Source organism: Streptomyces sp. NPDC038135 (assembly GCF_055601245.1).
Genome location: NZ_JBVJXS010000013.1, coordinates 165,723 through 223,393, shown reverse-complemented (window position 1 = coordinate 223,393; position 57,671 = coordinate 165,723). Strand labels below are relative to the sequence as shown.

Below are 57,671 nucleotides of genomic sequence, written 5' to 3'. Positions count from 1 at the left end.
TCGCTCGAGCCGTGTTCGACGCAGAGAGCGAAGTAGGGGTTGAGGACGTCGTGCGGCTTGCTCTTGAAGCGGAGAGCCTGCAGCAGTTCGCTGAGCGCATGCATGCGACGCCGCTGTTCCCCTTCCACTCCTCCTCGCCGTTTGCCGCCGCGCTTCAAGATGTCTTCGATCAGGCCGACTCCCTGGTCGAGGCGGTCGCGTTCACCTTGACGGGCGTGGAGATAGGTCAGATAAGCCTGCACCGCACGCGCTTCCCGGTCGGCTGAGCCTGCAGCTCCGTTGGATTCCGGGTTCCGCAGAGCCGCAGCCTGCTGCAACGTCGCCCGGACCGCGTCCTCCGTGTTCTGCGGTTCACAGGCCATGACCCAGTGCATGTCGTCCAGGAGACGGTACAGACGCCGGGTGCCGGCCCAGTAGTGGAAGGCCGTCCTGCCGGCGATGAGGCGTCTGTCGGGAAGACAGTCCTCCAAGAGGCCGAACAACGAGCGGTCGTGGCCGAGGCGGTCGTCCACCCGTCCGCCCTGGCGGACTCGCTGCAAGGAGAACACCAGGTCGGCGAGATCGTGGGGCAGTTCCTCGCATTCAGCCGACCCGAGGGCCTCCAGAATGGAGACCTGACCGCTCAGGAGTGCCGATCGCACGCTCCACTCGTCGTGGCGTCCCTCGACGGGTTCGACCGTGCCGCCCGCCGCCAGGATGCGGCGGCACGCTTCGTCCTGCCAGTCGAGTGCCTCGATGTCGGCGTCGTCCAGACGTCTGGGATCGAGACGAGCCCGCGCATATCTGACACGTTCGGTCTGTTCCGGCCACGTGTGGGGCATGGCGTTCGCTCGGAGACGCCCTTCGTCTATCAGGTCGTCCACCACCGGCAGCGGAAGAAGCTCGACCAGCCGCTGCCAGGCGGCAGTCGAGAGCACTGCCCTGTCCTGGGCCTCGACAGCCTCCAAGTGGAGCTGCCAGGCATCGACGACGTCTGGAGTGCCCTCCGGGGCGGGCAGGCGTCCGGAGCGAATCGCCTCGGCACGCGCTCTGTCACCCTCGGCCAACACGGGCAGACCACCAGCCGCAAGGTCGAGCAGGTGTCCCAGGGCGGGCAGCGCTTCCATACGGCGCAGCAAGTCAAGCGCCTTGGCTGCTACGGCTCGCAAGGGGTCGGCCACCATGTCCGCCCGCAGCGACAGCTGGTCGACAGCCACCCGGCTCTCGCCCAGTTCGTCGGCGACCCGCGCAAGCACATGAGCCACACGTGGGGGCAACACGAAGGGCTCAGGGAGCGTCGGCTCGTCTTGGGCATGAGGGCCGATCGCCTCGGTCGACATGCCGCTGCCCGGGGCACGGCGTCGGGCACGCAGGGGCGCGATGGCACCGTTCTCCCGCTCCCTGCGCCGCTGTTCCCTGCGCTCCATTTCCGCGCGTCGCAGATCCTCCACGTTGCCCACGGCAAGCGGCTCCGTCGTCATCGAAGAGTCTTCCCCCCTCATGCCGTGCCACCCGGTTCACTCCCCATGTTCCGGATCACGGATCGCGTCGATGGTAGAACACGAAACCACTGGTCTGAAGTGGTGTAGCTCATTCACCAGCGGAAACGTCGTGCTGCAGGCGCACCGGTTCCCGAAGCACGGCCCGCGCGCCGTCGAAATCGGCCAGTCGGGCCGCGACCGTCGCTGCGGCGAGGCGTTCGGGCAGGGCCGCCGAGAACTTGAGACCTCGAACGGCCCGACGATCCACGTCCGGAAGGACGAGAACGTCACCGACGCTCTCACGCGCTTCGTGCCAGGCGGCGGAAGTGAGATCCTCGCGCAGGCGCAGCCAGCAGTCGGTGGGACGCTGCAGCGGGTCGGTGACCGACTGGAGGGTGGCGGCGAGGGTGGCGTTGGCGCGATAGCCGGCCCAGGTCCACCATCGCACGTCGCGGCCGACAGTGATCAGCGTGCCGCCCGGGCGCACCGTGTCGGGGGCGTCGGTCTCGCGCTGCTCGGCCAGGCATGCCTCGGCACGCCGGGTGAGGGAGACGGGCGGATCCATGCCCATCAGCACCTCGCGCATGGCACGGGTGAGGGCGTACGACAGTCCGGCGATGCCGCCGTTCATCCACTTGGCGACGCCTCCGCCGTCGGCGGGTTCGACGAAGACGCGTTTGCGCGTCCAGTCGATGTAGGTGACCTGCCAGCTGCGCCCGCCGAGCAGCAGACGCCGAGGGCCGGGGCGTTCCTCGGTGAGCACGCTCGGGTCGGTGCGGCCGATCTCGGTGCGGCCGGACAGGACGGTGAACTGGGGCGGCGCAGTGAAGGAGGCCGTGAGTTCGATGAAGTGCCGCTTGCCGAAGCGGTGTTCGGCTTCCGGCCCGACGAAGAGCATGCCACCGTCGTTGTCGAGGAATCCTTCGTCGGTGAGATGGCGCAGGATGGGGGCGGCCGACCGGTCGAACGGGGCGAGGCCGTTCCACTGCCGATCCCACAGTCGGTCGCCGAGCTTGTGTTGTTGCAGGGTGACGGCGAGGAGCTGCTGGGCCACGAGATGACGGGGCTCGGGCGGCGGGAGGACCGGTTCGACCCAGCCCCGCGACCACAGCAGCAGCAGTCCCGCAGCCTGCAGCAGGGTGTCCTTGCGGGTGGTGAGGAACAGGCAGTTGCGCACGGTGCCGGGCCGGCGGCCGGTACGGCCGATGCGCTGGAGGAACGATGCGACGGACGCCGGTGAGTCGATCTGGATGACGCGGTCGAGGTCGCCTACGTCGATGCCGAGTTCGAGGGTGGAGGTGGAGACGATGACGCAGTCGCGCGCTTCGGCGAACGCCTGCTCCGAGCGGGTGCGTTCGTCGACGGACAGGGAGGCGTGGGACAGGAAGACGGTCACCTCGCGGGCGCGCAGCGCGGCACCCAGTTGCTCGACCTGTGCCCGTGAGTCGCAGAAGACGAGGCGCTTCTCGCCCCGGTGCAGGGCCGCGATGAGTTTGGCGGCGTTGTCGAGGGAGCCCACGTAGTCCAACTCCACCTCCCCCGCCGGTCGAGGAAGCGGCTCAGCGGTGGCTTTCCGGCCGTCGCCCGTATCACCGGATGCGGGCAGTATCACCCCCGGGGCGACCACGCGCCCCGCCCGGCTCCCCGCGCTCGCGCCCTGCAACCAGTGCAGCAACTGCTCCGGGTTGCCGACGGTCGCCGAGAGCCCGATCCGCTGGATGGGCCGGCCGGTCACCCGCTCCAGCCGTTCGAGCACGGCGAGCAGGTGCCAGCCCCGGTCGTCATCCGCGAAGGCGTGCACCTCGTCGACGACGACGGCCCGGACGCCCCCCAGCAGCCGTGCGTGGTCGGTCTTGACGCCGATCAGCATCGCCTCGAGTGACTCGGGCGTGGTCAGCAGGATGTCCGGCGCCTCGGTGCGGATGCGCTGCCGCTGCGACTCCTTGGTGTCGCCGTGCCAGAGCGCCGCGCGTCGTCCCAGCCACTGGGCATAGGTGTCGACGCGGCCGACCAGGTTGTTGAGGAGCGCCTTGAGGGGGCACAGGTACAGCACCGAGGTGCCCGTCCACCGCTGTCCCGCCATCGCCGACAGCAGCGGGAAGCAGGCCGCCTCGGTCTTGCCGCCGGCCGTGGGGGCCAGCAGGACGGCGTCATCGCCGTCCATGAGGGGGGTGATCGCCGCCCGCTGGAGGGGACGCAGGTCGGGCCAGCCGAGGGTGTTGACGATGTGGTGCAGGACGACAGGGTCGAGCCGGTCGAGGACGTCGCCCTCTCTCCCGGCCGAGGCCGTCCCGGTCGGACTGTCGGCGTCCGCCATCACAGCTCCAGGTCGACGTCGTCAGCGGACGCGGCACCGCCGGTGACCGCGGCGGCCAGGTTCCGCTCCACGTCGGTGAGCTCGCTGCTCGCCACGGTCAGCTTGTAGTGCCGTCGGGGATCGAAGTCGTCGAACTGGTCCACGCGGTCGAGGACGTCTCCGACGAGCTTCTTCAGGAACAGCCGCGGCGCCACCCCGACCTTTCCACCGAGCGCCCCGCCGACGGCCCGTGCGAGGTCCGCGACGTAGGCGTCGTCGACGACCGTCCGCACGCGCTCGGGTGACGAGGCGGCGTCCGCGTAGAGGTCTCGGATGGTGACGCCGAGGCCTACCAGGGACTCCTGGGTGAATCCGGGCAGCCGGATCTGGACGGCGCGGGGGTTGTCGAAGCGCGGATCGGTGGTGAAGTCGGTGGCGAGCCGCTGGGCCAGCGGAGCCAGGCGCTGGACACCCTGCTGGCCGTCATAGAAGGCCGGCGTGCCGGTGATGACGAGGTACAGGCCGGGGAAACGACCGGAGTGCACCTCGTCGATGAGCTGCCGGAGTGCGTTCAGCGCCTTGTCGCGTGCGTCGGAGCGGACCCGTTGCAGCGTCTCCACCTCGTCCAGGACGACGAAGAGCCCGGTGTGCCCGGAATCGCGCAGCACGGTGAGGAGTCCCTGCAGGAAGCCGAGCGCCCCGAAGTGGTCGAGGTCGCCGCGCACCCCGGCGGACCGGCGGGCGGAGGCCGCGACGTGCGGTTGTCCGCCGAGCCACGCCAGTACGGCCGCCGCGGTCGCCTCGTCGCCATCGGCGAGGGCGGCCCGGTAGCCGCGCAGGGCGGTGGCGAAGGACGGGGCGTGCCGGGACACCTCGGCGAGCCGCGCGGCGAGCAGTTTCTCCACCTCGCCGGGCAGCTCGTCCTCGGTCGCGCCGGCTGCGAGGGCGTCCTCCTCCAAGGCGTAGAACCAGGCGTCGACCACCGGCCGCAGAGCGCTGGGCGGGAAGCTGGAGGTGGTGAGGCGCTCGGTGAGCCGCCGGTAGACGGTCTCCAGTTTGTGCAGCGGCGTCTCGTTCTCGGAGATCTGGATCTCGGCCACGGCGAAGTTGCGGCGCTTGGCCCGCTCCCCCAGCCAGCGGGTGAAGAACGTCTTGCCGGAGCCGTACTCACCGCGCACGGCCTTGAACACGGACCCGCCGGACGCGACAGCGTCCAATTCGGCGTCGAGGGCCGTCTCGAACCGGTCGAGTCCGGTGGCGAGCAGATCGAGCCCGCTCTCAGGTACGGCCCCGCGGCGCAGGGCGTCGATGACGGTACGGCGGCGGGCGGCGCTGACCTGTGCGGGGCGCTTGGATCCGGTGGTGCTCACGGGGACCAGTGTCCCATCCTCCTGCGCATCAGTGCCTCGGTAACGCCTCACGATGTCCAGCATCCAGATGGCACGGCGCATCAGCACTCCGCGCGGAAACTGCGGGGTCCCCTATGCTGCGCGAGGCAGTTGGTGTGAGCAGGATTCAGGGGGCGGAGCGGCGTGGCCGACGAGATCAAGTACGAGTACAAGATCGTGAAGACCGTCCGCGGCACTGACGGCTTGGTGATCTCAAAGATGCAGAAGGATGGCTGGGAGCTCGTGGAGCAGGCGCAGGGAAAGCTCCGCTCCACCCTCAACTTCCGTCGGCCGAAAAAGCCGCTGCCGCGGCTCCTGATCGGCGCGGCGGCCGCCGTCTTCGTGATCCTGGCCATCGTCATCGGCCTTGGCGCTGCACTCAGCGACGGAGACGGGAAAAAGGACAGAGCAGACCAGTCGGCGGCGGCTGCCGGCGAAAAGTCTTCTGCTACGCCGACTCCGACCGCGACCAAGTCAGCTGCTACCACAGTCACCACGCCCCAGAACGATCCGAAGTTCGCAGCACTGCTGAAGGCGGACTCGTGTGACGGTGCGAACCTGGACTTTGCGACCAGGCACACAGGCCAGACGATCGCGTTCAACGGCTCGATCATGAACATGGCGCCCTACGGTGATTACCACACCCGCTACGACATCCTCCTGGGCCCTGGCGACAAGGGACCGAACACGACGGCGGGCCCAGCCTTCAAGTATGAGAACGTCAACATCTTCGATTTGGGACTGACCGGCAAGAACATCCCTGCCACCGTCAGCACAGGCGACAAGTTCCACTTCGTCGCCAAGGTGGGGCAATACAACGCAAAGCAGTGCCTCTTCTTCCTCGAACCGATTTCGACGGAAACCCGGTAACCAAGACAGGCAGCCGCGTCTGCAGGGCCTGTTCGAACTGGCTCATGGGGCATCAACCTGGGGCATGGATCCGCGCTCCCGGCACCTGCGTCTGCGAACCGCTTGACCGTCACCACAGAGCGCTGCTGGAATCACTCTCCGTACAGGCAACAGGCGGGAAGTGGAGTCACATGGCGGCCCTCGACAACGTGAAGCTCAAGGACGTACTGGCGGATGTCGCCTCGGGCTCCTTACAACTGCCCGATTTCCAGAGGAACTGGAAGTGGGACGACGACCGGATCCGGGCGATCATCGCGACGGTCACACTGGACTACCCGCTCGGCGTCGTGATGACGCTGCAGACCGGTGGCGCCACCCGGTTCCGTTCCCGGACACTCACCGGCGCACAGCCGAACGGGGCCCCGGAGGCCGACCTCCTGCTGCTGGACGGGCAGCAGCGCCTCACCTCGCTCTTCCAGGCCCTGTGGCTGGACGCCCCGGTAGAGACGGCAGACTCCCGGGGCAAGCCCATCCAGCGGTGGTACTACGTCGACATCGCGAAGGCCGTCGGGCCGTCCGCGGACCGCGACGAGGCCATCCTGTCCGTCCCGGCCGACAAGGTGCTGCGGACGGACTTCAACCGCACCGTGGTGCTGGACCTGAGCACCACCGAGGCCGAGTGCGCGGCCGGCCTCTTCCCCCTGCACTTCGTCTTCGACGCTCAGCGCGTGAACGAGTGGAAGAAGGCGTACATCAAGGCGGACGAGGACCGGAACTGGGACCTGTGGGGCCAGTTCGACGAGGCGGTCCTCCAGCAGGTCCGCGCCTTCCAGGTGCCGATGATCCGGCTGGCCGCCTCCACCTCCATGGACGCCGTCTGCGCGGTGTTCGAGCGGGTCAACACGGGCGGCGTGCCCCTGAACGTCTTCGAACTGCTCACCGCGACCTACGCCGGGGACCGCGACTACGTCGAACGTACCGGGGACTACTACCAGCTTCCCGAGGTGTGGCGGGAGATCAAGCAGGCTCTGGCGAGCAAGTACCCGGTCTTCGGCCGTCTGGAGAGCGGCCTCGAGAACGGGCTGAGCAGCATCGACTTCCTCCAGGCCATCGCGCTGGTGCGCACCTGGGAGCGGAAGCAGCAGGGCCTCGGAGCCACGGTGTCCTGCAAGCGCCGCGATCTGCTGGACCTTCCTCTGGCCGACTTCGTGCGCCTGGCGCCCAAGCTGGCCGACGCCTTCGCCTGGGTGGGCGACTTCCTGGAGCGGCAGTGCATCGTCCGCCCGGCCGACCTGCCGTACAAGACGCAGCTCGTCCCGCTCGCAGCCGTCCGCGCCATCCTCGACAGGGCGACGGGCGGGCTGGGGGCGGAGGAGAAGATCGAGCAGTGGTACTGGTGCGGGGTCCTCGGTGAGATGTACGGCGGCTCCACGGAGACGCGCTTCACCAAGGACGTCGAACAGCTCGTCCCTTGGATCGCGCAGGATGAGAGGGCACCCGAGACGGTCACGGAGGCGTTCTTCTTCGCCGACCGCCTCGACACCCTGACCACCCGCAACAGCGCCGCGTACAAGGGGATCTACGCCCTGCTGATCAAGCAGGGGGCGGTGGACTGGCACTACACCGACGCCCCGCTCAGTCCGGGCCGGCTCGACGAATACGGCGTGGACGTCCGGCAGGTCTTCCCCAAGACGTGGTTCCGGCGGGGTAACAGCCATGGGCTGCCCACGAGTTCGATCGTGAACAAGACACCCTTGTCCTACCGCGCCGCGATGGACATGACGGGTGCGCCGTCGTCCTACCTGGCCACGATGATCGCCGCGTCCGACATGCGCGCCGAATGGTTCGACGACGTCCTGACCACCCACCTGATCGATCCGGACGCCCTGCGCGAGAACGACTACGAGCGCTTCTACCACGACCGCTCCAAGCAGTTGCAGGACCTGGTGCACTCCGCCATGGGCAAGAAGACGATGCTCCGCGACCTGCCGGAGGACGACGCCCGATGACGACCATGCCTCACGAGCAGGACGTCGCCTCACTCAAGGGCAAGAGCGTGTCCGTGCAGGAGATCCTCGACCTGTTCCAGGTCAGGGTCCGCGACCACCGGACGGTGCACCGGATCTCGCAGGCCCTGACGGACGCCGGGCTGACCACACTGCCGGACTTCGCCGTCTGCGGTCTGCGCAGCACCGTCGACGTCGTGCCGCTGGCGGCCATTCCCGCGCAGCGCACGCCGGCCGAACCGGAGGGTGAGGCCGACGAGGCGGACGAGGCCCTGCCCTCGCACGCACTGCCGCAGCGGCTGCTGCTCGGCGACATCCCGTCGGCGCGGCACGGCCTGGTGTCCGTGGGACCTGGCACGCCCTTGTCCCAGACGACCTTCCTCATGCGCACCAAGGGCCTCTCCCAGATCCCGGTGACCACCGGCATGGCGCAGGTCCACGGGGTGGTCACCTGGGGGTCCGTGGCCAAGATGTACGGGGCTGGGAAGGCGGCCACCCTGGACAACGCGATGGAGAAGGACGAACTGCCCGTCTTCGACGCCCGCCAGGAGTTCTTCGCCGCCCTCCCGGTCATCCGCGAGCACGGCTACCTGCTCGTCCGCGGCGACGACGGCTGCCTCTCGGGCATCGTCACCGCCGCGGACGTCACGGATCGCTTCGAAGGCGCGGCACGCCCCTTCTTCATCGTGGGCGAGATCGAGTCACTGCTGCGCCGCTGCCTGGGCGCGGCACTGGACACGGAGACCATCAAGGCGGTCCAGACGAACAAGAAGCCGGAGCACCGCACGGGCCAGGTGTCGGACCTCATGTTCGGCGACTATCTGAGGCTCCTGGACGGCGACCAGACGAAGCAATCCCTGGCCGAGCGGGCCGACCGCAACTGGGCAGCCTTGAAGTGGCCCAACATGCCCCGAGAGCAGTTCATCGGCCTGTTGAAGCGGGTGAAGGACATCCGCAACCGGATCGCCCACTTCGACGAGAAGCCGCTTCCGCCAGAGATGATCGACGAGCTGACGACCTTCGCGAAGGTGCTGCGGGAGTTCGCGCCGTGAGGTAGCGGGGCGGGGCTGTTCCCCTCGCTCACTGCGGGCACGTGATCTCTACCCAGACCGTCTTCGTGGCGCTGACACCGGAGGAGTCTGCCCGTGTGCTCGGGAGCCTGGCAGGAGATCGCCGTCTGAATACGGGCCAGTCAGGGTGCCTCGCGACCAAGGTTCGAGGCACCCCGACTCGTGTCGTCAGCCCGCTCCGAGAGCGAACTGCTCCCGCAGCAGCGCCTCGTGGAGCCGCAGGGTACGGCCGTCCGGCAGAGTCTCAAGTACCTGTACACCGTCGTAGTTGAGGAGCTGCCGCAGGACGGCGGCGAAGCCGTCGCCCCTGGTGACGGGCATGCCGGCGCGCTGGGCGAGCGCGGTCACGGGCAGGGTGCCACCCGCGTCCAGCAGGGCGGCGAGCGCCTTGTGCACCTGCTCCTGCTGCGGCTTGCGGGCCAGGCCGCCGAGCTGAGCTTGGTACGTCTCCGAGTCGAGCAGCGCCGTCACCAGCGTCTCGGTCCGGGAGACGACGGCCGGGGTGAGCAGGGCGTCGTCTCCTCCGGTGGTCAGCGCGACGTCGAAGAGTGTGTCGTGGGTCCGGGCGACTTCTGCCCGATCCTTTTTGACCTTCCCGGTCGGCTTCTTGGGAGCGGAGACCGTTCCAGCCGCAGGCCGGGGGGTGGGTTCGCTCGCCAGCGGCGTCCTTCCGGTCTCCTCCAGGGCCCACCAGTCCGGCCGCTGGTCGCCCAGTTCCCTCCACCCCTTGGGGGGTTCCGCTCCGAACGGCAGGAAGGCGAGCACCGGGATGGTGACCTCGGCGAGGGAGGCCCCGCCGTGGTAGCCGGCCTTGAGGGCGGTGTAGCGGGAATCGGCGTCCCAGAGGGCGACGACGGACGCACCGGACTCGGGCCACACTACGCGCGATCCGCGCAGGGCGATCTCGCGTTCGGCGCGCGGGCCGTCGCCGGGCAGGCGGTGGCGGGCGGACGCGGGATCGGCGGCGGTGTCGACCTTCGTGCCGTGCCGGTCCACGACGTGTCCGTGATCGCTGGTGAGGACCACCGCCATGCCCTGGGCGGCCGCCACTCGCAGTAGGTCGCGCAGGCCGGGCACATCGCCGATCCGCCAGGCGCCGTCGCCGAGCTTCTGCTCCTTGGCGAGCCGGTCGTCGATCGCGTTGAGGACGACGGCGACATGGGTCCTGCCGTCGGCCAGCGCCTCGGTGAGGGCCGGGCCGAAGGTGTCGCCCGCGGTCTCGGTGCGCAGGTCGTCCTTGTGGAAGACGGCGGCCGAGGCCCCGCCCCACAACTTCAGCGCGGGGAAGAGCCGCTTCTCGTCCGCCTGGGTGCCCTTCATCAGGGTCCCCGCGAAGAGGGAGGTGCGGGACACCGCCGTCACGGTGGGCAGGGCGGCGGCCATTGCCCGCCGGTACGGGGTGTCACCCTCGGGCAGCGGGTCGAACTCAGCCCAGGAGCGGCGCAGTTCCTCGCCCAGTTCGCTGGCGATGGCCGCGCTCATGCCGTCGAGGACGAGAAGCAGCATCCGCCGTTCCTCCCCGCGCCGCACGACCGGGCCGACGACGCGGTCCAGGAAGGTCTCGACGGTGAGCATGGAGCCGGGCTGGGTGCCGGCCTGCGTCCAGGCGGCCAGGGAGCGGGCGAAGGACGCGTCGATCTGCCGACGCCGGTCCCGGACTCGCGTGCCGAGTGTGTCGTAGGCGGCCTTGAGGCTGGGGTCCGGGTCGCCGCCGGCCTCGATGTGTTCCAGAGCGAGGTCCGCCCAACCGGTTTCGGCGACGTGCCGCTGTAGGGCGTCGGCGACGGTGGGGGCGTCGGCGGGCGGGTCGGTGGCCAGCCAGCGGGCGAGGCGCTGGCCCATGCGGGCGCGTTCGATGCGGGCGGATTCCTCCGGCTCGGCGGCGAGCCGGTGGTCCTCCAGGCGGCGGACGGCGTCCGCCACCGCAGCCGTGTCGCCCACTGCGAGCGCGCGTCCGACGGCGGTGAAGCGGGCCTCCAGCCCGCCACGCAGGACGGGGCTCGCCTTGACGGCTTCCTCCGCGCCGAACTGGCGGGCCAACGCGGAGGCCCGGTCGAGCACGATGCCGGTGGTGCGGCGTGCCTCGCGGGCCTGGTCGGCGTCGGTGCCCCCGGTGCGGTGTCCGGTCGCCAGCAGCGTGGTCACGTACTCCTCGGCGGCCCGCCCGAAGACGGTCACCAGGGCGTCGAGCTGGTCACCGGTTACCGGGGGCTGGTCGCCGAAGTAGCGCTCGGCCCGGCCCCGGGCCCGGTACGTCTCGGGTGCGGGCTCGGCGTGCTGCCACAGGGCCGCGCACACCAGGCCGAAGGCAGCGGCGTCCGCGCCGCGTTCGGTGTCGACGAGGGCGAGCAGGGCCCGTCCGGCGAGGGCCGCCTGATCCTCCTCGCCGAGGAAGGCGGCCAATCCGGCGCGTTCGGGTCCGCGCAGGGTCAGGAACCGTTCCGGGGCCCCGGGCCGGGTCGACCAGTGCAGCAGGGCCTGGGCGTCGAGCCGGTCGTCACCGGGGCGGCGCGTGCCCCCCTCGGTGTCGTAGCGGCCCAGGCGGAGGCGGCGCTGGGCGAGCGCGGTGAGGGCGTACTGGCGGGACAGCCAGCCGCCGGGCACGGCCGACCAGCCGCCGGGCGGGGTGGCGTCCAGCAGCGCCTCGGCGGCCCAGTTGACGTCCTTGAGCCGGGGGTCTATCTGCCGGGCGCCGAAGGCCTCGCGGACGACGTCCCAGCTGTCGACCGTGTCGATGCGCAGCTTGTGGACGCGGGCGAGGATCGCCGGGTCCAGTTCGTTCTGCTCGCGGTCGGTGAGGACGACCAGGACGGCGGGGCCGGGGCGACGGCCCGCCAGGTGGTCGAGGACGAGTTCGTGGACGGCGAGCGGGGAAAGCCCCACCGCGACACCGGCCGTGCGGCCCTCGCCCCAGACGAGTTCGGCGGGGCCGTCCCACTGGGGTGCTGACCTCAGCAGCACGACCCGGCGCCTGCCCCCGCTGTCCCCCGTCAGGGAGGCGACGAGGGAGGACTGCGAGGACAGGTACTGGGTGACGGTCGCGGTGTTGAGCCGGACCGCGCCCGGTGCGGCGGCGACGGTGTCCGTCATTCGATGACCTGCCAGGTGATCTCGATGGTCGCGTTCGGGTGCCGGGCGGCCAGTTCGGCCAGCTCCGCCTGGAGATCGGCCGCGGCCCGGGACACGGTCGTGCTGCGGCGTCCGGACTTCCGCGCGGTGCCGCCGTCGCTCGCCGGGGTGGGTGTCACCGGCGGCTGGGTGTACGGGATCCGCGGGTCGCTGGTCGGCGTGTCCAGGGACTGGCCGTCGGCCGTGGAGGGCTGCGGTGCGACCGACGCGGGCGGCGGGGTGGCGGCGGCCTGAGCGCGCTTGATCAGGGCGACGATCTCGCGCTGGGTGCGTGCGAGGGCGTCGCGCAGGTCGGCGGTGCGCTGGTCGTCGCGGGCGACGTTGCGCAGCGAGTCGAGCAGGGCCTCGCCCTCGGGGCCGAGCCCGGCGGCTAGCTCCAGGGTGCTCCAGGGGGCGGAGGCGACGGCCTCCGCGACGGCGCGGGCCTTCTTGATCGAGGTGCCGTACCGGTCGGCGCTGGTCTCGCCCAGGTCGAAGGAAGCGAGGGCCTCCACGGTCTTCTTCGCCCCGGCCGCGCCCTTGCCGGCCTCCGCGGTGAGGGCGTCCAGCAGTTCCAGGGAACGGCGGGCGAGGGCGAGCCGTCCGGTGTCGGCGGTCTGGTCGAGGCCGAGGAAGGAGGCGTGGGCCTCCAGCTGGTGCACCAGGTCGGCCGCGTGGTCCCGGTGGCCGCGGGCGGCCTCGATGATCTGGCGGGCGAACTGGTTGACCATGCGGCCGCGCCGCAGGGCGGGCGGCTTCGCACCGAAGATCGTCTCGAAGCGCTGCCGTGCGATGTCCCAGTCGGACTCGGCGGGCAGCGGCTGGCTGCGCAGCGCGTCGTGGTCCTTGATCGCGGACAGTTCGGGCGCGGGGTCCAGGACGGTGCCGCCACGCACCCAGACCCGGTCTTCCATTTCGGCGAAGGCGGCGACCACGAGCCGGGCGAGGAAGTCGGGCAGTCCGCGCGGGTCGGGCTTGTCGGTCCAGTCGGTGAGCGTGATCAGGGACAGGTCCCCGGTGACGCCCTGAGAGCGGGCGAGCTGCCGGAAGTGATCGGCCCAGTAGCGGGACAGCTCGAAGTACGCCTCCTTCTGCTGTCCCAGCCGCAGCGGCCCGGCGATGCGCTGCATGAGCTTGCGGTCGACGGCCGGGACCTCCACCCGCCCGTCGCGGGCCTCGGCGGCGGCCCGGACGTGGGTGAACACCTTCTTGGTGTCGGCGGGCTTGACGGCGGTGCCGGTGGCGTCGGGGTCGAGGTCGGGGTGGGCCGGGTACTGGTGGGCGAGCAGCTTGCCCGCGACGTGCCGGATGCCGTCGTGCATGCTCTGTCCGAAGGACAGGGTGAGGCTGTCGACGTCGGGCAGTGCGACGAGATGGTCGTCGAAGTCGGGCACGACGTCGGCGGCCTGCTTCTGCGCGAGTCCGTACGCCTGTTTGAACGCGCCCTTGACCTGCTTGAGCAGTGCCTCACGCTGGGTTTCGAGGAGGCCCTTGGCGCGGCTGCGGTTGTCGGCGTTGAGGTGGCCGGCGTACTGGGTGTCGAAGCGGTGCTCGTCGACGAGGGCCTTGTCGATGACGACGAGGCGCCGGAAGTCCTGGAAGCGCTGCGCGGACAGGTGCGCGGGGAGCCAGGCGACCGTGCGGGACCGCTCGCCCTGCTGGCGCTCGCGCAGCCGCTGGATGCGGTTGACGTCCTCGACCGGGCCCCACTCGCCCTCGTCGAAGGGGAGGTCTATGGCGATGCGCCAGCGGCCCTCCTCCTGCGGCACCAGGTCGTGGTCGGGCAACTCGTCCTCGTCGGCCACGTTGCCGAAGACGATCTCGGCGGTGCGGGCGGTGCCGCGCCAGGTGAAGTTGAGCTGATCGTTCAACTGGCCATGCTCGACGCCCAGTTCCTCGGACAGCAGGCGGCGGGCGAGCGCGACGCGGTTGCCGGGGTTGTCGTTGACCTGGGCGTTGGCGATGACGGAGTCCACGTCGACGCCGGACAGCTCCAGCCGCACGCCGGGGTTGGCGTCGGTGCCCGTCTCCTTGATCTCGGGGAATCTGGCCGCCCACTCGGCGACCTTGTTCTTGATGATGCCGACCTCGGCGCCCGGGATGGGTGCGAGCACCGATCCGTGGTTGAGCGCGCCGAGCCGCCGGATGGTCAGCTCGGACAACGCGGGCACGCTGGGTGCGAGCGCGGACAGCAGCAGCGTGCACACGAGCCGGTTGTCGCCGACGAACATCCGGCAGCCGTTGAGCCGCTTCGGGTCGGTGAGGGACTCAGGGCGGTTGCGGTACTGCTCGACATCGTCCTCGGTGATGTCGTACGCGCTGAGCAGGTAGGGCCGCAGCTTGGTCTTGTAGAGCTTGTCAGCGGCCTCGAAGACGACCTTCAGGCTGTCGGTGAACGGCTTGTCGCCGCCCGCCGTGATCACCGGGTAGAGGTCTCCGACCGGGATGAGCTGCCCGAGGCGGATCTCGTTGCGGTGGTCGGCGAGGAGCTGGCCCATCAGCTTCAGACCGGTGCGGGAGCGCTGCAGCGCGGACGAGATGTGGACGAGGGTGTCCATGAACGCCGGCGAGAACGGGTACGTCAGCCGGAACGACTCCGCGTCCGCGCCGGTGGTGCCCTTCTCGGAACCGAGCAGGGTGTCCCACACCTGCGGGCCGACCCGCTTGGTCTGCTCGAAGGCCGCGTCGACCAGCTTGGCCGCCTCGGCGTCCTTGGGCTTGAGGAGGCGGGCGTGGGCGATCTGCGGGAGGTTGCGGTCCTCCAGGGTGATCTTGTCGAATCGCCCGGAAGCCAGGTTCAGGGTGTCCTGAATGGACGACTCCGCCGCACCCGACACCTCCTCGCCGACCAGCTCGCGCAGGTCGCGCTGGCGGGCGATGAACGACACGACGGGGATGGCCCGGCGGGCGTCGCCGCCCTCCACGAAGTTCGTGATCTTGCTGGCCTCGCGGGCGACGAACTTCTGGTCGTGGATGAGGGTGGCCAGCCAGAGGATCAGCTCGTCCATGAACAGGATCAGACCGTCGTAACCGAGCGACTTGGCGTGCTCGGCGATGACGGACAGACCGGCGTCCAGGGAGATGAAGCCGTGCTCGTCCTCGGCGGCGTTCTTGGTGAAGCCGGGCAGGAGGTTGGTGCCGGCGTCGTTGACCAGCTTTGCCCGCAGCTCGGCCGGGGTGGAGGGGTTGGTGAGGTTGAGCGGGACGCCCGCCTCGTGGTTCTCCTCGGCGGCGAGCGCGGTGTCGAGGAGCTGCGGGGTCCAGGCGAAGCCCTCGCCCCACTCGTCCTCCTCCCCGTCGCCGGCGTCGCTGCCGCCCAGGCCGCGGATGACGGCTTCGTCGCCGGTACTGGCGCGCAGCGCGCGGATGTCGGCGAAGAGGGAGTCGGTCCGGTACACCTGCGGAGTGGGTGCCTCCGGGCGCAGCTTCTTGACGTGGTGCACGTAGCCACCGAGCACCCGCTGCTCCAGGGCCTTCGCACCGAGCATGTGGTAGGGCACGAGCAGGAACTTCTTGCCGTCCGTGGTCAGCCACTCGTGCTTGGTCAGCACGGGGTCGAACTCGGTACGGGAACGGGCGGCCGGGTTGCCGCTGAGCAGCGCGTACAGCACGGCCATGAAGTGCGACTTACCGGAACCGAACGAGCCGTGCAGGTAGGCCGCCTTGGAGCGGTGCCCGTCCAGCGCGGACTTGATGAGGTCCAGCGCCTCGTCGAAGTTCTCCAGCAGCCGCTCGGTGACGACGTAGTCCTTGAGCGCGTGCTGGGCGCCCTCGTCTGTGGTCGCCTCGGCGAGGGACAGCACGAAGTCCGAGGTGGAGATGGACTCCTTGATGTCGATGACATCGCGGAGGAGGGGCGGCTGCTGGGCCATTACCGGTCACGCTCTCCATCTGGTGGCCTCCGCCACCGCTTGTACTTGATCGTTTGGGTGCCTGGTTGTCGGTTGGCTGCCCGATCGGCCCCTCGGTGGTCAACGGTATGGCAACCAAGAAGTGCACCGTGACGCTTCCCGAGGAGCCCGCCGAGGGCATCCGGGCCGAGGTCTGCCCCGGCGGCTTCACCGCTACGTCACGCACGCCATGGAGCGCCGGCGGGAGCAGGACCGCCTGGGGGAATTCGTCGACTGGCTGGAGGCCGGACACGGGCCCGTCATCGAGGAGGAGCCGGCACAGGCGGAAGCCGGGCGTCGGAAGATCGAGCGCGAGCACGCCGAGCTCGCCCGCGCCCGCCGGGCCGCCGCCGAGAACGCACCTGAGCGACCTCGCGAGGCTGTGTGACGGGCGAGAGGGCATACCCGCTCGGCAGCGAAGGCCTCTCCCGGAGGGTCCGAGGGGAGGCCGACATGAAGAGGCGCCTCAAGGTGGCCAAGGCGTCCCGAACCCGGGTCATGACCACGCCGATGACCCTCATCGAGGCATACGATCCGACGCGCTGCCCGCCGGCCTGGCACTGGGCGCCCTCCTCGTTCCGTGCCGAGCCGGCGACCGAGGAGATCGCTGAGGAGGCGACCAGCCATCTTAAGGAGGCGAGCCTGCACGGCCACAAGTACGCCACCGACGCGGCCCTCGCCGCCGTCGCCCTGCGACAGCCCGGCCCGATCACCGTGTTCACGTCGGACGAGGCCGGCATGCGCAAGCTGTGCGCCGACCGCGTGGTCGTCGTGCAGTTCTGAGCCGAACACGGCCCCCCTCACTGTCTGCCCTGGTCACCGCCTCCGGACAGCGACGACAGGCCGCCTCCCGTGCCCGGAACGTCCGGCCGCCAGACGGGCGCCCGCTGCCCCTTCCGCTGTATACCCCCTCGGTAAGGATCGATCAACCGACAGCGTCCGCACCCGGAGCGGCCGGAACCCCGATCAGGACCGTCGGACCAGTGCCGAGGACGGTATGGCAGCCGAAGGCTCACGCGCGGTGGAAGACGTCGAGTGGGCCGTAAGCAGTCGGCTTGCTGTTGGCGAGCTCAGGGTGGTTGCCCACGCGCTCCCGGAGGATGCCGACGGTGTCGGGCCACACGGTGAAGTGCCCTCCGTCGCCGACGAGGATGCGGTCCCAGTCCTGGGAAGCCGAAACGCCGGCTCGGTCGATGACGAACCCGCGGCAGTCGGCCGCATCCTGATCGAGCGTGCGCACCAGTGCCGCGACCGCCTCCTCGCGGTCGGACACGGGGACGTCGGTGAGGCGCAGCGTGATGCTCTGCGTCGTCTCGTCCGTGCGTCGCACGATGCTGGTCAGGGACTGGTCGTACCCCTTCCAGCAGGTGAACTCGACCTTCGAGTATCGATCGTCGGCCAAGGCTGCGGCCAGGGTTGCGCCATCACCCATCAGCGGCTCACGGTTTCCGACCGGCGTCTCGCGGAATCCGAAAAGCGCATTGGTCAGCGGGTGCACGGCGGAGAGCCCGGCGGTCTCCAGATGCGTGAGGAGCTGATGGGCGCGCGCGCTGTCCAGTTTCGGCACGTACCAAGTGAAGAAGCCCGCAGCCTTGGACGGGGCCGCGGCGGGGGCGTGGTCCGGGAACTCCTCCTGGAAAATGTGCCTGGCCCGTTCGTCGGGCACGGCAGGCACCGTGTAGTTGTTGGTCCGGATGTGGTCCAGGAATTCCTGTGGCAGGGCAGCGTGGTGACGACGTACGTAGTGCGTGAGATCGACGGGCCAGAGCCAGGTGCCATCCGTCATCAGGGACCCGGAGCCGGCGATCCACTCTTCACCGGTGAGGACGTCGCGCTCGGCACCCATCGTGGTGTAGATCTCCAGGGCCGATCCCAGGTAGGCGAGGACACGGTCCTCGTCCCAGGGCCCACTGTCCCGTACGGCATCTCGCAGCGACGGCGCATCGTCTGCCGTGGTGGCCTGACCGCCGGTCTCCCGATAGAAGCCCGCTCGCTTGATCATTTCCACTCCTGTGAGCCTGCCCTAGTGGGCCATGGGCAGGTAGGTGCGCCAGTAGCCATTGTTGCCGATGGTGGGGGTCTGGTTGAGGCCGAGCTGGGGGGACGTTCCCACCTTGCTCGTGGGCGCCGTCACGGGCACACCGAGCTCGTTGGCGACGGACTGCGCGAGGGGCAGCTCGGGCGGTCTCGCGTCGGCGCCGGAGTAGCAGGAGATGAGGCGCACCGGTTCACCGTGGTAGTTGGGGTTGCTGCGGATCGCGTCCGCGATGTGGTTGGGATGCACTTCGAAGTCCGTAAGGGTCTTCCCCGCGGCGTTGATGCGGCCGGGGACGAAAACCCCCTCGTCCGTGCCGTGGACGACCACGTCGTGCACGCCGGGGACACGGGCGACCCGTTGCAGGTTGTTCAGGGTGCGTTCGTCGTAGCCCACCGTGGTGGTGTTCTTGCCGAAGTAGACCGGGTCGCCCGAGACCAACTCGTAGTCGCCGGCCCGCGCCGGAGGAACGGGAATCTTCGAGTCGGGGGACTGGATCAGCTTCCACGTGCGGGACTTGCCCATCTCGTCGAGGGCCGCGCTGTTCAGCCGGAAGCCGTTGAACAGGCCCACCGTCCCGCCGTTCTCGGCGACGATTCGGGCTGTGCTCCCACCTGCTCCGAACGCGCCGCCGAACTCCATGCCGTAGCGGGCGGAGTCGCTCACCTCGTCGAGGCTGAGGCCCTTGCTCTCGCCGGTGGCGATGGCGACGGGCTGGGTGACGGCGAGGTCGACGGTGATCGACTCGAGTCCACCGATGGCGGCCGTGGCGAGGGTGGTGCCGGCGATGGTGGCGATCTCGGTGGACACGGTCACGCCGAGCGTGGCGGACAGCTCCAGGATCGAGGCGGTGGCGGCTGCCGCGGCGCCTTCGGAGATGCCGAGCGTGAAGACCGCGAGGGCGGTGCCGGCGACGATGGTGGCGCCGACGATCTCCAGCTCGTGTTCCAGATGCTTGACGGCCTTGGGACGACGTCGGCGTACTGGTCGAGGGCCTTGGCCATGTCGCGGGCGCCATCGATCATGTCCTGGAGCCAGCCGTGGCCGTCGTGGTAGTAGCGGCGCCAGAACGGGTCGTCGAAGGCGGATATCGCCTCGCCCTTGTTGGACTCGATGATGCCGCGCGCCGACTTGTTCGCGGCGGCCGTCACGTCTTCCAGGTCGTCGGCGAAGTCCCGCCAGGCTTTGGCCGCGTCGCGCAGACCCCCTTCGTCGGCATCCGGCCACCACATGCCGGTCAGGTCCTGGACGATCTCCTTGGCCTTGTCGGCCGCGCTCACTGCGCGCTCCCGTGGCCGTCGTGCGGGGCGGCCTGGATCTTGCTGAACATGGAGCGGACCAGCAGTTCGTTGTCGATGTGGCCGTCGGCCATGTCGGTCATGGCCGCTTCGATGCTGGCCAGACCGAGCGCGAGAATCCCGGCGGCGGTCTCCATCCTCTTGACGTGCGGGCCGTAGTGCTCGTGGAACTTCTTCCCCTGCTCGTCGTCACCCCACGGCGAACCGGCCGCCGCCAGCGCCGTCTTGAGCTTGGTCAGCGCCTTGGCGAGGTCGGAGCTGTGCGTGTGGAAATGCGGGGCGGTCGCCTTCAGATCGGCGATCTTGATGTCGAGTATCTTGCCGTCGCTGTAGTCGCCCATGGCGTCTTCTGCTCCCCCTGAGTCGGCTGACCGGCCCGAAGACGGTAGATCACCGAGCCGGTTTGCTCTCGCGATCCCGGCCAAGGAGCGGCAAAGTTCCGATCAAGGCACGCAAAGGATGACGGCTCTGCTGCCCGCCAAGTGATCACCAAGGACTGGCACGCCCCGGCGGGAACCGGGAGATCGTTCCGCTTGCCTTGCCCCGCCCCAGCATCCCGAGGCTCGGAGGTGGCTTCCCGGCACTCGGTGATCAGCTCGACCGGGCAGCAAGCGGACACGGCCCGCCGCACGCCCGTGCGAGCTCAGTGCAGTGCCACTTCCCACGATCCTGGGTTGCCGGCTTCCTCCCCACTGACCGGGCAACCATCCATCCAGGTGCCGAATCCCGGGGGGGTCCTTGCCGTCCGTGGACCAGCCGGCATGCGTGAACCTCGACAGGTCCGCCACGTAGCCGGACGACGTGGGGACGCGAAGCGGAAGCCGGACGGAGACAGTGTGGCGATATATCTCAGGCCGAGCTCACGCCGTTCGGCCGAGCTACCGCCCCTCAGTCCAGGCGGCTCTCGCAAGCCCGGCCTACTTGCGGGCTGGAGATGGCCGGAGGCTGCGAGAACGCGAAGTCACCCCCGGGCAGCGACGAAGGTGTCCCGCAGCTGCGAACCCAGGCCCGCACCTCTGTCGAAGGCGGAGGTGCGGGCCCCATCGGCAGCCAGGAGGCCGCTCGCGGGGTCAGGACCTGGGTTCCTCCAGCTTGAGGGCAGCGGATTCCGCGCCGTGCGGTTCAGCCTGTGCCGGGACGAAGGATTCGTGCTCTTCGACGACTTCACCGTCCACGACTTCCCCCTCCATCACTCGGTGCGACGGGTCCGCCAGCGGCAGGTCGGCGAGGTGCTTCTTGAGCCTCTTGGCCATCGGAAGGTAGGTCGCCAAGGTGAGCCCGCCGGAGACGGCAGCTCCCACGAGAGGGATGGCCTTCGACACGGTCTTCGCGAACGACTCCTTTGTCATCTTGACGCCGATGAAGGCAGCGACCTTCTTCACTATGGGATAGACGACGCCCTTGGTGAGCGCCTTCTGAGGCAGCTTCTTGGCGACCTGTTCCGACATCATCCCCGCGACCTTCCCCACAGCGGCGTTCGCCGACTGGGTGCCGAACATCACGCCGAAGAACAGCGTGAGCACCCCCACGGTCGCGTCATCGACGTCATCGCCCCCGTCTGAGAACAGTTCGGGCCAGCTGTAGAGATAGGCGAGCTTCTGCGCGATACGCAGCATGTGGCCGACGTACTGCGCCAAGTCGGCGGGCACCGTGGCGGGAAGGGCGAGGATGCCGGGTATCCCGGCCGCGGCGGAGAGAGCGCTGACTTTGGCGGTCTCGTAGCGGATCGAGTCGTTGGCCGCTTTCTCCAGAACGTCGACGGTGATACCCGCCGCCGCGGGGGTCTCTTCGATCGCTGCGCGGATCTCCTCCTCGGTGCAGTGGCGCGCCAGCGCCGTCCGGAGGTACGCCTCTCGGTGGATACGCACACCGGGGAGCTTGGCCGCCGCCAGCAGCACCGTGAAGAAGCGCGACTCGGGATTCTCGACCTCTTTACCCTGCTTCATGGCAGGAACTTACAGTAGCTCCGCGCTCCAGGGGCCAGGATGCACTGACCGTTTCCCGTCCTCGCTCTGAGCCGGAGATGAAGGATGGAGACGGCCTGGACAAAGCTGGCGATCCGGGTGGCTGGGCGCCGCAGATCACGGAGGAGCCCCCAGGATTCGCGTGCCGTCCAGGGTCAGGTACGCCTTCGCCGACGCGGTCCGCACCGCGTCAGCGAGGCCGGTTTCCGGCTCACCAGCACTTTGCAGCCCTAACTGTGCCTCACATAAAGTTGCGGGCATCTGATCACACTCGGGAGAGAGATCATGACCGACGGCGACATATCACGGGGCGGTGCGGCGCCGACCCGGATGCGTCTGAACCATGTGGCCCCGCTTGATGGCGGTGGAGGCTCGCCGTCCGGCGGCAAGGATCTCGCTTCGAGTCCCGCGGAGAAGAAGAAGGCAGCCGAGGCGATCGAGAAACACCTGGAGCCTGACACCCACAGGGACGGCACCCAGGCGCGTGAGAGCACGGGGGCAGCCGCACGGGAGTTTGAGGGGTGGCTCACCGGACCTGCTCTGAAGACCGCGCGTAAGACGTGGAGCGAACAGCTCACGACGCTGATGAACCGCCTCGGCTCGGAGAAGGCCGCGTTGCGCGCCACCAACACGCTGCTGCAGAACACGGACACCGGCATCGAGTTGGGCATCCGCAAGTCCTCCGCGCTCGACTCGTTCTGATCGCACAGGTCCGACCGAACCGCGGTCCTGGAACAGGAGTTCAGTCATGGTGACGTACTACGAGATCATGGGCACCGACCTGTCGAAGCTCACCACGGCTGCCGACGACTGGGCCGCCATGGCCAAGGACTTCGACAAGCTCGCGCGGACCTACCATCAGGAAGTGCACGGAATTTCCATCGGCGACACGTGGGTGGGTCTGAGTGCCAGCGCCGGCTCCGCGCGCTTCGACGTGACATGGAAGGAGTACCAGGGAGCGCAGAGCGAGGCGAAGGCCGTCGCCGAACTGCTCCGGGACGCGCACGCCGAATTCAGCCGTCTTCGCAAGAAGATCGAGTACGTCCGAGAGGACGCGGTGAAGGCCGGCATGAAGGTGTCCGAGCAAGGCGCCGTCGGCTTCGACACGTCCAAGCTGGATCACAGCGAGTACACGGCCTACGTGCACGATCCCGACTACCAGGAGAGCGCCCGCAAGGCTGCTGCCGGATGGGCCGCGCAACTGGATTCGGCGGTGGCGGCCCTGAACGACGCGGACGAGGGGTTCAAACTCGCTCTCGCCTCCGTGATGCAGGACAGCGACCCCTTGGACGGCACGATCGGCGGTTTCAACCGGGAAGCGGTGCCCGACCCGTACCCGTCGCTTGCGGAGAGGGCGAAGGCGCAGCACGTCCCCAAGGGCAAGAAGGCCGTCGCCGAGTGGTGGCGCGGCCTCGATCCGGTCACGCGCGGCATCCTGCTTCACGAGAAGGGCGACGAGTTGCGGAAGGCGGGGATCATGAGCCCGCTGTACCACTGGCATGCTGCTGACGCGGGGTCCGGAGCCTTCGACACCGAGAAGCCCACGGCCAAGGATCTGTGGTACCTGGCCCGCGCGCAGGGCATCGCGGCCGGCGGCGACTTCAGCGGGGAGAACGCCGCGTCGCGCAACATGGAGCATTACCTGAGTGCAACGGGTGAGCCGCTGGACCTGGACATCGACCGCATCCTCAAGGATGATCCCGGATTCCGCGATGACGTCTCGGTCCACATCGCCCAGAACCAGGACGCGTGGCGACAGCAGGGGCTCGACGCCTTCGAGAAGGCCGGTGGTGACAAGACGGTCGTCGTGCCGGTGGAGAGCAAGGCGGTCGGCCGCACCTTCCAAAGCGAAGAGTGGTTCCACGCGGTCGGCTCCCACCAGCAGAACGTGTCGGGGATGGTCACCGTCACCCCCGGGGTGGACGGCAAGCCCAAGGTTTCGCTCGAATACCAGGCCAACGTGTGGGACCGGTACAACTGGGACGCCGGCAAGTCGACCACCTTCCCCGGAGGCGTGGTGATCCCGGACTCCGAGATGGGACGGTTGCACAAGACCGGACTTGCTCAGGAGTTCGACATGCGAGGCAGTAGCTCCACGTACATGTACGACCTGAACAGCGATGCGAACCCGACAGTGAACCCGCCGGACCAAGGACGAGAAGGAACCCGCGGCGACGTCTCACGCGGTGACGAGGAGAACCGGTGACGACCAAACGAGGTGCCCTCCTCATCGCGGCAGTGGCAGCCACTTTCCTGCTTTCCGCCTGCTCCGGCCCGGACACGGACGATCGCCGTGTGACCGACGGGCGCACCTCGCGGTGGGACGAGAAGGCCGGCGCGCCCGAGGCGTCGGCGTTCATGCACGTGACGGCGCCCAAGGGTGCGACCGAGGTCAAGGGAGCCGTGCAGACCAACCCCCAGGAGGACGTCTACCTCCTCTCGTTCGTCACCAGCGAGAAGAACGCCGAAGGCATCGCAGCGGACCTTCGCCCCGAAGAACCACTGAAAGTGAAGAAGGTCGACTTCGCCCCGGACGGCGAGTTGTTCCGGCACCTCGGGCTGGCCGAGCCGCAAACGCTGAAGGGAGCCCGCTCGGCCAGTGTCTGCCCCCCGTGCGTGAAGGACGATCGCCGCAAGAAGGTGCAGTGGATCGACATCTACGTCCAGACACTCAAGGACGGTCAGGCCAGGGTCTATCTGAAGGCGTTCTGACCTGAGTCTCAGCCGAGCACGGCACCGGGCCCGAGGCGGACGTTGACGGCCGCACCGCACTGGCCTGCGCGGGCATCCAGCGAGCAGGGCGTCTGGGCTGCTGAAGGTGTTGCGCGAGCGGACGTGCGCGGGGCCTTCGGCAAGCGGTGCGCTTGCCGAAGGCCCCGCGTCTGTTCAGAGTGCCGCGAAGGCGACGAACTCGGTCCAGGTCGAGGGGTCCACGGCCAACGGGGCGCGGGTCGTGTCCTTCGAGTCGCGGACGTGGACCCTGGCGGGGGTGGTGGCTACCTCTACGCACTGGCCACCATCACCGGCGCTGTGACTGCTCTTGAACCACGCCAGGCCATCGGAGCCCGACTCAACCATTTCCCCGCTCATCTCTCTCCCAGCAGCTTCTCGATCAACGCCAGCGATTCTGTCGGAGTGTGGGCCTGCGCGCGAAGGGTCCCGTACGTACGCTCGAGTGCTCGCACCTTCACACGCTCCGTGTGGACACGACTGTCGCCCTGCACCTCCGTGTACGCGATCCTGCGCCCATCCTTGGTCTCCATCAAGGTAAACGGGCCAGCCAGTCCCGCATGTTCCCGACGGGACAACAGCATCACCTGAATCACCACGTTCCGCCTCTCTGCGATCAGCATGAGGTGCTCCAACTGGCCTCGCCAGACAGCTGCCCCGCCGAGCGGCCGGAGTAGGACAGCTTCCTCGAACACGAAGCTCAGATGCGGCGCGGGGCGTCGGCCGAAGACCTCTTGTCGTGCCAGTCGTGCGGCCACCCTTTGCTCGATGAGCCCTTCGTCCAGCAACGGCTGCCACATGGCGAACACCGCTCGCGCGTACTCCTCCGTCTGCAATAGGCCGTTGACCAACTGGGAGTCGTACACATGAAGCTCAACCGCCTCGGCCTCCAACTTGGCCGCATCGCGAAAGAACTCCGGATACTGAGCCCGAGCCACCTCCTCCTTGCTCGCGCTCAACACCCCGCCCGCCTCGAGCACTTCGTCCGCCTGGCCGATGAACCTCGGCGGCGGAATACGTCTGCCCTGCTCGAACGACGCGATCGTCGAGGCCGAGTACCCAGTCAGCGACCCGAACCTCGCACGGTCCATCCCCGCCCGCTCCCGGAACAGCTTCAACTGCCGTCCGAACAGGCACAGAATGCCCGTCCCCACCTCGTATTCCGGCTGCTGAACCTCGTCGTCCACGCCGCAGCTCCTCTCGTACCACCGCCCTTTCGGCCAACTCGGGGGCCCGGAAACGGTCACGCCCAACACCGCGTACAAGCGCACCGACCGCGTGTACAGCCCGCACCCGTCAGCGCATCACTCCTGGTCAACGCTACACAGAGTCCGACACCGTTGACCGTATGAAGTCAGCAACTCCCCCGAACGGGCATATGCCGCAGCACCTCGCACCCGAACACGAGTTCACTATGCGCTTCACGTCCACGCCGCGCGGTGCCCGCCTCGCCCGCCGACTCGTGTCGCACCGCCTGAACGACTGGGGCCATCCCTACTCGACCCCGGTCAACGAAACGCTCACCCTCATCACGGCGGAACTCACCGCCAACGCCGTACGCCACGGCCACATCCCCGGCCGAGACTTCCACGTCCAACTCACCCTGACCGAGGGCACCTTCCGCATCGAGGTGACCGACACCCGCGCCGAGAAACGGCCTCCGGCCAGTCCCCCGGCGACCGACTCGCTTTCGGAGTCCGGCCGGGGCATGCCCCTGGTCGCCGCCCTCGCGGACGACTGGGGCGTCAACCTTCGCCGGGTAGCCCCGGGCAAAACCGTGTGGGCGGAGCTGCATGCGCAGGCAAAGGGCCACCCGCTCACGCACCGGGTGGCCCCTGAACCGACGGATGTCGATCTAGTCCTCGCTACTGCTTCGCTGCTGCGCGACGCCCCCGGGTCGCGGTCGGAGGACGCCAACCACGGAGGTCGTCGTCCGTGAGTCCGTGCTCGCCCTGCTTCTGCTGGCGGTAACCGGCGAAGAAGTCCGCCGGAGAGCCGCTGTAGAGCATGTCGAACTCGTTGTGCCACTGGTACAGCCACGGCTGGAGCTCCAGCAGGCCCGCGAGGAACGGGGTGATCTCCTCGGTGGACAGCGCGGTGTTGGTGAAGTACGTCGCCAGCGCCTGCGCCTGCTCCTTGTGATCCCAGCCGGCCCACCCGTACAGCTCGGGGGTGGCGGCGTTGGTCTGCCCGTAGGAGATGAACCGCTCCTTGGGCACGTCCAGCTTGCCGCGTGCCTTCCAGTAGGACGGGCGCAGGAAGTCGGCCGATGTGTACTTCGGCGGCACGGGGATGGAGTCCCGGATCTTCCGCTTGGCCTGCTCGTCGGGGGCGGCGTCCTCCTTGCGCTGGAGGTCCCACACCTCCTCCCAGTCGGCGCGCTTCTTCAGGCCGGAGGGCTTGTAGCGCAGAGCGGAGAGGAACGGCACGTGCTCGTCGGTGATCAGTTCGGCGACGACCTTGGGCAAGTCCTTGCGGGGCGCATAGAGCTTGGCCACGGAGACGAAGTCCTCGTCGCGCGAGAGGGCGTCGGTGAGACGGGAGACGGTGAGGATGGTCGGCTGACCGTTCTCGTCGAACCAGTGGTCGCGGTTCTCCATACGGTCGAGCAGCCAGGAGCGCAGGGCCTTCTCCTGGAGGGCGTCCCAGCCTTCGGTGGCCCAGCGGCGCTTGTATTCGGGCCGCTCGACCATGCCAATGGCCCGGTTCGACTCGATGGCGTCGATCCGCTTCTGGACAATCTCCCGGTACGGGGCGGGCCAGTGGGTGGGGATCTCCGTGATGGGCGTGGAGTTGTGCCGCTTGAACCACTCGTCGCTGGCTTCGCCTGCGGCTACTCGGCGGGCGAGGACGATCTCAAAGGCGCGCTCGCCGAGGGCGAGTTCGGGGATGTTGGGGTCGTCGGGATCCTCGGAAATGTGCAGGTCTTCGGGGTGGAGGTCGTAGAGGGAGTAGACCTGCCAGTCGAGTTCTTCTTGGAGGGCGATCATGCGGCCCCGGGTAGATTTCCAGGAGAAACGAGCCTCGCGAAGGGTGATAGAGCTAGGAACAGAGCCTGATACGGCACCCGAAGGACTGTACATCGCATTTTCCTGAGCCAAAGAGTCGAGGCCAACCGCGAGCGCACCCGGAAAGCCCGCCGGAAGAGGAAAATTACCCATAGGCGTACCATTGAACTGGTAGAAATCGTCGAATGGTACCGTACTTTGCCGAGCCCCCTTCGCGTCAACGGTGCTGCCCATATTGTGACTAACCTGCTTCAACCACAATGCAGCAGCAGAACTATTCAGCAAGCCCAACAGTTGCAGATGCTCGCCCTCCGTAGCATCCTTGTGCAGCTTAATCACCGGGGCGGAGCGATTGAAAACTCTTCCGACACCTCGATCCAACACGAAGTGATTATGCGTGGCGACAAACGCAAAGGAAATGGATAGGGGCGTATTGTACGCGGAGGAGGTGTACTGCATATAGTCCCACCATTTGAGACCGGCGGCTGCCATATCGCCATGGAATGTCTGTCGGACTTGCAGTACGCGCCTAAGTGGCCACAAGTCTTCCTCGAGGTCACCATCCGCCAGCGCGTCTGCGTAGGGAAACCAGATGGCTTCTTCGGGACTCGCCCCCCAGTCTCGAACAGTCTCACCCACCATAAGCGGTCGTAGACCGTCGCGATTGGCAACCGTCCGAAAAGTTCTACGGAGGGGGCGAATATAGGCTTCGTCAGCCCCGGCACGAATAGCGCGCCCGATTGGAGGTTCAATCGCTGAGCGCAGAGTTCGCTTACTCGCCTTTTTCAAATGTTCTACGACTTCGAGACCGCCGTCGGTGAGAATCCACGGCTGCTTACTGAAGTAAGCACTACGATCAAGGTCGTCCACTGAGACCCACTGACTCGCGGAGCCTGGTTTGTCGACCTGGTTTACGATCGCACTCCACACGAGGCCATACTCACCATTCTTCGGGGTCGACGGTTCCCCTTGCACGCTCCTCACGGTCCGAATGGTTGCTTGACGGGCACTGCCTCCGCGTCGCTTCCCAACGAGAATCACCGTCGGAGTACCGTGCCCTGGGATATATGCACCCGAGGTGTCAATAACCTCTGTCAGCTCCACATCATGGGCGAAATACGCCTCGATCAGCTTCTTACCGAATTCCCGCTTCATGAATGAGCTGGCCGTGATCTGCCCGACCATGCCGAAACCTCTGCCCTCAGCATCACCTCGCCTGGCCAGTTCGAAAAAACGCTGCGCAAACGGTACCGAGAGGGCGTAAGTGCCACCGCAAGCGTCGTAGAGCTGCCGGTACAGCTCGTTCAACTTCTTATCTTTTACTGTGATGTAAGGCGGGTTGCCGACGACGACATGGTAGCGCCCCTGTTGGAGAATCTTTGGCTGCTCGTGCAAATCCTCTGTAGCGTAGGTGAAGGTCGTCAGCTGATCTTCGACCTCCTCCCCCTCAAATAGGCCGAGTTGCCGACTCTTGATGAGAGAATCCCCCACCGCCAAGTGGATTGGCCATTTGTAACTAGCCGCCTTCCCCAGCGTGCGCACCCCACTCGCCGCCATAGCCGCAACCAGCAACCGGAACCGAGCAATAGCCACCGCGAACGGGTTGACGTCCACTCCGTGCACCGAGTCCAGCGCTTCCCGCACCCGCTCGTGCACATCACGCCCCGGCTGCCCCTCCCCCCACAGCCGCACGAGCCGCCGGAACGCCCCCAACACAAAGTGCCCCGACCCACACGTGGGGTCGATCATCTTCAGGCCCTCGTACCCGAACTCCCTCACAGCCGGGTTCATCGTCCGGTCGAGGATGAACTCCTCCACGAACTCCGGCGTCTGGAGCAGCGCATACGTCTTCCGCGCGGCCTCGCTCAGGTCCTGGTACAGGTCACCCAGGAACCGCGTGTCCCAGCCCTCCGTGCCGTCCTCGTTCAGCGGGTCGGTGAAGTCGTGGACGAGGACGCCCGCCTCGTCGCGCTGACGCCAGAACTCGACCAGCTCCCGCGCACCGTCATGCGACAGCGGGATCTGGTACAGCGGGTTGTGCCGCTTGTCGAAGAGGAGCCGGCCCGCCTGGCCCTGACCCAGCTCGTCGAACGCCTTCTCCAGCCAGCCGCGATAGGTCGGGTTGTCGTCCGACTCCACGTACGCGTCGTACCGAGACTCCGCCAGCTCGCGCCGGTCACCGTCCGGTCCCGTCAGGTACGGCTCGGGGATCAGCCGGTTGTCCTCGCAGAACCGCACGAACACAGTCCCCAGCACCCACGCCACCGCGACCTGCGTGACCCGTTCGTCCAGCCACGAGTTCCACGTCGCCGCCGTCCGCCCGAGCTTGCGCGCCTGGTCGTACTCGGCACGCAACCGCGCACCGACCTCACCGAGCGCCTTCACCTGCTTGCCCAGGTCGGCCTCGACCGCCTTGACCTGCTGCTTCAGGTCGTTCAACAGAGCCTTGCGGTCGATCACTTCGCGTCTCCCTCGACACCACTTGCCACAACCTGACCGGACCCGCGGTGGGCGTTGCCCACCCACGTGTCCGGAAGCTGGATCCACTCCCCCAGGCCGGCCTGGTACGGCACGGCCACCTGCCCGAGCCGGGGCTCGCGCGAGGGGTCGTTCTGCGGGACCAGGAGCCACAGCCCCCGCCCGCCCCGCCGGGCCGCCGACGCCAGCCGGTCCAGGACGCCCATCGCGTCGTACCGGGCGAACACCCCGGCCTCCGTCAGCAGCACAGGACTCGCCCCACCGCCACCGTTGCCCAGCAGCTCCACGATCCGGGGCTCGACCGAGCCCCACGCCGTCCGCGCGTACTCCGCGAACCGCACCGCGCCCTTCGAGCCCTGCTCGGCGGCGTCCGCCTTGAGCAGGGTCTCCCAGGTCGGCTTGGTGCCCGGAGTGACCTGCCCGTGCAGGGCCTCAAGGAACAGCTCGGTCACCGACAGGGGCTGTGCGCCCAGCCGTTCGGCACTCAGTTCCCGTACCGCGTCCCGCACGAGCTGCTGCCGTACGGTCAGCACCCGGTACCCGTCCCGGCGGGCCGAGGCGAGCAGCCGTTCCTCCGCGCGCACCGCGCCCGCGAGCTGCGGGTCGTCCGCGTACCGCGTCACCGCACCCGTACGCGTCGACTGCCGCCACGCGCCCGTCGTGAGGTAGCTGGAGGCGTCGTCCACCCGCGTCGGGAGGTAGCGCAGGGTGCCCGTGTCCTCGCGCATGCTCAGCGACAATTCGAAGCCCGCGTCGCGCAGCGCCTTGGTGAGCGGGCCGCCGGTCGGCAGTTCGTGGGTCGTGCCGCCGCGCCCGTCCGGGACGACCAGCTCGGGGAAGCGGGCGCGGACCCGCTCGTGCACGTCCTCGCCGGTCAGGCCGGGCTGCCGGCCCTCGGACTGACCCGGAATCCAGCGGACGAGCCCGGCCTGGGTGAGGCGCAACGCCCGGACGAGCGACAGGTCGCGCGGGTAGATCTCCAGGCGCGGGGTGGCGGCGGCGTTCACCGACGCGGCTGCGGCCAGCTCCACTATCCGCCGCTCGTCCCAGTCGACGGCGCCGGGCGGGACCGTCAGCGCGCCCAGTTCGGCCAGGACGGTCGCGGCCGTCGGCAGGGTGTCCAGCCTGGCGAGCCGGTCGGCTGTCCTGCCGAGGCGCATCGCGTAGTCGAGCAGGCCGGGCGCGGTCGGGGTGTCCGGGGCGTCGTTCTCGCGCACGTCGAGGGCGAGCAGGCCGGCACCCAGCGACTCGTCGGTCGCCTTGCGGTTCGGCTGGTGCTGGAACTCGGCTTCCTGCGGCACCAGTTGCTCGACCTCGACGACGGCCCGCACCGCCGCCAGGGCCATCGCGCGCCGCTGCTCCCGTCCGGCGAGGTGCGTGCCGCGCCGGACGGCGAGGGCATCGGCGATCTCCACGGCGGAGGCGACGCGCCCCATGCTCACGAGCAGGTCGATGATCTCGTCCCGCAGTGCCTGGACGGCGGGCTCCGCCTTCCAGCGCTTGCGCTCCTCCTTGAGCATCTGCGGGATGCGGCCGTGGCTCAGGCCGAGCGCGTCCGCGACGTCCTTCTGCTTCGGCCAGACGCCGATGCCGGGCAGGACACCGTGCTCGTCGGGTAGGCGCAGCAGCAGCCGCACCATCTCCGCCTTGCTGCGGTTGGAGCCGTTGTTGTTGACGGCCGGTACGAAGAGGGTGGCGAGGGTGTCGAGGCTGACGGAGCGCAGGGTGCGGGCGGACAGCGCGCCCGCCGACTCACCCGTCGCGAGCCGGCCAACGAGGACCGACTCGGCGGCGGTGAGCTGCTCCAGCTCCTCCTTCGCCTCCGCCCGTCCCTTGGGCGTGAGCGGCGAGACGGGTACCTCGCTCAACCGCACGCCCCACTCGCGCTGCCGCTGCTGGACCTCGTTGCGGGTCTTGGCGCCGAGGCCGGGGGCGTTGACGAGCTTGCGGCGGCTGTAGTCGAGGAGTTCGCCGACCGTCGTGAGGCCCAGGCCGTAGAGGAAGGACTGGGCGGCGGGCGTGAGGCCGGAGACGGTCAGCGGGGTGTCGCGGGTGACCTCGGCTGCGAGCCGGTTGCGCTGCTGCTCGGCGGTCTCCGGCTCGGCGTCCGCGATGGCCGCGGCGGCGCCCTCGGCGGGCGCGGTCCCCTCGGCGGGGGCCGCGGGACGGGTGCGGTGGCTGGAGGGGACGGTCTGCGAGGCGTCGAGGAAGACCTTGCGCCAGGCGTCCCGCATCGGCTTGAGCTCGGGGAACCGCTTGCCCGCGTCGCGGTGCAGGGCCTTCTGGAAGAAGGCGACGAGCCCGTCCCGCACGGCCGGGTCGAAGGCCTCGGCCGCGATGGTCGGGTGCGGCCACTCCTTCTGGTCGGTCATGCGCGGCAGGACGCTGCCGTCGCCCCACTTCGGCAGCTCGCCGGAGGCCATCTGGTGCAGGGTGACGGCCACGGCGTACCGCTCGGCGTGGGAGTCGTAGGAGCCGCGCGTGATGACGTCGACGAAGGGGTCCAGATAGCCGTCGGTGCCCGCGTCGGTGTTCTTCGCCGGGTAGCCGGCCAGCGAGAAGTCGATGAGGACCAGCTCGCGGGTGCGGTTGGGGCGGATGCGGACGGCGATGTTGTCGGGCTTGATGTCGCGGTGCCAGACGCCCTCGCCCTCGAGGAAGTCGACGGCGCCGAAGAGGTAGTCGCCGTACGCCTCGAGCTGGTCGACCTGGAGGCGGCCGTTCTCGCGGAGCTGGCGGGCGACGGTCTCCTCGCGGCGGCGCGGGCGGGCCGTGCCCTCGGCGTTCTGGCCGGCGTCGTCGCGCTCGTCGCCGACGTACTCCAGCGCCAGGACGGTGCGGCCGCCGATGTGCAGAGGCTCGGGCTCGACGAGGCGGATGATGCGGGAGTCCGGGCGCAGGCGGCCCATGACCTCGGCCTCGCGGATCAGGATCTCGCCCCGGCTGTCGGAGAGCGCAACCTTGAGCACGGCGAGCGCGCGCGTCTTGCGGGCCTCCGCCTCCAGGTCGCGGACGAGGAAGGCGCGGCTGGTTGAGCCAGTACCGAGGCGGCGGCGGACCTCCCACCGGCCGGCGAGCACGTCGCCGGCGACGGCCTCCAGCGGGTCCTTGTCGGCCCTCGCCCCGGTCTCCTCCTCGGCCTGCGCGTCGAGAACCGCGGCGGGGGCGGTGAGGGAGTCTTCGACGACCTCCAGCAGCTCCAGAAACTCGTCCACGCTGGAGAGGCGCTGGCCGGGCCGGTAGGCGGTGGCGGCCTGCACCAGTTCGTCCACGTCCTCGGAGAGTCCGTCGACGAGGGAGCTGGGGCGCAGGCCCTCGCCCGCCTCCAGGCGGGCCAGCAGCTCGGCCTGGCTGGCGGCCGGGGCCTTGCCGGTGACCAGCAGGTAGGTGAGGACGCCGAGCCCGTACACGTCGAGGTAGACCGGGTCGGGGTTGAGGGCGGTGAGTTCCGGCGCGAGGTAGGCGTCGGCGTCGTCCGACAGGTGCATGGCGGACAGGGCGGTCGGCGCGAACCGGGTCATGCCCTGGCCCTGGGAGGAGTCGCCGCTGCGCTGGGTGGCGATCTGCCAGTCAGAGATCTGCAGCTGCGGGGCGAGCCAGGCGGCCTCCTCCCCTACGGCCTGCCCCTTCCGGCCGCGCGGCCGGGGGACGACGTGGACGGAGCGGGCGGCGAGCGCCCGGTGGTGGATGCGGCTGGCGTGCGCGGAGCGCATCGTCTCGGCGAGCTGGCGCACCAGTGCCATCCGGCCGAGGATGTCCAGCTTCTCGCCGTACTGGACCAGGTACTCGTCCAGTTTCAGGGTGTCCGGGTGATAGTCGAAGATCAGCGCGGGGCCGGCGGCGTGCCCGGAGGGGAAGTACTGCTTGAGCTGGACGACGCCCGGGTGCTTGAACCGGCCCAGCACCGCGGCCTCGCGCCGAGCGGCGTTCTCCACGGACTGGCGCAGCGAGGCGTCGGAGCCGCGCTCGCTGAGGTAGATCCGTACACGCGCGGCCTCGGGCAGGTCGCTGTGGCGGGCGAGGTAGTCCGCCCAGGTGGGCCCGGAGTCGAAGGACTTCCGCTCCAGCTCGTACGGGCCGACCTTGTACTGGGCGTCGCTCTTGCGGATGCCGATGCTCTTCAGGGCCGCGGCGATCTCGCGCGAGCTGATCGCGGTGACGCGGCGCCGCTCGTCGGACGGGGGCTGCTTGAGCATGTCGACCAGTTCGTCGACGGTGTACACGCCGTTCTGGTCATAGGCGGGCAGCCGTACGCGGAGGCTGTTGTCGGTGAAGCAGACGGCCTCGCCGACCCAGACCCGCTTGGCGCCGGGCTGGGCGAGCAGGCCGGCCAGCTCCTTGGCCTTGCGGTTGACCAGGTGCAGCGGGTTGCCGTGCGTGCGCCGATAACCACTGGGCGTGGTCTGCACCCAGGTGCCGTTCTCGGAGGTGACCGAGCCGTGCCAGTCTTTGAGCTCGATCATGCAGAGGCCGCCGGGGGCGACGACCAGCAGGTCGACCTCGCGGACGTGACCGGTGTTGGCGGTGAAGGTGAAGTTCGACCAGGCACGCCAGGGGTCGGAGTCCGGCAGCTTCTCCCGGATCGCCTCCAGGCCGCGGCGTTCATGATCGAACTCGGACTCGGTGACCGTGACCCACCGGCCTTCCCGCATGCCTGTCCCCACTCCTCGTGTCCTTCAAGGGCCGCCGTTACCCATGGTCAGGCCCTCGCTGCGCATCCTAGTGGCTGCACGTGGCATGAGAAGAGGCGGTGAAGGACGGGACTACAGGACATACGACTCACATGATCGGAATTGGGTACACGAATATCACGCGGGCCAGCGGCGAACCAGTCCAGTCAACCCTCGATATATAGGATGAAATCATTCGAATTGGGGAAGCAGTGAAGCACGGTCCGCCCTGCTGCTTGGAGCCGCTTACGCGCACGCCTCCGGGAGCATGCGCAATCCTCCGCAACAACGCGTCGGGCGCGACCTGCTCGTCCTCACCGCCTTCGTCGACCGCTGAGGCGCGGAGCTGTACCCGCCCGCCGGCAAGACGCTCCGAGCCGAGCGTAGATCCTCGTTCTGAGGACGTACAACTAGGCGTGAAGTAGAGTTACTTGTGCTGCGCATTATCCCGGAGGGGTACAAGTGCGGAGTTCATGTGCCCTCGGAGGCATGTGGGCAGTGGTGGTGAATCGCCGTACGCCTGAGTGCGGTGTGTGAGCGGATGCCCGGTGGGCCGTCCCCCCACCATTCCTGCTCACCGCCGAGGAGTGGTCACCCATGGACCCTGTCGAGTACCAGCCTGCGCGTTACGTCCGGACCCGCAAGGTTCTGGCGAACGTCGCCATCAATGTGGTCGCCAACCTGTTGGCGAGCGCCATGATGTCGGCAGCGCACCTGCTCTTCTGAAGCAGGAGAGTGGCGGGCCCCGGGAGCCCGCCACTCCACTCGAGCCGAGGGCTCAGAACAACATCATCTCGTTCTTCCGCTTCGCTCTGTTCCGTGCCCGCCGTGCTCTGCGGCCCCGCGCGCCCCCGCCGTGGCGGGGGATCCTCAGCTCGGGCGGGATGGACTCCTGGGTCGGCCGCAGCCCGTGCGCGTCGGTTTCACCGACCAATTCCCTGAGGTGCCGCCGGGTCTCCTCGTCGGTGGAATAGAGCACGGTCGCCCGGCTCGCCCTGGTCAGCAGGACGTGGTAGGCGTGACGGACGCAGCGGGCGAAGTCGTCGTCCTCGAGGGTGCTGGTGCGGACCTTCGGATCGAGCGAGCCCGGTTTCGCCACCCGCATCACCCCTGCGTCGGGGTCCTTGCGCTGCTTTCCCCGCCGGAAGACCCAGCGGTCGGTGCGCCAGACCATGTCATCGCCCATGATCACCCCGCACCAGTCCCACTCGAGGCCTTGCGCCGTGTAGACACAGCCGATCTGCCCGATGCCGGCATCGTGCACGGGCCAAATCCTCGACGGAGGCTCGCCATTGGCGCAGAAGGACTCGCTCGAAGCGTTCCACGGACGGTGCCAGTCACCGATGCGCACGTCGTTCTGGAGGTTCTTGCCCCTGTCCGGCTTGCTCCAAGGCCAGCAGTAGCCCGCCACCATCCGGGCGGTCGCGCCGGCGTCGAACTCGGTGCGGACGATGCGCTCCATCTCGTCGGGCGTGTCGACGACCTCGATGTGCATGAGCCCGTCCGGAACCCACTCGTGCGCCGGCTGCGGCGACACACCGAGCAGTGCCCGGACCCAGCGGATGTAGGCGTCGCTGCCTCCGCACCGGTACTGCTCCACCAGACGGTAGTGACGGAAGACAGCACCGTGCCGCTGCGCGGCGTCCTCGATGAGTTCCGCTGTGCCCACCTCGTACGGGCGCACGGTCTGGGCCCCGTCGAGGAAGAACACGGTTAGGCGGGACGCCTCAATGAGTTCGTCCACCTGCGGCTTGGTGCCCTGCTTCTCCTCGGGCAGGCGCCAGTTCTTGGACATGTCCCGTAGCCGGTGCGCCTCGTCGCAGATCAATACGTCCAGCGGTGGCTCCGGCCTGTCCACGAAACTGCTGAAATAGGCGAAACGCTCCCGGAACTCGGATGCGGTGTATCCGACGTTCTCCTTGATCGCAGCGTTGAAGGCCCGCGATCCACTCGCGTACTTCACCGTTCGACCGGCGGCTTCGAGATCGGCTCGTAGCTGAAGCCCGATGGCGCTCTTCCCGGTACCTGCTCCGCCGGTGACGAGGAAGACGGCACGCTGCGGACGGGGAACTAGCGCCTCCCGATCCGGGGCGTCGAGAATGAGTTCCGAGGCCTCGAGCACGTCGTCGGCCACCTTCTTCTGCCGGCCTCGCAGGGTGAAGACCGTGTCCTCACCGTTCGACTTGACCATGGCGTCGAGCAGCGGCGTGTTACGGAGGTTCATCCGGTGCAGGATGTACTCGGCCGCGGAGTAGTCCTCCTCTCTGGTGAAGTGACGCTGCAGATCCTTGAGGAGCCTGGCCCGGGTGTCGCTCGTGTACGTACGGGCGTAAGGCCCCGTGGGTGCGTCGACACCGAGCAGCGGCCGGACAGATTCATCCGTGGCGTTGTGCAGGTAGGTGAAACCGCCGCATTCGAAATGCAATCCGTTCAGCGGGCCGCTGGGTCCGGTGAACAGTCCGTAGTACTCACCGAGTTGAAGGGCAGGGTGGGTGACGGGATCCTCGATGCCCGGTACGTATACGAGATCGGCCGTGGAAGCCTCCACCCTCGTCACCGACGCCCATTGCTTCAGCTCGACGAGCTGCACGGAGAGGGTGCCTTTCCCAGGATGCCTTCCCACGAGGACCACATCGATCTGGCCCTGCGTCTTCGCCACCTCTTCTGACGCGTCCACGGTGGGCGAACACTCGACGATCATCTCCACGTTGCCGCGTTCGGCAGCGACCAGGTCTTCCGCCAGCGAGACGAGGCTGCGCGCCCACGCAGAACGCTCGCCGTCAGAGGAATCGCCTCGCTGGAAGTGCACCCAGCGGGCCGCGAGGTGGGGCACCAGGCGGCGCCGTGCGTTCAGAGCAAGCAGGTCCCGTGCCGCTAATCGCAGCAGGAGCATGGACACGAGGAGGATCCCCCCAGAGCACGAATGACTCGTGCGGGTGGGGGCGTGTCCATGCAGGAAGCCCGTCGGGCCGCAACCGGTATCGAGGATCTTAAACAGGCAGCGCACCGGACCGGAAATGCCGAACGGCTTTCGGCCTGCTGAGGGAAAAGGTGTGGCCGGATCCGGCCAGGGGGGATGGTCCGGCCGTGTGTTGCGGGGCACGGTCAGGCCGTTGTCAGCTCTCGCACTACCCCACCCATCAGCTCCCGCAGCTTCTCCCGCGTCTCCAGGTCCGTCGAGTACACGATCGTGCCGATCATCCCTCGGGTCAGCAGCACCTTGTAGGTGTTGCGGATGAGGCGGTCGACGTCGGCGTCGGCGGTCGACTTCTTGAAAACCGGATCCTTGGACTGCGTGCGGTCCGTGATCCAGCGGTCCCCGCGCCAGACCAGGTCGGGTCCGAGGATCACGCCGGACCAGTCGTACTCGAAGCCCTGGGCGGTGTAGACGCAACCGACCTGCCCGAAGCCGGCCGGGTCGGTGGCCCAGAGTGCGGACGGCGGCGCACCGGAGACGGAACGGTCGCCGCGGAGGTTCCATGGCCTGGCCCACTCACCGATGACGACATCGGCGGGGAGCGGAGCGCCGGGCTTGGGTTCCGGCGACCAGGGCCAACAGTAGCCCGCGGACATGCGGGCGCCATAGCCTTGGGCCCTGCGGGCTTCGAGGAACGCTTCCAATTCCTGCGGACTGTCAGCGGCCAGCAATTGCATGCGGTCGTCGGGCTCCCAGACAACCGGGCCGCCGCGCTCCAAGCCGAGAAGGCGTTTCACCCAACGCAGGTAGGCATCGCTGCCGCCGCAGCGGAACTGACTCTCCAGCGGCACGACACGGCACTCGAGGCCTTTCGCGGCGGCCGCCGCCTTGATGTCCTCCACCGTGCCCATCTCGCCGGGGCGCACCACCTGGTGTTCGTCGAGAAGAAAGACGGGGACGCGGGCGACGTCGATCAGTTCATCGACCTGCCGCCTACCGGTGCGGTGAGCAGCCGAGGTGAAGCGGTTGGCGGAGGTCTCACGGATGCGGTGGGCCTCATCGCAGATCAGGACGTCAAGGGCGTTCTTCTCGGTGGTCATGAAGCTGTTGAAGTACTTGAAGAGATCCTGCACCTCGCGCTTGCGGGTACCGGCGACCTTGCGCATCGTCTTGGTGAAGGACTGGGAACCGGTCGCGTGCAGGGCCGGAACGCCTTGCCTGTACAGCTCGCCGAGCAAGGAGAGCGCGATGACGCTTTTACCGGTGCCGGGGCCACCGGTGATGACCACTATCTCCTTGTGATCGGACTGCTTGGCCTTGCGTACCGCGTTGAGCACCATGCGGTAAGCCACCTGCTGCTCGTCCAAGAGCACGAACTGCTCGCGCTCACGCACCTCCTGGGCCGCGACCGACATCAGCTGCTTTGACGGGACCGTCTTACCTGCCCGGAGTTCGTCGGCCGCACGTGCCCCGGGTGCCTTGTCGCTGAGCCTGGCGCGGAGGTGGTCGATGAACTCGCCGCGCCGTTCGCCGGTGAACAACTGCCCACGGTGGTCGAGTTCGATGGCACGGAGGCCGGCCACGCCGAACTCGGTGGCGTTGTGCAGGTACGCCACACCACTGACTCGGCCCGGGTGCTCGGCCACGGCCCCATTGAAGTTGACGAGGTACTCGCAGTAGCGGCGTACCTGCTCTATGGGGTTGAGGACGGGGTGAGCGTAGGCATCTATCCGACACAGCGCCGGGTCGTCCTCGTCGGGTTCCGCCTGGCTCCACTGCTTCAGTTCTACGACGACGTACGACGGTTCCCCCGTGACGGGATGCACTCCGGCGAGGATTGCGTCGGCACGCTTGCTGTTCAGCGGAAGGGCGTACTCCAGCATGATCTCGACTTCGCCGAGACCGGCGTCGTTGAGTGCGGCGGCGAGTGCGGGGATGCTCCGCTCCCAGGAGCGGACCTCAGCGGCGCTGGGCCGGTAGCCGTGCATGTGCGCGAACTGCTCGGTGAGGTGGAGGTAGAGCGAACTGTCGAGTGCCCTCTCGGCGATCGTTTGCGCGGACTCGCGGAACAGCAAGGGCTTCCCCCAGGCAGCACGAAATGACTCGTGCGGGTGGGGGCATGTCCTTCGAGACTCCACCTAAGTGGAGCGGAAGCCCGTCGGGCCGCAATGACAACGGAACAGAGATTACCCGGTGGTGCCGACCATGATGTCGGGGGCCGGGGCGATCGGTGGTCTACCGCCCAGGTGAGATTGCACCGTCACCGGAACCGGCACAGAGGCTGGTAGAAGCCGACGCGATTCTGACAGGGTGCACGGGCCGCGCCGGAGCTGCCTCCTGACACTCAGCCGATGCGCGGAGTGTCGTTCGAAAGGTGATCTGCACCGTCGCAAGCCCACAGTCCTCGGGCCTCCAACCGCAGGGTGTCGGCGACGAGCGCGGCCGTTTTCTGGATCACCGCCCGGTCGGACGTCACCTGGTACGTGACGTCGACCTCCACCACGGCCCTGCCCTGGTCCGAGGAGCAGCCAACGAAGAGGGAGGTGGTGTCCCCCTTGTGGAATCCCTCGGCCTCACCGAGTGTGATCCGGGTGGCGCCTGTCGCACTCGCGTCGCGGGCCACGTCCTTCATGGTGTGGTCCGCCTTGGCGTAGAGGCTGTGTTCGATCCGCACGGACTTGCCGCCGCCGTACACCTTGCAAGTACCGGGCACCTTCCTGGTGTACGGATGCTCCGGGTTGAGGACACCGGCGTGCCACTGCGTAAACGGCTCGCCCTTTTCCGGCAGCAGGGCCGCGACGTCTGCTCCGGGAAGGGCGTCGTCGCAGACGCGCGTCGGCACCGCGACGTCGGGCTTCTCGGACGGCCATACCTCCCATGCCACCATCCCGGCCACGCCGAGCACTCCCACGACGGCCAGAGCCGTCCGGAAGCCGAACAGGCGGCCCCGCTTTCCCGGACCTCCCGCCCGGCCGCCGCAGTCGCCGTTCAAGAGTCCCGCTTGCACACTTGCTGCTTCTTCAGCGAAGCCGTGTATCCCTGAATCAGCTCCTTCATCGAAGACTCATTCGGGCGGGCGGGCTTCAGTACCTTGACGAGGGTGCTGACGTCCTCCTGGACATGGGCACCGGTGCACTTGATCAGCGACACGGCGGCGTGATCGGCGTACGCGATCGAGTTGCCCTCCGCGGACTTCTGCTCCTGGACCGCGAGTCGGCTCCGCAAAATGTGCCGCGCCGAGTCACCGGCGTCGATGCGTTCTCCGCTCACTTGCAGCACCGTGGCGTCGTCGACCTTGACACCGCACAGCGCGGAGCCGTCGTCGAGACTTCCACGACGCTCCACGGTGAGCCGCTCACCCGACTCGGGCAGGAGCCGTGCAAGCGCATGGGTCGGGACCGATACCCCGCAGAGGGTCTTCGGAACGGCGAACCCCTGCTCGGGCGCCTCCGAATCACAGCCGACCACCGTGACCGCGGCGATGAGGAGCAGGCCGCCGAGCGGGACATGCGATGAGAATCTCAATGCTTGCTACTCTCCGATTTCCACTGTGCGCCGTCGGAGTGGCTGTGACCGGCCGAAGTGCGCGCTGCTCTCCTGAGATCGTCGGCGGTGTCGGGGTCGATGGTGTTGTTGTTCAGCAGAGCGTGATCGACGGCGGACCGGGCGGAATCCAGAGCTGCTTCCCGTCCGTTGGTGTACTCCGCGCCGGCTTCCGCCTCCGCCTCGCTCGAGGTGTCCTGCTCGATGCTCTTCATGATGGATTCCTGGATGTCCTCCGAGGCCCATTCGAGAGGAGCACCGGCAATGGGGACGCGCTCACCGACCTTTTCCAGACCCATGCCCAGGATGCGGTTCACCCACTTCTGCTTCTCGGCCGCAGCCTCGTTGAAATCCGTGTCGGAAGCAGTGTGGTACTCGTAGATCGCATGAGCCCGGGCGTCGCTCATGATGCCGGCGATCGCGGAACCGGGGGCGACCGCGGCGCCCACGCGCCCGTCCAGCGACGCTGTCGAGTGGGTGGGGTCGTTGATGACGTGGTCCACGACATCGGTCGTGTACGTCTGCTGTGCGGTGGTGATGGCGGAATAGGCGTCGGGGTCCTGACCCACCTCGCCCAGGAAGCGGGCGACGTTGTTCGCGTCGAGGTCGGCCGAGGCGCCGAACGACGGGAAGAGATCGCTGCTGGGGTCCTCGTCGTACATGGCTCGCTGGAAGTCACCCATGTACTCGGCGGTGATGTCGCCGAGGCTTCCGCGCAGGCCGTACAGCGGACCGGTCTCCTCTCCGTCCAGATCCCCGTTCTCGTTGTGCCGGATGAGTTCCGGGTCGCCTCCGAACTTGTTGACGATGTCGCTGACCAGATGCGCTTGCGCCTCGGTGTGCTGAACTGCAGCGGCAGAGGCGTCGCTGTCGTACGGCCGACCGGTGGTCGCCGCCTCCAGTGCGTGGCCGAGGGCCTCAGGACCGAAGGTCAGGGCCGCCTTGGACTTGTCCTCGTCGGCCAGGACGTTCGTCGCGTTCGTATCGACCGTCCACTCGAAATCCTTGTCGGTGAAGAGATCGAGGTACGAGGTGAAGCCGGGGTCGCCGCCCTTCTTCACCGTCCCGTCTTCGTTGTACGCAGTCGGCGTTCCGGTGAAGAACTTCTCCGCGGCCTCCGGACTGTGGCCCAGCGATTCCAGGACACTGTTCAGCGGGTCGTTACCCGAGCCCAGCTTCCCGGAGGGATTGAATCCGTACGTGTCCGGGCTGCCCGCAGGCTTGGTGGACAGGAAGAAGTACGGGTCCTTCTTGTGGAGCTGGGTGATGTGCTCCGCGATGGGGTTGATGAAGCGGGAGTCGTAGTTGCCGTAGCGCAGCAGGCCGCCGAGGACTTGGTAGCCGTACGGCTTGTTCCACTGGCCGCGTTCCCAGGCGATCTGCTGGGTGCCCAGGCGCCGGAACTGCGCGCCCCAGTCGCCGGACAGATGCTGCTTGTGGTCGGGGTCCGTGGCGTTGGCGAGCGTGTACCCCATGACTTTCTGCAGGTCCTGTACCGCGTCGAGCCGGGTCTTGCTCGCGTCGCCGCCGGTGCCGTCGATCGACATCGCGGCGTAGAACTGAAGCGTCTTCTCCGGTCCACCGAGTCCCTCGTAGAACTCGGTGGCGAACTCGCCGTCCTTCTCTGCGGAGTTGAAGCGCAGGAGTTCGTTGAGTTCGCGCAGCTCCGCGTCGGACATCTTGTCGCCCTTGTGTGCCAGTTCGACGGCGCGCTCGACCTCGGCGTCATTGAGGGACTCGTACTTGCTGTGGCCCGCGTTGTAGGCGTCGCTGCCGTGGCTCTTGGTCAGGGCACGGGCGACCGAGGCATCGATCTCGGTGGCGTGGGCGAGGATCCGATTGATCCGGTCCTCCAGCTCTTGCCGCTGGTCGAGTTGGTTTTGCGTGCGCTCGTCGGTGTCCCCGCGCACGTGCGGGAAGTAGCAGCGGACCCTGCCGCCGCCGACGTCCTCCACACGGATGCCCAATTTCGCGGCATCATCATGGACAGCGCTCTTCATCTGCTTCTGCAGCGACTCGAGCTCGGTGTGCCCGTCCTCGAGGACCCGGTAGATGCTGTTGGCCTCGGTGTGCAGGTCGAAGATCTCCTTGGCCGTCTTGGCCACGAACCCCCTCGTCACCGTGGCGTTCACGCCGGCCCACCGCGCGGAGTCCGATTTGGCTTGCATGCCTTTACGCGCGTTCTCCGCCGACTTCTGCAGGCCTTCGACGGCCTTCTTCCAGTCGGACACCGCACTCGCGAGCTTGCCGAGGTCGACCTCAACCAGGTCGGTGAAGGTGAGAGCCATCAGCGGTCCCTTACTTGAAGTACTCGTCGAGCTGCGACACGGACGTGGCGGAGCCGTCACTGCCACGCAGTACCGCACCGATCTTGGTGTCGTCCTCCGAGTGCCGTTTCTTGGTGTAGTCCAGGTGGTCGGAGATGTGCGCACACGCCTGCAGGACTGCCTTGACCTGCGAGGACCACATCTCGATGGTCGCCTCCAGGGCACCACCGGTTTGGAACCCGTGCGACTTCAAGGTGGCGGCGGCCTGGGCCGTCGAGCCGTTGCCAGTCCCGGCGATGTCGGCCTGACTCTTCACGTCGTCGTAAAGGATGTCGGCCTCATGGCCCACGGCGCCCAAATCGTCCTGGTGGACCACCAGGTCTCCGGCGCCTCCGCCGCCCTCGTCCGGCGGCACGTGGTTGAGTCGCGTGTGGGTCTGCCCCCGCCCGGCCGCCTGGGCCTTCAACTGCTCCCACTCGTCCCATGCCATGCCGGGATCCCCTTCCCCCTTGCGGACGATCCAGTGCCCGATCAAATTAGCAACCCGGCCGAGGCAGGTGTGCGTCAGGCCCGCAGTGCCTCGCATGCCGGCTGTGAAGATTTCAGGCAGACGCGGCCGCACTCGGGCGCATCGTCACCCCTTCTCTTCCGCACGCCGGGCGATGGCATCTTCCATCGGCCCACGCATCAAGATCACGGCGAAGCTCAGCACATCCTGCCGCACCGGGGCACACGCTCTGACCGCCCTGGAACAGCCAGGCGGCGGCCGACTCGGTGTCGGCCGCCGCCTGGCGGAGAAGACGCCCCTCAGGGGCGTCGAATCGGGTCCAGCGTCAGTTGGTCGCGCTTCCCGCGGTCCACTCGCTCCACGGCACGTTCCAGTCGCTGAGGCCGTTGTCCGGGGACAGCTTGGACTTGTCGTCGGAGTTCTTGACGATCACGACGTCACCGATCAGCGAGTGGTCGAAGAACCAGGCGGCGGGCTTCGTGGCGTCGCCGCCGCCCTTGACGTCCTTCAGGCCCACGCAGCCGTGGCTGGTGTTGACCTTGCCGAAGACCGAGTCGGCGCCCCAGTAGTTGCCGTGGATGAACGTGCCCGAGTCGGACAGGCGCATGGCGTGCGGCACGGCGGCGATGTTGTACGAGGGCTTGCCGTCCTTCTCCGTGAGGTTGACGCTCGCGGCGTTCATACGGATGTGCCGGAACTTCTCGGAGATGACCATCTGGCCGTTGTACGTCGGGTGCTCGGCGCTGCCGGACGAGATCGGGATGGTCTTGATCTTCTTGCCGTCCCGCACGACGGTCATCTTCTTGGTCTTGGCGTCGACCGTGCTGACCTGGCTCCGGCCGATCTTGAACGTGACCGTCTTCTGGACGCCGCCGAGGTTCATGTCGACGGTGACGGTCGAGCCGGGCTTCCAGTAGCTCTCGGGGCGGAAGTCCAGACGGCCGTCGTTGAGCCAGTGGCCGACGACCTGCTGGCCGCTGCTGGAGCTGACCTGGATCTCCGACTGCACGGCGGCCTTGTCGGTGATCGCCTTGTCGAAGGTGAAGGACACCGGCATGCCCACGCCAACGGTCGAGCCGTTCTGGGGAGAGAGGTGCCCGATGAAGTCGTTGCCCGGGGAGACCGTGGCGATCGTGGCGTTCTCGGTGGCGGCGCGGCCCTGAGCGTCCTGGGCCTCCGCCGCGACCTGGTACCTCGTGGCCGGCTTCAGCGCGCCGTCCTGCTGCCAGGACGTGCCGTCCGCGGACAAGGTGCCGGGGATCTCGGCGCCGGTCGCCACGGCGGTCATGGTGACCTTCGTAAGCTTGCCGTCACTGACGGTGACCTTCACGGGATCGTCGACCCCGACATTGTGGGCGCCCTGCCCGGGCGTGATCTTTATTCGGGCGTCGGAGACGTCCTGGGTGGCGGTCGGAGCCGCCGAGGGCGCGGTCGCCCCCGGGGTCGCGGAAGTGTCCGGAGCGGCCGAGGTCGCCGGAGCCGCCGGGGCCTGGGTCTGCTGCTGGTCACCGGCGCCGTTGCCGCCGGTGGCGGCGTGGCCGGTGCCGCCCAGAGCCGTCACTGCGAGCACACCGCCGAGTACGCCGGCCGCAGCCACCAGCCTGGTGCGTCGTGTTCGTACCGGGGTCAAACTCTTCTCCCATGCCGTTGATCTCGGATTGCGGGACTGGTTGCCCAAGGGTCACAACCGTCCTTCGATCCACTTATACACATTCGCCCGCTCTTAACGGGCAAATTGTGCTGAAGGCCACCCATCGCCGGAGGGGGTCACAGCGCCCCGTGACCACCGGTCCGAGGCGGCGGCCGGGTGAGCCGCCCGGCCGCCGCCGTCCCGGGGTGTGGCCGGTGTCACCCCTTCTGCTCCACCCGCACCCAGTCCACCTCGGCCTGCACTCCCCCGCCCGCGATCCGGTCCACGCTGGACTGCGGCAGGCCCCAGTAGGGGGTCGTCACCTTGTTCCAGCCGGCCGGGTACGCGCCGCCCAGGGCGAGGTTGAGGATGACGTACTGGTTGTGGTCGTAGACCCACTGGCCGCGGGTCGACTCCAGCTTGTTGCGGGTCGTCTCCTGGACCAGGCGGTCGTCGACGTAGAAGCGCATGGCCGTCGGGGTCCATTCGACGGCGTAGGTGTGCCACTGGTCCGCCGTGCCGCCGCCGGTGTACGTCTGGCGCGCGCCGATGTTGCCGTCCGCCGAGTAGCCGGGGCCGTGCAGGGCCGAGCTGGTCCAGTCGCCGTAGCCGATGTTCTCCATGATGTCGGTCTCGCCGGAGGCCGGCCAGGAGACGGACGGGTTGTCGACGTCGCTGCCGAGCAGCCAGAAGGCGGGCCAGAAGCCGTCGCCGACCGGGAGCCTCATACGCGCGCTGACCTTGCCGTAGGTGAAGTCGAAGTGGGTGTTGGTGTCGATGCGGCCCGAGGTGAAGTCGTAGGTGCCGCCGCCCGCCTTCGTGCAGCCCTTGCAGTACCTGGCCTTCAGGATCAGGCTGCCGTCGCGGGTCTGGATGTTGTCCGCGGAGTCGACGTAGGCCTGTGACTCGCCGTTCACCGGGCCCATCTCCGTGCCGGTGCGGACGACGCGCCACTTGGAGCGGTCCAGTGCGGCGCCCGTGAAGTCGTCGAAGAAGGTGGTGCGGTAGCCGCCCGGCTGGTCGGCCGGGAGTGCCGGGTACGCGGCTGAGGCGGAGCCACCGGTGCCCCAGACCTGGAACTCGTAGAGGGAGTAGCCGAACTGGGCCGTCGCGGGGGCCGGGTTGTAGAAGGAGCGGCGCTCCTTGCCGAGCATGCGGACGTAGCGGCCGGTGACCGGGGACGGCAGCTTCACCGTGTCGTGCAGGCCCGTCGCCTCGGACGGCGACTTCACGTTCGCGCGGCGGGCGGCGACGTCCGCGGCCGACGGCTCGTAGACCGTGCGCCAGGTGCGGTTGTCGTCCGAGACCTGGAGGAGGTAGTCGACCGCGTACGCGGACTCCCAGTACAGGTCCACCGTGTCGATCGTCGAACGTGCGCCGAGGTCGACCGACACCCAGCGGTCCGCGTTCCAGTCGCTGGACCAGCGGGTGCTGTCGGACTTCAGGTCGGCGGGCCAGCCGCCGTCCGTGACGAACGCCGGTGAGTTGCCCGCGTGCTGGTAGTAGTCGGAGTAGGCCGGGTGGTTCAGGGCCAGGTTGGTGCGGGTCGTCGAGGCGGGGGCCGGTTCGCCGCCGTAGACCTTGAAGTTCCAGAGGGAGTAGCCCCAGGGCGTGGCGCGTTGCAGGCCGCGCAGGCGGACGTAGCGGCCGGTGACCTCCTGCGGGTAGGTGTGGGCGGTGACGGAGCCTCCCGTGCCGTCGGTCTCCGTGTAGAAGGGCGTCCAGTCGGTGCCGTTCCCGGAGACCTCCAGGACGTAGCGCTTGCCGTAGGCGGCCTCCCAGTCCAGGACGACGCGGTCGACGCGGACGGTGGCGCCGAGGTCCACGCGGATCCAGGCGTCGTCGGCGAAGTCGCTGGACCAGCGGGTGGCGCCGTTGCCGTCGAAGGCCAGTCCGGGGGCGGTGCCGGCGTTCTCGCTGCCGGAGGCGGTGACGGCGGCCGGGTTCAGGGCGTACGCGGCGGCCGCGCGGTCGGTGTCCCAGGCGACGGCGGCCGGGGCGGCGTGCGCGGGGGCGGCCAGGAGCGGGCCGGAGGTCAGCAGGGCCGCGGTGGACAGGGCGGCGGCGAGCAGGGTGCGCGGGATGCGGGATGGCATGCGGCTCTCCTCAGTGGGGGTGGGGAAGGATCCAGCGGTGCGCGCCTATGACAGGAGCATGACAGTTCAGTGAGATGTGCGATGTGCGATGTGCGACGCGGTGCGCGACGCGCGGTGTGCGACGCGTCATGCGGACCGGTGGGCGCGGGTTCCCGCACCGCGCCCACCGGTCGTCCGGGCCGGACTCAGACGGCCCGGCGTATCAACGGGCCCTGAGTCGGCCCGGCGTGTGGAGGGCCCCGAGTCGGCCCGGTGTGTCGAGCGGCCTCAGGCGGCTCGGCGGGACTGGCCGCGGTGGACTCGGACGATGTCCGCGTACCGGTGGCCGCTGCCCTTGATCGTGCGGATCTGGGTGTCGTAGTCGACGTGGACCAGGCCGAAGCGCTTGTCGTAGCCGTACGCCCACTCGAAGTTGTCCAGCAGCGACCAGGCGAAGTAGCCGGCCAGCGGGGCGCCCTTGCGGGCGGCGGAGGCGCAGGCGGCGAGGTGCCGCTCCAGGTACTCCTGGCGCTCCGGGTCGTCCACGGTGCCGTCGGGGCGGACCACGTCCGGGTAGGCCGAGCCGTTCTCGGTGACGTAGAGCTTGCGGGCGCCGTACTCCTCGGTGAGGCGCAGCAGCAGGGATTCGATGCCGCTCGCGTCGATCTCCCAGTCCATCCCGGTGCGCGGGACGTCGGGCCGGCGGACCGAACGGGCGTGGGGCGCGGGGCCGTCGGGGTCGTCGGCGACGTAGGCCGGGAAGTAGTAGTTCAGGCCCAGCCAGTCCAGCGGGGCCGCGATCGTCTCCAAGTCACCCGGCTGTTCCGGGAGTTCCACGCCGTACGTCTCGAGCATGTCGGCGGGGAATCCGCGGCCGTGCACCGGGTCGAGCCACCAGCGGTTGACGTGGCCGTCGTGGCGGCGGGCGGCCGCCACGTCCTCGGGGCGGTCGGTGGCGGGGAAGACGGTGGAGAGGTTGTTGACGATGCCGATCCGGGCGTCGGGGACGGCGGCGCGGAGCGCCTGGGTGGCGAGGCCGTGGCCGAGGAGCAGGTGGTACGAGGCGCCGACGGCCGCGGTCAGGTCGGTCCAGCCGGGGGCCATGGTGCCTTCGAGGTGCCCGATCCAGGCCGAGCAGGAGGGCTCGTTGAGGGTGGCCCAGAGCTTGACGCGGTCGCCGAGGCGTTCGGCGACGGCCGAGGCGTAGTCGGCGAACGCCGACGCGGTGGCGCGTTCCGGCCAGCCGCCCCGGTCCTGGAGCGCCTGGGGCAGGTCCCAGTGGTAGAGGGTGACGGCCGGGGTGATGCCCGCTTCCAGCAGGGCGTCCACCAACTGGTCGTAGAAGGCGAGCCCCTTGGCGTTCACGGCGCCCGTGCCGCCGGGGATCACCCGTGGCCAGGCGATGGACAACCGGTAGGCGTTGGTGCCGAGTCGGCGCATCAGGGCGATGTCCTCGCGCCAGCGGTGGTAGTGGTCGCACGCGACGTCGCCGTTGTCGTCGTTCGCGATCTTCCCGGGAGTGTGCGAGAAGGTGTCCCAGATGGAGGGTGCACGGCCGTCCTCGTCGACGGCCCCCTCGATCTGGTAGGCCGCTGTGGCCGTGCCCCACAGGAAGTCGTGCGGGAGTGCGGCGAGGTCGATGCGGTCGGACACGGGAGCCCCTTCGTGATACGGGAGGGTGGTCATTTGACGGCGCCCGCCGTCAGACCGGTGACGAGATAGCGCTGCAGGAGGAGGAAGCCGGCCACCACGGGCACGCTGACGACCAGCGAGGCGGCCATGATCTGGTTCCAGTAGACGTCGTTGAGGGTGGAGTAGCCCTGGAGGCCGACGGCCAGGGTGCGGGTGGCGTCGTTGGTCATGACGGACGCGAAGAGGACCTCTCCCCACGCGGTCATGAACGCGTAGACGGCGACCGCGACGATGCCGGGGACGGCGGCCGGCACCACGATCCTGAACAGCGCCTTCAGCGGGCCGCAGCCGTCGACCAGCGCGGCCTCGTCCAGGTCGCGCGGAACCGAGTCGAAGTACCCGATCAGCATCCAGATGGAGAACGGCAGGGAGAAGGTGAGGTACGTCAGGATCAGGCCGCCGCGGGAGCCGAACAGGGCGATGCCGGTGGCGTTGCCGATGTTGACGTAGATCAGGAACAGCGGGAGCAGGAAGAGGATGCCGGGGAACATCTGCGTCGACAGGACGGTGACCGTGAAGACGCGTTTGCCGCGGAACTCGTAGCGGCTGACCGCGTACGCCGCGAAGACCGCGATGACCACCGAGCAGATCGTGGCCGCGCCCGCCACGATCAGGGAGTTCACGAAGTACTTCGCGAGCGGGACCGTGGACCAGATGTCGATGTAGGGCCGGATGGTGAGCCCGCTGGGCAGCCAGCGGAACTTCCCGGTGACGTCGGCGAGCGGCTTCAGCGAGCTGGAGACCATCACGTACACCGGCACCAGGACGAAGCCGGTCAGCAGGGTGAGGAAGATCCGCCGCGTCCACAGGAAGGAACGGGGCGGCGCCATCGGCGACTTGGGCGCCGCGGTGCCGGGGCTAGACATCGGCGGTCCTCCGTCCGCGTGCGGTGAACAGCAGGTAGACGCCGGTCACGACCAGCAGGAAGAGCAGCAGCAGGACCGACATCGCGGCGCCGGTGCCGAAGTTCCAGGTCACGAACGAGGCCTGGTAGATGTGGACGGAGATCAGGTCGGCGGCCTCCGGGGCGGCCTTGCCGAACAGCACGTACGGCGTGTTGAAGTCGTTGAACGTCCACAGGAACAGCACCAGGACCAGCACCTGGTTGACCGGTCGCAGCGACGGCAGGGTGATGCGGCGGATCTGCTGCCACACCCCGGCGCCGTCGAGCGCGGCCGCCTCGTACAGCTCCTTGGGGATGTTCTGCAGGCCGGCCATCACGATGAGGAAGGCGAACGGCCAGCCCTTCCACACCGAGACGGTCAACAGGGCGTAGAAGCTGTTGTCGCCGATGAGCCAGAACGACGGCTTGTCGGTGAGGTGGAGCTGGTCGTGCAGCACGTGGTTCACCAGGCCGTTGTCGTGCTGGAACATGAACACCCAGGTGATGACGGCCGCGTAGACGGGCAGCGCGTACGGCACCAGGAACAGGGCGCGCAGCAGTCCGCGGCCGCGGAAGGTGTCCTGCATGAAGACGGCGGCGGCGGTGCCGATCAGCCAGCACAGGCCGACCGAGAGCAGGGTGAAGCCGACGGTCACGAAGAACGAGTGCAGCAGCGCCTCGCCGACCGGGGCGTCGAAGTCGACCGACACCTTGTAGTTGCCGAGGCCGGACCACGGGGCGCTGCCCCAGTCGCGGATGTAGAACTGGGTGAGTTCCTTGAAGCTCATCACCGTGCCGATGACCATCGGCACCAGGTGGACCAGGAGTTCGAGCAGCAGGGCGGGCAGGAGCAGCAGGTACGGCAGTCCGATGCGGCGGATCCGCCCGGTGCGGCGGCGGGGTTCGCGCGCCGCACCGGGGGACGTTCGACGCACCGGCTCCTTGAGAGCGGTGGAGGTCATGTCGGGTCAGGCCGCCGGCATCTGCTGCTGGGCCTTCTCCAGCTTCGCCTTGACGGAGTCGGTGGTCACCGCGCGGCCGGCGGCGGCGTCGGCGAACAGGTCCTTGACGGCCGTGCCGACCGCCGTCTCGAACTGCGACTCCGAGGCGACCTGCGGCAGCGCGGCCGCGCTGGTGGCGAGGGTGCTCTTGAGCACCGCGTTGGACGGCGAGTTGAACGCCGCGTCGGCCTGGGCCCCCTTCACCGGCGGGATGGAGGTGTAGGCCTTGTTGAGGATCTTCTGCTCGGCGTCGCTGGTCATGAACTTCACGAACTTCGTGGCGCCGTCGAGGTTGTGGCTGTTCTTGAACACGGCGATGTTGATGCCGGCGACCATGGAGTTGGTCTGCGCGCCGGTGCCGGGGGTGCCGGACCGGACGGGGACCGGGGCGATGCCGTAGGCGTCCTCGCTCATGCCCTGCGACTTGAGGTTGGAGGCCGCGGACTGCCACAGCAGCATGGCCTGCTTGCCCTTGGCGAAGTCGCTGACGGACTGGTTCTGCGCGTACTCGGCGTCACCGGTCGGGATGACCTTGTCCTTGGCCATCAGGTCGACGTACTGCTTGACCGCCTCGACCACCTTGGGGTTGGTGAAGTCGGGCTTGCCGTCGGCGGTGAAGAAGTCCGCGCCGTGCTGCTTGGCGAAGACGAAGACGTGGTGGATGTTCTCCGAGACGTTGGCGCCCTCGGCGCCGAGCGGCGACTTGCCCTTCGCCTTGATCTTCTTGCCGTCGGCGACCAGCTCGTCCCAGGTGGCCGGGGGCTTGGAGATGCCGGCGTCGGCGAAGATCTGCTTGTTGTAGTAGAGGGCGTACGCCATCGAGTACAGCGGCACCGCGGCCGGGTCCTTGCCCTGGACGCCGGTCGAGCCGAGCGCGGAGTCGACGAAGCGGTCCTTTCCGCCGATCTTGTCGAAGTTCTTCGCGTCCCACGGCAGCAGCGCGCCCGTCGCCTGCAGGGAGGCGCTCCAGGTGTTGCCGATGTTCAGCACGTCCGGGCCCTGGCCGGAGGTGGTGGCGGTGAGGATCCGGTTGAGCAGGTCGGACCAGGGCACGACCTCCAGCTTCACCTTGATGCCGGTCTGCTTCTGGAACTTGTCGAGTTCGGGCTGCAGGACCTTCTTGTCGACCGCGATGCTGGCGCCCTGGTTGGAGGCCCAGTAAGTGAGCGTCTTCGGCGAGTCGTTGGACCCGCCGCCGCTCGACGAACCCCCTCCGCAGGCCGTAGCCGCGAGGGCGAGAGACATGGTGACGGCGCCTACGGCCGCGGCTCGGATGCTGCGCATGGCTCCTGGTGTCCCTTTCCGGGAGTCGATACCCCTCGGGGCTGATCGCGAAGGCCGACACCCCGTTCGGCTTCCGAAGCCCCTCATGGCTTAATTTAGGATGTGAGTTAAACCTCAAGAGAAACGCTCGTCAAGAGATCCGGCAGCGGTATCCGGTCCGGCGGGCGGCGATTGGGCGCGGATCAGGGAGGTCGGGTGGCAGGGCTGGGCGGCCGTACGGTGCGTGACCTGCGGCGGGAGAGCCGGGGCGCCGTTCTGCAACGGTTGTATTTCGATGGGCCGATGAGCCGGCGGGCGCTGGTCCCGGCGACCGGACTGAGTTCGGGCTCCGTCAGCAACGTCGTGGCCGAACTGCTGGCCGACGGCCTGGTCGAGGAGGCGGGCAGCGTCGGCTCCGACGCGGGGCGGCCGCGCCGGCTGCTGCGGATACGCCCGGACAGCGGATGCCTCGTCGGCGTCGACGTCGGCGAGACCCGGGTACGGGTGGAGCTGTTCGACCTGGCCCTGCGCGAACTGGCGCGGACAGACAGGCCGTTGGGGTCGCGCGGCTACGACGTCGACGCGGTCGTCGGCCATGTTCACGAGGGCGTCGCCGAGGTGCTCGCCACGGGCGGGCCAGCCGCCAGTGATCTGCTGGGCGTGGGCATCGGCGTGCCCGGCATCGTCGAGGAGGCGGAGGGCGCGGTCGTCCACGGGCAGACGGTCGGCTGGGACGCCGTCCCGCTGGAGCGCCTTCTCCGGCGTCACGGCGCCGGTCAAGTCCCGTCTGAGGTGCCGTACTTCATCGACAACGGCGCGAAGACCCTCGGGCAGGCCGAGATGTGGTTCGGCGCCGGGCGCGGGGCCCGTAACGCGGTGGTGGTGCTGTTCGGCTCGGGCGTCGGCGCGTGCGTCGTCACGGAGGAGGCGGCCCAGGGACGGGCCGTGGAGTGGGGGCATCTGACGGTACGGGTCGGCGGGCGCCGGTGCCGGTGCGGCGCCCGGGGCTGCCTGGAGGCGTACGCGGGCGCGGAGGCCCTCGTGGCACGGTGGCGGGAGGCGGGCGGACGCCCCTCGGCCGGCGCGGACGAGGAGACGGCGCTGACCGAACTGCTCGCCGCGGCCCGCCCCGCCGACGGCCGCGCGCCTGACCCGGTGGCGGCGGCCGTGCTCGCCGAGACCGCCGAGTACCTGGGCGCGGGCCTGTCCGACCTGATCAACCTGTTCCAGCCCGAGCGGCTGCTGATCGGCGGCTGGGCCGGGCTGCAACTGGGCGGCGCGTTCCTGGACCAGGTCCGCGAGCACGCTCTCGCGCGGGCGCTGCGCTTCCCGGCGGGCCGGGTCCGCATCGAACTGGGGCTGCTCGGCCCGGACGCGGTCACCGTGGGCGCCGCGGTGCTGCCGCTGGCCGCGTTCTTCGCGCGGGGCGGCGGGCGGCCGAGGCCCGCCGGCCGGCCGATGTCGTCACCGGCTTGGCGGGTGGCGCTGGACGGGCGGCTGGTGTGAGCGGGTGAGTGGCGGGCGTCCGCAGGCGCGGGCGTGAGTGTGACTGCGCATGTCCGACGTGGCCGCAGGCGCACGTGATGGGTGTGGGGGGGTGTCGTCAGGGGATCGCGGGCTGGAACTCGTGGAGGCGGTCCTGGCCCGGCTGGACGACGCCGTAGGTGTTCGCCGGTACCTCGTTCCAGGCACCCGGCAGATCGCCCAGGGGCTCCGACACCACAAGGCGGGTCTCGTCGGAAACGCCGCGCAGGAAGTCGGTGTCCGGGTGCAGCGCCCGCAGGTCCTCCAGCCTGCTGCTGTAGTAGAGCGACCTGGGTGTGCCGGCGCTGGCGTACCTGAAGGCCAAGAGCTGTTGCCCGTCGGCGACCGCGATCGTCATCTGCAGCGGCGGCGCCAGATCGTGTTCCCGGGCGAGCTGTTCCACGAAGCCGGCCATGCGGGCGACACCACCGGCCGGGTCGTCGGCCAGCCCGAACGTGAGCGCCAGGTAGAACATCACCTCGGAGTCCGTGGTGCCCTCGATCGACGAGAAGAGGGCCGGGTCGACGGCGAGGAGGAGGTCCCGCCGCAGTGCCGGGAATCCGGCGATGGCGCCGTTGTGCATCCAGATCCACCGGTCGTGGCGGAACGGGTGGCAGTTGGTCTGCTGGACGGCCGTGCCGGTGGAGGCCCGGACGTGGGCGAAGAACAGCGGGGCGCGGACGTGTCCCGCGATCTCGCGCAGGTTCCGGTTGCTCCAGGCCGGGCCCACGTCGTGGAACACGGCGGGCGTACGCGCGTGCTCCTCGTACCAGCCGATGCCGAAGCCGTCGCCGTTGGTCGTCTCGACGCCCATCTTGGCGTGCAGGCTCTGGTCGATCAGCGAGTGCGCCGGGCGGTACAGGACCTCTTCGAGGATCAGGGGCGTTCCCGAGTAGGCAAGCCAGCGGCACATGGCTCACGCCCTCCGTACGGGGTCGCGGCCATGACGCGTCATGGCTCGGGGCCGCCCTCGTGACGTATCCCGTGTCGCGCGTCGTGCTGCAGCTCGTGTCGTACCTGGTGTCGTGCGTCGTGCCGCGTCTCGTGTCGTGCCTCGGGTCGTGTCCTCGGTCATCCTCGTCTCACGCCTTCCCTTCCGGGCAGCCGGGCCAGGGGTGTCCGTCGTCCACCTCATCCGGCCCGGCGGGCGGCCGCATCGCCCGGCAAGGGTGATTTCCGTTCCGCGGCTCCCTGAACAGGCCGTCTTCCGCGCCGTCGGGGTCGTGCGGGCCGCACGGCTCCCGGGAGGGGGGCGGCCGTACGACCGCCTGACGTGGGCGGGCCACACGACCCCCGGACGCGGACGAGCCGCACGACGCCCGGACATGGGCGGGCCGCACCACGCCTTGCGTTCAGACGAGGTGCGGCCCGCTTGCGGTGCCCGTACGGCCCGCTTGCGGTGCCCGTACGGCCCGCTTGTGGTGCCCGTACGGCCCGCTTGTGGTGCCCGTACGGTCCGCCTACGGCTCCGGCATCGGACCGTCCTGGCACCCCCTATCGGACCAGGGTCTTCGCCGGCGCCGGCGCGTAACCCGCCGCCCGCGTGGTGAAGGTGCCCCGCCCCTGGGTGCGGCTGCGCAGCCGGGTCGCGTAGCCGAACAGCTCGGCCAGCGGCACGGTCGCCGTCAGCACCGCCGCGCCGGCCCGCGTCCGGGAGCCGGTGACCCGGCCGCGCCGGGCGGCGAGGTCGCCCAGGACGCCGCCCACCGCGTCCTCCGGCACGGTGACCGTGACCTCGGCGACCGGCTCCAGCAGGGCCATCGCGCAGATGCCCAGCGCCGCGCGCAGGCCCAGCCGGCCGGCGGTGCGGAACGCCATGTCGGAGGAGTCCTTCACATGGGTGGAGCCGTCGGTCAGCGTGACCCGCAGCCCCGTCACCGGGTGACCGCCGAGCGGCCCCTCGGTCAGGGCGTCCCGGCAGCCCGCCTCCACCGCGCGCACGTACTCCTGCGGCACCCGCCCGCCGACCACGGCGGACCGGAACTCGAAGCCGGTGGCGCCGGTTTCGGTGCCGAGGGGTTCGACGTCCAGGACGACATGGGCGAACTGGCCCGCGCCGCCGTCCTGTTTGACGTGCCGGTGGACATGACCGCTCACACCGCGCACGACGGTCTCCCGGTGGGCGACCCTGGGACGGCCCACCGTGACCTCGGGTCCGCCCTCACGCCGGATCTTCTCCACCGCGACTTCCAGGTGCAGCTCCCCCATCCCGGACAGCACCGTCTGCCCGGTCTCGGCGTCGGTGCGCACCACCAGCGAGGGGTCCTCCTCCGCCAGCCGCGCCAGCGCCGTCGCCAGCTTCCCGGTGTCCGTGGCGCGCCGCGCCTCCACGGCCACGGACACCACGGGCTCGGCGGCCACGGGCGGCTCCAGCAGCAGCGGGGCGCCGGGATCGCACAAGGTCGAGCCGGGCCGCGCCGACTTCAGGCCCGCCAGCGCGACGATGTCACCGGCGACCGCCCGGTCCAGCTGGACGTGCCGGTCCGCCATGACCCGGAGGATCCGCGCCACTCGCTCGGTACGGCCGGTGCCCGGGTCGCGCACGGTGTCTCCCTTCTCGATGGCGCCCGAGTAGACGCGTGCGTAGGTGAGGCGGCCGGTGCCGCCCGCGTTCACCTTGAACGCGAGGGCGGCGAACGGCGCTTCGGGGTCGGCGGGCCGCCGCTGCTCGGCGCCTTCGTGCACACCGCGTACGGCGGGCACGTCCAGCGGCGACGGCAGATAGTCCACCACCGCGTCCAGCAGCGGTTCGATGCCCCGGTTGCGGTAGGCGGAGCCGCACAGGACGACCACGCCGTCGCCGGTGCGGGTGAGGTCGCGCAGCGCGGCGGAGAGGGTCGCGGCGGAGAGCGTCTCGAGGTCGCAGAACTCCTCGAGTGCGGCCGGGTGCAGCTCCGCGACCGCCTCCTCCAGCGCCCGGCGCCGGCGCAGCGCCTCCTCGCGCAGCGCCTCCGGCACCGGCCCCTCCGTCGCCGTACCCCCGCCGTCGGTCCACACCAGGGAGCGCATCCGCACCAGGTCCACGAGACCGGTGAAGCCGTGCTCGGCGCCGATCGGCAACTGGACGACCAGCGGAGCCGGATGCAGCCGCTCCCGGATCGAACCGACGGCACGGTCGAGGTCGGCGCCCGCGCGGTCCAGCTTGTTGACGAAGGCGATCCTCGGGACGCCGTGCCGGTCGGCCTGCCGCCACACGGACTCGCTCTGCGGCTCGACCCCGGCGACGGCGTCGAACACCGCGATCGCCCCGTCCAGGACGCGCAGCGAACGCTCGACCTCGTCGGCGAAGTCGACGTGGCCCGGGGTGTCGATGAGATTGACGCGGTGCCCGTTCCAGGCACAGCTCACGGCGGCGGCGAAAATGGTGATGCCACGGTCGCGTTCCTGCGGGTCGAAGTCGGTGACGGTGGTGCCGTCGTGCACCTCGCCACGCTTGTGCGTGGCGCCCGTCGCATAGAGGATGCGCTCGGTGACGGTGGTCTTCCCGGCGTCGACGTGGGCGAGGATGCCCAAGTTTCGGACGACGGCGAGGGTACTGAGGTTGGTGCGCACGGCCCGTGGCCTTTCTGCGGATCAGGAAAGGGGCAGCGCGATTTCCCGGACGAGGAGACACGGGTAACCCTGAAACCGCCTGTGCGGCCTAAGAGTTGTCGAACAGGGTCAGCGGATCGTCGCGGGCATCCGGTGCCGGCCGCGCAGCGGGCACCGGACGGACGAGGACACCAGGATCACCTCGGACCGCGACGGGGGAACGACGACGGCGGTACGGTCACGCACGGCCGGGCTCCCCTCGGTGATCACGGTTCGATGGACGCACTGGCGCGCCGCCTGTGTGTGAGTGCGGCGCGCGGTGCATGCCGAGTCTAGGAAAGAGACCGGCCGGCGAGTAGCGAATATTCGGTGCCGTCCGGTGCGGCGGTCGCGGTCAGGGCGCAGGCAACGCCGGACGGGGCACGGCGACGGCCTCGCCGGGCTGCCCGGCCGGAGCGGCTGCGAGCGGCGGCCGGGCCGGTTCGCGACCACGGCCGCCGGTCTCGAACCGCGTCGGCGTCACGGCACCTCGTACCGGACGAGTGCCTTGGCGAACGGCTCGCCGCTGCGTCGGGCGTACGCCATCC

The 57,671-nt window shown here is 68.9% G+C and carries 40 protein-coding genes (2 of these 40 cut by a window edge); 11 read left to right on the top strand and 29 right to left on the bottom strand.

The genetic code is table 11. The features are described from left to right. From ACZ7JA_RS33050 to brxD, 3 genes are all read right to left on the bottom strand, one after another. Positions 1-1,460, bottom strand: partial view of a hypothetical protein gene (locus ACZ7JA_RS33050; protein WP_470812102.1) — the 5' portion only. It extends 319 nt beyond the left edge of the window; 1,460 of the gene's 1,779 nt are visible here — the first part of the coding sequence; it begins with the start codon at positions 1,458-1,460; its stop codon lies off the left edge, out of view. Between the two features lie 109 nt (positions 1,461-1,569). Next, positions 1,570-3,777, bottom strand: coding sequence for a DEAD/DEAH box helicase (locus ACZ7JA_RS33045; protein WP_470812100.1), 2,208 nt, complete (start codon positions 3,775-3,777; stop codon positions 1,570-1,572). After that, positions 3,777-5,126: a BREX system ATP-binding protein BrxD gene (gene brxD / locus ACZ7JA_RS33040; protein ID WP_470812098.1), complete on the bottom strand. Its 1,350-nt coding sequence runs from the start codon at positions 5,124-5,126 to the stop codon at positions 3,777-3,779. The genes ACZ7JA_RS33045 and brxD overlap by 1 nt, the downstream gene beginning before the upstream one ends. Positions 5,127-5,288: 162 nt before the next feature. On the opposite strand from brxD, the gene ACZ7JA_RS33035 reads away from it, so the two are divergent. From ACZ7JA_RS33035 to ACZ7JA_RS33025, 3 genes are all read left to right on the top strand, one after another. Continuing rightward, positions 5,289-6,014 (top strand): DUF4839 domain-containing protein, encoded by a 726-nt coding sequence (locus tag ACZ7JA_RS33035; RefSeq protein WP_470812096.1) that lies wholly within the window; start codon positions 5,289-5,291, stop codon positions 6,012-6,014. Between the two features lie 170 nt (positions 6,015-6,184). Continuing rightward, positions 6,185-8,002 (top strand): GmrSD restriction endonuclease domain-containing protein, encoded by a 1,818-nt coding sequence (locus ACZ7JA_RS33030; RefSeq protein WP_470812094.1) that lies wholly within the window; start codon positions 6,185-6,187, stop codon positions 8,000-8,002. Continuing rightward, complete coding sequence (locus ACZ7JA_RS33025; RefSeq protein WP_470812092.1) at positions 7,999-9,051, top strand: CBS domain-containing protein; 1,053 nt, start codon at positions 7,999-8,001, stop codon at positions 9,049-9,051. Before ACZ7JA_RS33030 ends, ACZ7JA_RS33025 begins: the two co-directional genes overlap by 4 nt. A gap of 186 nt (positions 9,052-9,237) precedes the next feature. Here the strand turns inward: ACZ7JA_RS33025 and pglZ are convergent, their stop codons facing one another. Both pglZ and pglY read right to left on the bottom strand, forming a co-directional pair. Beyond that, positions 9,238-12,159 (bottom strand): BREX-2 system phosphatase PglZ, encoded by a 2,922-nt coding sequence (gene pglZ / locus ACZ7JA_RS33020; protein WP_470812090.1) that lies wholly within the window; start codon positions 12,157-12,159, stop codon positions 9,238-9,240. Further along, positions 12,156-16,049 (bottom strand): BREX-2 system ATPase PglY, encoded by a 3,894-nt coding sequence (pglY, locus tag ACZ7JA_RS33015; protein ID WP_470812087.1) that lies wholly within the window; start codon positions 16,047-16,049, stop codon positions 12,156-12,158. Before pglY ends, pglZ begins: the two co-directional genes overlap by 4 nt. Positions 16,050-16,257: 208 nt before the next feature. On the opposite strand from pglY, the gene ACZ7JA_RS33010 reads away from it, so the two are divergent. Together ACZ7JA_RS33010 and ACZ7JA_RS33005 are read left to right on the top strand one after the other, a co-directional pair. Next, a complete protein-coding gene (locus ACZ7JA_RS33010) occupies positions 16,258-16,455 on the top strand; it encodes a hypothetical protein (RefSeq protein ID WP_470812082.1) in 198 nt (65 codons plus the stop codon). Positions 16,456-16,520: 65 nt separating this feature from the next. Continuing rightward, entirely contained in the window at positions 16,521-16,850 is a 330-nt protein-coding gene (locus tag ACZ7JA_RS33005; RefSeq protein ID WP_470812079.1) for a hypothetical protein, read from the top strand. Between the two features lie 229 nt (positions 16,851-17,079). On the opposite strand, the gene ACZ7JA_RS33000 is transcribed toward ACZ7JA_RS33005, so the two are convergent. The 5 genes from ACZ7JA_RS33000 to ACZ7JA_RS32980 form a co-directional block, all read right to left on the bottom strand. Continuing rightward, positions 17,080-18,069, bottom strand: a complete 990-nt coding sequence (locus ACZ7JA_RS33000) for a hypothetical protein (protein WP_470812076.1) — start codon at positions 18,067-18,069, stop codon at positions 17,080-17,082. Positions 18,070-18,090: 21 nt separating this feature from the next. Beyond that, the gene (locus ACZ7JA_RS32995; protein WP_470812074.1) at positions 18,091-18,912 is read right to left on the bottom strand and encodes a hypothetical protein; all 822 of its coding nucleotides are present in this window, start codon (positions 18,910-18,912) and stop codon (positions 18,091-18,093) included. Between the two features lie 2 nt (positions 18,913-18,914). Continuing rightward, the gene (locus ACZ7JA_RS32990) at positions 18,915-19,382 is read right to left on the bottom strand and encodes a WXG100-like domain-containing protein (RefSeq protein ID WP_470812072.1); all 468 of its coding nucleotides are present in this window, start codon (positions 19,380-19,382) and stop codon (positions 18,915-18,917) included. Then, positions 19,379-19,741, bottom strand: coding sequence for a hypothetical protein (locus tag ACZ7JA_RS32985; protein ID WP_470812070.1), 363 nt, complete (start codon positions 19,739-19,741; stop codon positions 19,379-19,381). The genes ACZ7JA_RS32990 and ACZ7JA_RS32985 overlap by 4 nt, the downstream gene beginning before the upstream one ends. Before the next feature lie 729 nt (positions 19,742-20,470). Then, complete coding sequence (locus tag ACZ7JA_RS32980; RefSeq protein WP_470812068.1) at positions 20,471-21,346, bottom strand: hypothetical protein; 876 nt, start codon at positions 21,344-21,346, stop codon at positions 20,471-20,473. Positions 21,347-21,649: 303 nt separating this feature from the next. On the opposite strand from ACZ7JA_RS32980, the gene ACZ7JA_RS32975 reads away from it, so the two are divergent. From ACZ7JA_RS32975 to ACZ7JA_RS32965, 3 genes are read left to right on the top strand one after another with little or no spacing between them, the layout of a single operon-like run. Further along, on the top strand, positions 21,650-22,066 hold the full coding sequence (locus tag ACZ7JA_RS32975) for a hypothetical protein (protein ID WP_470812066.1): 417 nt from the start codon (positions 21,650-21,652) through the stop codon (positions 22,064-22,066). A 46-nt stretch (positions 22,067-22,112) separates the two neighbouring features. Continuing rightward, the gene (locus ACZ7JA_RS32970) at positions 22,113-23,570 is read left to right on the top strand and encodes a hypothetical protein (RefSeq protein WP_470812064.1); all 1,458 of its coding nucleotides are present in this window, start codon (positions 22,113-22,115) and stop codon (positions 23,568-23,570) included. Next, entirely contained in the window at positions 23,567-24,076 is a 510-nt protein-coding gene (locus ACZ7JA_RS32965) for a hypothetical protein (RefSeq protein ID WP_470812061.1), read from the top strand. The genes ACZ7JA_RS32970 and ACZ7JA_RS32965 overlap by 4 nt, the downstream gene beginning before the upstream one ends. A gap of 174 nt (positions 24,077-24,250) precedes the next feature. On the opposite strand, the gene ACZ7JA_RS32960 is transcribed toward ACZ7JA_RS32965, so the two are convergent. Next, positions 24,251-24,442 (bottom strand): DUF397 domain-containing protein, encoded by a 192-nt coding sequence (locus tag ACZ7JA_RS32960; RefSeq protein ID WP_470812059.1) that lies wholly within the window; start codon positions 24,440-24,442, stop codon positions 24,251-24,253. 8 nt (positions 24,443-24,450) lie between these two features. After that, positions 24,451-25,281, bottom strand: coding sequence for a helix-turn-helix domain-containing protein (locus ACZ7JA_RS32955; RefSeq protein WP_470812057.1), 831 nt, complete (start codon positions 25,279-25,281; stop codon positions 24,451-24,453). A 191-nt stretch (positions 25,282-25,472) separates the two neighbouring features. On the opposite strand from ACZ7JA_RS32955, the gene ACZ7JA_RS32950 reads away from it, so the two are divergent. Then, entirely contained in the window at positions 25,473-26,033 is a 561-nt protein-coding gene (locus ACZ7JA_RS32950; RefSeq protein WP_470812148.1) for an ATP-binding protein, read from the top strand. Here the strand turns inward: ACZ7JA_RS32950 and pglX are convergent. Both pglX and pglW read right to left on the bottom strand, forming a co-directional pair. Further along, positions 25,960-29,562 (bottom strand): BREX-2 system adenine-specific DNA-methyltransferase PglX, encoded by a 3,603-nt coding sequence (gene pglX, locus ACZ7JA_RS32945; RefSeq protein ID WP_470812055.1) that lies wholly within the window; start codon positions 29,560-29,562, stop codon positions 25,960-25,962. The two genes, ACZ7JA_RS32950 and pglX, sit on opposite strands and share 74 nt — an antisense overlap. Continuing rightward, positions 29,559-34,232, bottom strand: coding sequence for a BREX system serine/threonine kinase PglW (gene pglW, locus ACZ7JA_RS32940; RefSeq protein ID WP_470812053.1), 4,674 nt, complete (start codon positions 34,230-34,232; stop codon positions 29,559-29,561). Before pglW ends, pglX begins: the two co-directional genes overlap by 4 nt. Before the next feature lie 615 nt (positions 34,233-34,847). On the opposite strand from pglW, the gene ACZ7JA_RS32935 reads away from it, so the two are divergent. Further along, a complete protein-coding gene (locus tag ACZ7JA_RS32935) occupies positions 34,848-34,976 on the top strand; it encodes a DUF6408 family protein (RefSeq protein WP_470812050.1) in 129 nt (42 codons plus the stop codon). A 52-nt stretch (positions 34,977-35,028) separates the two neighbouring features. On the opposite strand, the gene ACZ7JA_RS32930 is transcribed toward ACZ7JA_RS32935, so the two are convergent. The 12 genes from ACZ7JA_RS32930 to ACZ7JA_RS32875 form a co-directional block, all read right to left on the bottom strand. Next, positions 35,029-37,143, bottom strand: coding sequence for a DUF2075 domain-containing protein (locus tag ACZ7JA_RS32930; RefSeq protein ID WP_470812146.1), 2,115 nt, complete (start codon positions 37,141-37,143; stop codon positions 35,029-35,031). Positions 37,144-37,355: 212 nt separating this feature from the next. Further along, a complete protein-coding gene (locus ACZ7JA_RS32925) occupies positions 37,356-39,242 on the bottom strand; it encodes a DUF2075 domain-containing protein (RefSeq protein WP_470812048.1) in 1,887 nt (628 codons plus the stop codon). Between the two features lie 269 nt (positions 39,243-39,511). Further along, positions 39,512-40,072, bottom strand: coding sequence for a hypothetical protein (locus ACZ7JA_RS32920; protein ID WP_470812045.1), 561 nt, complete (start codon positions 40,070-40,072; stop codon positions 39,512-39,514). An 83-nt stretch (positions 40,073-40,155) separates the two neighbouring features. Continuing rightward, the gene (locus tag ACZ7JA_RS32915; RefSeq protein ID WP_470812043.1) at positions 40,156-40,692 is read right to left on the bottom strand and encodes a hypothetical protein; all 537 of its coding nucleotides are present in this window, start codon (positions 40,690-40,692) and stop codon (positions 40,156-40,158) included. Next, positions 40,689-42,998, bottom strand: coding sequence for a hypothetical protein (locus ACZ7JA_RS32910; protein WP_470812041.1), 2,310 nt, complete (start codon positions 42,996-42,998; stop codon positions 40,689-40,691). Before ACZ7JA_RS32910 ends, ACZ7JA_RS32915 begins: the two co-directional genes overlap by 4 nt. A gap of 10 nt (positions 42,999-43,008) precedes the next feature. Next, positions 43,009-43,563 carry a hypothetical protein gene (locus ACZ7JA_RS32905; RefSeq protein WP_470812039.1) on the bottom strand — a complete coding sequence of 185 codons (555 nt, stop codon included), beginning with the start codon at positions 43,561-43,563 and terminating at the stop codon, positions 43,009-43,011. Between the two features lie 247 nt (positions 43,564-43,810). Beyond that, complete coding sequence (locus ACZ7JA_RS32900) at positions 43,811-45,055, bottom strand: L,D-transpeptidase (protein ID WP_470812037.1); 1,245 nt, start codon at positions 45,053-45,055, stop codon at positions 43,811-43,813. 278 nt (positions 45,056-45,333) lie between these two features. Then, the gene (locus tag ACZ7JA_RS32895; RefSeq protein WP_450744940.1) at positions 45,334-47,211 is read right to left on the bottom strand and encodes a discoidin domain-containing protein; all 1,878 of its coding nucleotides are present in this window, start codon (positions 47,209-47,211) and stop codon (positions 45,334-45,336) included. 267 nt (positions 47,212-47,478) lie between these two features. Continuing rightward, positions 47,479-48,876, bottom strand: coding sequence for a GH1 family beta-glucosidase (locus ACZ7JA_RS32890; protein ID WP_470812034.1), 1,398 nt, complete (start codon positions 48,874-48,876; stop codon positions 47,479-47,481). Beyond that, complete coding sequence (locus ACZ7JA_RS32885; RefSeq protein WP_351668927.1) at positions 48,873-49,748, bottom strand: carbohydrate ABC transporter permease; 876 nt, start codon at positions 49,746-49,748, stop codon at positions 48,873-48,875. Before ACZ7JA_RS32885 ends, ACZ7JA_RS32890 begins: the two co-directional genes overlap by 4 nt. Continuing rightward, entirely contained in the window at positions 49,741-50,727 is a 987-nt protein-coding gene (locus ACZ7JA_RS32880) for a carbohydrate ABC transporter permease (RefSeq protein ID WP_351668928.1), read from the bottom strand. Before ACZ7JA_RS32880 ends, ACZ7JA_RS32885 begins: the two co-directional genes overlap by 8 nt. Before the next feature lie 6 nt (positions 50,728-50,733). Further along, entirely contained in the window at positions 50,734-52,050 is a 1,317-nt protein-coding gene (locus ACZ7JA_RS32875) for an ABC transporter substrate-binding protein (protein ID WP_403680845.1), read from the bottom strand. Between the two features lie 195 nt (positions 52,051-52,245). Here ACZ7JA_RS32875 and ACZ7JA_RS32870 point away from each other — a divergent pair, with 195 nt between their 5' ends. After that, entirely contained in the window at positions 52,246-53,535 is a 1,290-nt protein-coding gene (locus ACZ7JA_RS32870) for an ROK family protein (RefSeq protein ID WP_470812030.1), read from the top strand. A 97-nt stretch (positions 53,536-53,632) separates the two neighbouring features. On the opposite strand, the gene ACZ7JA_RS32865 is transcribed toward ACZ7JA_RS32870, so the two are convergent. The 3 genes from ACZ7JA_RS32865 to ACZ7JA_RS32855 form a co-directional block, all read right to left on the bottom strand. Then, positions 53,633-54,466: a class II glutamine amidotransferase gene (locus ACZ7JA_RS32865; protein ID WP_351668931.1), complete on the bottom strand. Its 834-nt coding sequence runs from the start codon at positions 54,464-54,466 to the stop codon at positions 53,633-53,635. Positions 54,467-55,047: 581 nt separating this feature from the next. Then, a complete protein-coding gene (gene fusA / locus ACZ7JA_RS32860; RefSeq protein ID WP_470812027.1) occupies positions 55,048-57,105 on the bottom strand; it encodes an elongation factor G in 2,058 nt (685 codons plus the stop codon). Between the two features lie 498 nt (positions 57,106-57,603). Next, positions 57,604-57,671: the final stretch of a deoxyxylulose-5-phosphate synthase gene (locus ACZ7JA_RS32855; RefSeq protein WP_470812025.1), read on the bottom strand. Its footprint extends 262 nt past the window's final position; only the last 68 of its 330 coding nucleotides appear in the window; its start codon lies off the right edge, out of view; it ends in the stop codon at positions 57,604-57,606.

Bases quoted from the DNA above. Each gene is read 5' to 3' on its own strand.
- ACZ7JA_RS33045 (WP_470812100.1), bottom strand. From the start codon at position 3,777: ATGGCGGACGCCGACAGTCCGACCGGGACGGCCTCGGCCGGGAGAGAG.
- ACZ7JA_RS33030 (WP_470812094.1), top strand. From the start codon at position 6,185: ATGGCGGCCCTCGACAACGTGAAGCTCAAGGACGTACTGGCGGATGTC.
- ACZ7JA_RS33025 (WP_470812092.1), top strand. From the start codon at position 7,999: ATGACGACCATGCCTCACGAGCAGGACGTCGCCTCACTCAAGGGCAAG.
- pglZ (WP_470812090.1), bottom strand. From the start codon at position 12,159: ATGACGGACACCGTCGCCGCCGCACCGGGCGCGGTCCGGCTCAACACC.
- pglY (WP_470812087.1), bottom strand. From the start codon at position 16,049: ATGGCCCAGCAGCCGCCCCTCCTCCGCGATGTCATCGACATCAAGGAG.
- ACZ7JA_RS33010 (WP_470812082.1), top strand. From the start codon at position 16,258: ATGGAGCGCCGGCGGGAGCAGGACCGCCTGGGGGAATTCGTCGACTGG.
- ACZ7JA_RS33005 (WP_470812079.1), top strand. From the start codon at position 16,521: ATGAAGAGGCGCCTCAAGGTGGCCAAGGCGTCCCGAACCCGGGTCATG.
- ACZ7JA_RS33000 (WP_470812076.1), bottom strand. From the start codon at position 18,069: ATGATCAAGCGAGCGGGCTTCTATCGGGAGACCGGCGGTCAGGCCACC.
- ACZ7JA_RS32985 (WP_470812070.1), bottom strand. From the start codon at position 19,741: ATGGGCGACTACAGCGACGGCAAGATACTCGACATCAAGATCGCCGAT.
- ACZ7JA_RS32980 (WP_470812068.1), bottom strand. From the start codon at position 21,346: ATGAAGCAGGGTAAAGAGGTCGAGAATCCCGAGTCGCGCTTCTTCACG.
- ACZ7JA_RS32975 (WP_470812066.1), top strand. From the start codon at position 21,650: ATGACCGACGGCGACATATCACGGGGCGGTGCGGCGCCGACCCGGATG.
- ACZ7JA_RS32970 (WP_470812064.1), top strand. From the start codon at position 22,113: ATGGTGACGTACTACGAGATCATGGGCACCGACCTGTCGAAGCTCACC.
- ACZ7JA_RS32960 (WP_470812059.1), bottom strand. From the start codon at position 24,442: ATGGTTGAGTCGGGCTCCGATGGCCTGGCGTGGTTCAAGAGCAGTCAC.
- ACZ7JA_RS32950 (WP_470812148.1), top strand. From the start codon at position 25,473: ATGCCGCAGCACCTCGCACCCGAACACGAGTTCACTATGCGCTTCACG.
- pglW (WP_470812053.1), bottom strand. From the start codon at position 34,232: ATGCGGGAAGGCCGGTGGGTCACGGTCACCGAGTCCGAGTTCGATCAT.
- ACZ7JA_RS32935 (WP_470812050.1), top strand. From the start codon at position 34,848: ATGGACCCTGTCGAGTACCAGCCTGCGCGTTACGTCCGGACCCGCAAG.
- ACZ7JA_RS32930 (WP_470812146.1), bottom strand. From the start codon at position 37,143: ATGCTCCTGCTGCGATTAGCGGCACGGGACCTGCTTGCTCTGAACGCA.
- ACZ7JA_RS32910 (WP_470812041.1), bottom strand. From the start codon at position 42,998: ATGGCTCTCACCTTCACCGACCTGGTTGAGGTCGACCTCGGCAAGCTC.
- ACZ7JA_RS32905 (WP_470812039.1), bottom strand. From the start codon at position 43,563: ATGCGAGGCACTGCGGGCCTGACGCACACCTGCCTCGGCCGGGTTGCT.
- ACZ7JA_RS32895 (WP_450744940.1), bottom strand. From the start codon at position 47,211: ATGCCATCCCGCATCCCGCGCACCCTGCTCGCCGCCGCCCTGTCCACC.
- ACZ7JA_RS32890 (WP_470812034.1), bottom strand. From the start codon at position 48,876: ATGACCACCCTCCCGTATCACGAAGGGGCTCCCGTGTCCGACCGCATC.
- ACZ7JA_RS32885 (WP_351668927.1), bottom strand. From the start codon at position 49,748: ATGTCTAGCCCCGGCACCGCGGCGCCCAAGTCGCCGATGGCGCCGCCC.
- ACZ7JA_RS32880 (WP_351668928.1), bottom strand. From the start codon at position 50,727: ATGACCTCCACCGCTCTCAAGGAGCCGGTGCGTCGAACGTCCCCCGGT.
- ACZ7JA_RS32875 (WP_403680845.1), bottom strand. From the start codon at position 52,050: ATGCGCAGCATCCGAGCCGCGGCCGTAGGCGCCGTCACCATGTCTCTC.
- ACZ7JA_RS32865 (WP_351668931.1), bottom strand. From the start codon at position 54,466: ATGTGCCGCTGGCTTGCCTACTCGGGAACGCCCCTGATCCTCGAAGAG.